Raw genomic sequence first — 56731 nt, forward strand, 5'->3', positions numbered from 1 at the left:
GCACGACCCTATGCGTTGAATGTGTATCCGACTGAGCGACAGGGATTTACGACGTATTGACATCCCACGCCTTCGGATGCCACGTCGTCTGTGACTAGCCGGCGGCGCTGAGGATCTTGATCGCGAAGATGAGCGAGTCGCCCGGCCGGATGCCAGCGCTGGGCTGACCTTCGGGGTAGCCGTCCGCGGGGACCATCGCGACCGCGACCGTGGACCCGACCTTTTGTCCCGCGATGGCCTTCTGGAAGCCTGTCACGACCCCGGTGAGCGGGAAGTCGACCGGGGCGCCCCGGTCGTAGCTGCTGTCGAACACGGACCCGTCACGGCCGTTGACGCCCATGTAGCAGACGGAAACCTTGGCGATTGGTGAGACCACCGGTCCATCGCCGGTGTGCAGCGTGTGCACCTGGGTCTGGGTCACGCTGAACGGTGCCGTCACGGTCACGCGTGGAGCTGTTGTATCGGTGGGTCCGATGACCGCGATGCTGCCGGTGGTTCCGGCCAGCGTCCAGTCAGGCGTTCCACCATTCGGCGGTGCTGCCGTTGGGCACGAGCCGGCTGCGGTTGCCGTGCCCGATACTGCGGGCACGAGAACGATTGCGGCGACAGCGGCCGCGAGCGCGACCGAGGAATACATCCGGGAGCGTTTCACGGGCGTCACGCTACAGCTACTTATTGCGTCCTCTATTGGCAGGCCTGTGCTGGGCGACCGGGCGAGTGGTTGATTCGCTGACAGCATTGGGGAGCAGGGCATTTCGATCACCGCTACCGGCGACCCCAAATTAGATCCCACCCTCGGGCTAACCGCAGACCGACGTGAGATCCGTTGAGGCAGTGGGAGGATGGGCGCAGTGACTGCTCAGCTCGCGACCGATCGCTCTAAAGTGGCCAGCGACGCGGCGAGGTAATCCTCAGGAAAAATGGGCATCTCGCCAACGCGGTCGCGGAACTCCTGCGACGCGCCGCTCCAGTCGTAAGTGAGGGTGACGTCCGTGCGCTCGCCGTTCGCGGCGAGATCGTAACGCCAGAACCAACCGCCGGGAGCGTGGTTGCCCGCGTCATCGAGCTGGCCCGGCATCCACCCGATCGCATGGTCCTTGTCGAAGACATTGACCAGATTGTGCGTGACGTAGTCGCCGCCCGCCTGGGTGAGGTACATGTTCATCGCGAACATCTGTCCCGCGCCAGTGATCGGCGCCGTGTCCACCGCGTCGCGCACCCAGTCGGTGGGCTCGGTGCTTTGGTGGCGGGATGGGTCGGCGAGGACGGCGAAAATCTCAGCCGGGGTCGCGGCGATGGTGCGGGTGACGATATACCGTTCGGCGGTGGCGCTCATGCGTGGTCCTCACTTATTCCTGGGTCCGTAGGCGGCTGCGATATCGGGGGAGTCGAGCCATCCCGAAGGTCTGACTGGCGGAGTGCCCGGAATTCATCGGAGACCGCCGCTACCGCAAGTGTGATTGCAACTTACGCGATGATCTTGACCTGGATGTCCGGACTCGGTTCGATGATGGATAGCACGAGGGGAGAGCCACAGTGAGGACTTTCGTTCGCCACCTTGTCATCATCGTCATGATGGCGTTCGCGTCGATGGCAGCCGTGACCATCGTGACACCCGCAGTGAGCTCGGCCGACTGTGCGCAAGGCGAGTGGTGGGACCCGACGGGGAAGGTCTGCCGACCGCTCGGGGTCGGACCACAACCATTGGCATGCGACCCGGGCCAGTGGTGGGACCCGACGGCTAATGTATGCCGGCCCCTCGGTGTCGGGCCGCAACCGCTCGCATGCGACAACGGCTGGTGGTGGGACCCGGGCGCCAACGAATGCCGTCCGCCAGTGGTGCCGCCGGCTGGCTAGCGTCCGGCCGGTAGCGCTACGCGGCATGAACGACTCCGTCACCCGGCTGCTGGCAGCCCATTTTCAATTGCACGTTTTCGCGTGAGCCGTTGAGCGTTGCCTGGAGCGGTGCAAATCTGCGCCAACCACTCGCCCGTGTCGTCACATATCGATGCCCTAGTCCGTCTAGCGATTGGAAAGAGAGTAAGGAAAGCATTGTCGGAAGGGCGGCATGATGAATCGTTTGAGTACGCCGGCGCAGATCTACCTGATCGCGGTGACAGCGGCCGTGGGGGCAGTCACCACTGGGATCGGGATCTGGTGCCTAGTCGATCCGAATTCCTTCGCCGATGCCGTCGGATTTGACGCGCATCGGCACTTCTTGCATGACGTGGGTGCGTTCCAGTTGGGTCTGGGCGTCACCCTGCTACTTGCACTGCTCTGGGCGGACGCGCTGGCCACGGCGCTCGCCGGATTCGTTGTGGCGAACACCGTGCACACGGTCAACCACTTTGTGGACCTCGACGTGGGTGGCTCTGTCGCGCAAGCGTGGATTCTCGGTGTGGTGTCACTTGCCCTGGTCCTGGCTTTCGTGCTGAGGTCACGTCAACTCGGCTACGTTCTGGGCTCCGTTGGGGCGGCAACCAGTGCGACGTTGGCACCATTCGTGCGCCAGAAGACCATCGCGCTCACCACCTTTCGCAAGGACGGCACTCCAGGATCCAGCCCGGTCAGCATTGTGGTGGAAGGGGATCGCGCCTACTTTCGAAGTTTCGAACGGGCGATCAAAGTCCGCCGAATTCGCCGTAACCCGAGCGTCGAATTCGGTCCGGCAACGGCCTCGGGCAAGCCGACGGGAACCGCGCTACCCGGCCGCGTGCGTCTGCTCGAGGGCACTGAATATCAGAAGGTGGCACGTCTGCTGCGGCAGAAATATCCATTCCTGCATGGCGTGCTGGTGCCGTCGGCACACCGGCTCATGCGGTCCAAGTTTGGCCGTACGGTACACGCGGAGTTGACTCCGTTTTCTGAATCTCGCGCTAGCCAATAACCCGCCTGTCAGCTCGACCCCAGACGAGCTTGCGGCGGCCGTGCACGAACAAAGCCCGCCGGCACGTCTCGCGGGTTTACGATGTCGCCGTGGCGGATGTGACGGTGGCAATATTTACCTTCACCAGGAACGAAGCGACCGCCGTAACCGAGTTGCTGGCACGCCTTTACATCGACCTACCGGTTTTCGGAACAACGGTATGGACGCCGACGAAGCAGGGGGAAGAGGCTCTGGAGGGACGGCTGTCTGACGGCCGGACAGCCAGGGTGGAGCACCATTCACTGAGTGCCCAAGGCAATGTCGTGGCAGCGGCCGCGCTCAGCAGGTCAACCCGGGAGAACCGGGCCGACTACTACGTCTTCTACGGCTGCTGCGGAACAGTCGACTCGACGCTGGTTGGTCAGGTGTTTCGGGCCGAAAGGGTGTCCTACCTGTCATTGGGAGTGGTGGTCGCCTCACCCGATGGCGAAGTCGTCAAGCTGAAGAACAAATGGATCGTCCGCACGCACCCTGACGAGCAAGCTCCGCTCGACGCGATTGAGTTTCGAGCCGGGTCCGCAGGTGCTCCGGGTTCTGTGTCGGGGCTGGAGCTTCCCGACGCCCACGTTCTGGCAACCGACAAGGTGATCAAGGTCTCGCCGGGTGTCGCACCAGTGCCGATAAATACGCTGTCCGGCGGTCCCATCTACGCCCAGGAGGACTGGACATACTCCCTGGCGCTTGCCGTCTACTCCGGAATGGCGACTAAGCCCGTACTTGTCGATATGGAATCCTTCGGTATCGCTTCGGCAATGCGTGCGATGGGCCTGTGTGAGCGAGTGCTTGTCCTGCGCGTCGTAACAGACGCCTTGACCGACAAAGCGGATCAAAGCGAGCAGGATCAACTCGACTTCCTGAGAGCGGGTTTGGCTGAACTGGCGGCCGCGATAGCGACCATCCTAGGAATCGAAACGACACCGCAGCCCAAACCGCGGACACTTGAGGACGAGGTGCGGAGATTGCGCGCCGGCAGTGTCGAGGCCGTGACTTCGACGCGTGACGCGCGGGAATCGGAACTGGTTCGTGTCGTGTCGGCGGCGTCCCTGGCCTGGGACGGTCAGCTAGACCGGGTCGATCGCTTCTCTCGTCCGCTGCTGCCATCGGGCACCCGGACCGGAGAGCGAGCCAACCCGGGGATGACATCACGGCTTTTCTTGGAACAGGTGGCTTCCGACTATCGACGCGTGGCGTCAGTCGAAATTGACCTCCGCGAGGTGGAGGCACAGCGGAATTCTGACACGGGCGCGGCCGCCCTACAGCGTGCCCGCGTGGTAAGCCGACCGGTGGCACCGCTAGCTGTCGGGCAATACCTTGCCTCTCGGCAACGTGCCGCGGATGGGGACTTGGCGAGTGTGTTGGAGCCATGGACGCTGTCTGCACAGGATGCAGGTGGTGAACCGCAATACGCTGCGGCATTCGGCGAGGTCCTCGGCCCCTTGCTTGAGGTCGCATTGGACAAGTCGCATGACCACACCTCGACGGTGCTACCTAGTTGGTCTAGCCGCGTCGGACATAGGTGGGCCGAAGAATTCCTTGTCGCAGGCGCTGAGATCCTCAAAGATCCGAGTCTGCCCAGCTCGCCACAAATCGAAAGGGAAGTGACCGTCTCTTCTCGAGAAGGCTCACTTGATGCTGCGGAAACCATAAACAAAGTTGTTGCGCTCGCAGGAGCTTTCCGCCGTGTGGAAGACGTCAGAGTCACTGCCGCTGGGAACAAACCGAAAATCGAACTTGTCCTATCGGGCGACAGGCTCGGACCAGACGAGCTCAATTCGTTCCTGCGCAGCGTGCAGGACATACCCGCAGATGTAGTGATCCTGCCGAACGTTCCCGATGCCTAAGCGCAGTTACGATGCGCCGGCTTCACGAAGTGCCGCTTAGGCATTCGGCGCTAGGCACCTTTACCCTGCTGCAACCCCGTCGGGTGGGACCACACTGACCGTGGGACCGCATCCAGTCGCTGTTACGGCGGTAAATGTGAGGATCGCCGCAACGACGACCTTCGTGGCTAGACGTGACATGACGACTCCGTTCATCCGGCCCCCTGTCAGGACCTTATCTGGAGCGGACGATTATTTCAATGACTATTGAAATAATCGTGGTTTGCAGGCATAGTTGCTGTGCGGACAGATCGATCGCGCAGCAGGAGCGCTCAGGTGAACGAGTTCCGTTGGGCGCCTTGGTGTGTGCGCTGGTGTGCCGACGTGGGTGCCTGCCAGGGCGCTGGCATCGGCGGCTCGGTCGTTCTTGTCCGACGCCTGAGAGAACTCACCGCCGAAAGCGTCCACCATCGCGAATACGAACGAGAAGGGTAGTCACTTGACGTCTAAGGTGCCGCCGGCGAAGGTCGCGCGAGCCGTTGAACAGGTCCGCCACCACCTGTCGCGGTTGCGCCAACGCTCCGCACCGCCTGCGGCGGTGATGCTGGAATTGATCCTGAACGCGTGGGTCGCTCAGACGATCACGGCTGCAGCGGATCTCGGCGTGGCGGACGCCCTGGCAGCTGGCCCTCTGTCCGGCGAGCATCTGGCAGACCGGGTCGGCGCCGACGCCGACGCTCTGGGGCGACTCATGCGCGCGTTGATCGGCATTGGGATTTTCCGCCAGCGCAGCGACGGGCGTTACGCACTCACCCCGCTCGCGGAGACACTGCGCACCGACGCGCCCGTCTCAATGGCCGCGATGGCGCGGTGGGTCGGGTCGCCTCAGCATCGCGAGCACTGGAGCCACTTGACTGACGCGATCCGGACCGGGCAACCGGTGGTCCCAGAGCTTCGCGGCAAACCGATTTTCGAATACCTGGCCGACGAAGCGGAGCTACGTGGGATTTTCAACTCTGCCATGACCAATCTGTCCGACTTCGCGACCGTGCCCTTGATCGCGGCCTACGACTTCGGTGCGTTCGGCACGATCGTCGATGTCGGTGGCGGACGCGGTCGGCTGTTGGCGGCGATCCTGGAGGCGGCTCCGAATTCGCGCGGCGTGCTGTTCGATCTTCCGGAGGTCGTGGCGTGCGCCCCGGAGTTGTTCCGCAAGTACGGTGTCGACGACCGCGTTCGTATCGAACAGGGCTCGTTCTTCGATTCCGCGCCGGAGGGCGGCGACGCGTATGTGCTCAAGAACGTCATCCACGACTGGCCCGAGGATGACGCGGTCCGCATTCTGAAGAACGTCCGCACCGCGGCCCGCAGCGGCGCGCGACTGTTGCTGTGCGAGTTCGTCATTCCCAACCACGACCGTGACTTCCACGGCAAGTGGGTGGACATTGAGATGCTGGTCGTCGCCGGCGCGCGCGAACGCACCGCGGACGAGTACGGCCGGCTGTTCAACCAAGCCGGTTTCCGGTTGAACCGTGTCGTCGACACCGTGTCGCCGCTCAGCATCGTCGAGGCGACCGCGGTTTAGCCGAGGCCACTTCCATGGCTGCGCGGCAGGCACGGACCCGATCAGGACATCAGTGGCGAATGCTCACGGGCGAGGGGATCGCGGATCAGCCCACGCGGGGGAGAGCGCAGCACGGGGTTATTGCGACGGCAGGTCCAGCCCCAGCTCGTCGGCGGGAGCAGTCAGAAACCGATGCACTGCGGGCCCAATCATTGCGACCACCTCAGCGACACTGAGCGTCGACAGGGGCGGCACGCGCATGATGTACCGCAGCATCGCGGTGCCGACGAGATTGGTCGCGGCCAGCATCGCGCGCAGTCGCGCTTCGTCGCCACCGCCCAAAGCGCTGGACACCGCAGTGAGCAGATAGTCGTGCAGGAAACTGCGAAACGCTTCGTTGGCGTCGCTGTTCGATGTCGCCGATTGCACCATCGAGGTCATGCTCGCGGCCGTGTCGGGCTGCTCCCAGATACCGAGGTAGGCCCGCACCACGCGGCAGCCTAAGTCGTCGTCTTTCTCGGCGATCACGGTCGTCAGCAAGTCAGAAGGCAGCACCAACTTCATCGACTCGCGAAACAATGCCGCCTTCGAGCCGAACAGATAGAGGATCATCGCCGGATCCACTCGCGCATCGTCGGCAATCGCTCGCAGCGTCGTCTTGTCATAGCCGCGCACAGCGAACTGCCGCTGTGCCGCACGAAGGACCGCGTCGCGCGATACCGGCTCACCTTGGCGTCTGCCCCGCCGCTTCGCAATATCCCCAGGTGACGACACGTCCGAACCATATCATTTCAACCTCGATTGAAAAGGCATCCGCTGGTCTTGTGGTCACGCAGCGTTTACCTCAATCGCTGGTGCCCGACCGCCCCACGAGTTATTCTATGGCCGTTGAAAAACTATTCCATGACTGTTGAAATAGCCACCGCCGTCCGGGGAAGGAGTGACGACATGGACTTTGCGTCGCTACCTCCGGAGGTCAACTCCGGGCTGATGTATGCGGGCCCCGGCGCAGGGCCGATGCTGGCGGCCGCGGCGGGTTGGGACGCGTTGGCCGCCCAGCTGGAGTCCACCGCCAGTGGCTACGCAGCCGAGCTGGCCGGATTGACCGGCCAGGTGTGGTCCGGCCCGTCGTCGCTACTGATGGCGGCCGCGACCACGCCCTATGTGGAGTGGCTGTCTACTGCCGCTGCTCAGGCCGCGCAGACGGGCGGCCAGGCATACGCGGCGGCGGCGGCCTATGAGTCGGCGTTTGCGATGACGGTGCCGCCGCCGGTGATCGCGGCCAACCGGGCGCAGTTGATGGCGCTGATCGCAACCAATTTCTTCGGGCAGAACGCGCCGGCGATCGCGGCTACTGAAGCTCAGTACATGCAGATGTGGCTTCAAGACGCCACGGCGATGTATGGCTATGCCGCTGCGTGTGAGTCCGCCGGCACCCTGACCCCGTTCGACGAGCCGCCGCAGACCACCAATACGGCCGGGCAGTCCGCCCAGACCCAGGCGGTGGTCCAGGCCGCGGGCAACGCCAGCGGCGCCCACACTCAAACCCTGGCGCAGCTCAGCGCACCCGGCGCCGCCCAGCAGCTGGCCACCGCTGAGCCCGTCGCGCCCGGCCAAACCGTCACTCTTGCGCCGGGCAGCACCATCAACCTGGGGACCGACACCGGCGTGTACGTCAACAGCGGCTCGATCACGATCACGGGCGCCGGCACCAACGTCGTGAGCTACGGTGGTGCCGTTATTGTCAACCCCGGCAGCACTATTCACACGATCATTGACTGTTCCGAGGGCGGTGTTCTGATCCCCGGCGGCGTCAACGTCACCGCCGGCTCCGGCCCCATCATCCTCACCCCCGGATCGTTCCAGGAGGTTCTTGTCAGCCTCGTCAACGGCTCCGCCACACTGCCCGTTGTCGGTGCGGAACAGGCCGCCGTCCAAACGTTGGCAAACACTGCCACCGCCATCGTCGGCCCCGCCGGTGCGTCCATCACCAACGTGTTCGGCACCGTCACCGTCGGCGCGGTCACTCCCATCGCCAGCTCGCCGGGCGCATTGGGGACCGCGTTAGGCGGGCTGGCTGCGCCAGGCCTGGCGGGTACGGCGGGCATACAGCCTCAGCTCAATGTGGATGGACTGTTGGAATGGGCTCAAAGCGTTTCTGGTGCCGGGTGAGGGTAGGCAAATCGTGATAGGCGGGAACATGCACGGGACCGAACCTCGGGTGGTGTGGCCGTTCCACCCCTCGTCCGATGTCGGCGCGCCGTCAGCAGGAGTGGGCGAGGCGGTCTCGCTCGGTCCGCTGTCGGTGCCGCGGGCCTGGGCGATGATCGCCTTGGTGTTCGAATCGCCTCCGCCGTTTTCACCGGCTTTCAGCATCAATGCCGGGGCCCCGCCGGTCGTCCCAGAAATGTTGCCGGGACGCACGTTCCAGCAGGCACTGATGGCAACGATGACCGGACGTGATGCTTCGCCGCGACTGTGACGACGCGTCGCGATCCTTGAGGGCGGACGCCGACCGTTTCGTTGACTTTTCCCGCCGCAGCAGGGCATGCCTGCCAGCATTGTTCTTGTGATCGGCTCTGAGTGGCAACGGGTTCCCTACAGAGCAGTCGCACCGACATTAGGGAGTTGATCGTGTCTGACCGACTGCGAGGGAAGGTCGCAATCGTGACTGGCGCCTCGAGCGCCGGGCTCGGTTGGGGGAACGGCAAGGCCACGGCCGTGCGATTCGCGCGTGAGGGAGCCAGAGTTCTGTGCGTCGCCCGCGGCGGCGGCGCACGGGAGACCGCCGAGTTGATCGCCGACGAGGGCGGTGAAGCCGCAGCTCTCCAGACGGATGTAACCGCGGCCGAACAGGTCCGTGACATGGTTGAGCACTGTGTGGCGGCCTATGGGCGGATCGATATCCTGCACAACAACGTAGGCATAGACCGTGTCGGCGGACCCGTAGAAACAAGCGAACAGAGCTGGGACGACGTCATCCGGACTAACCTCACGTCCCAGTTTCTGACCTGCAAATACACGCTGCCTGTGATGGAACACCAACGAGCCGGCGCCATCATCAACATGAGTTCGATCGCCGGTATCCGCTGGGTTGGTGCGCCGTCGATCTCATACGCGTCGAGCAAGGCGGCGGTAATCCAATTCACACAGACCGTTGCACTCCAATATGCTCCAAAAGGTATACGCGCCAACACAATTGTGTTGGGCGTGGTGCGAACTCCGGCACTGGAGGGATGGGTGAACTCCGTCTCCGACGACCCGCACCAGGTATGGCGACACCTGGACGAAAGCACACCGCGTGGTCGCATCGGGGATGCCTGGGACGCGGCGAATGCGGCCGTCTTCCTCGCCTCCGACGAAGCCGGTTTTATCACCGGCACAACGCTCGTCGTCGACGGGGGCATGAGCGCAACGGTCGGCATCTGATCATCGTCAGAAGAGAAACGAAGGCGATTGAATGTTGACTCGAGTTAGCGGCGCAACAGCTCCGAGAAATCGCTCGACGCCGAACGAGCTTTGCCGCAGAGATACTGTGTTGGTGCACACCTGATTTGCGAATAGTGGGTGTTTACCGGCAACCCTCGATATTCCATTCCGCCGTACTACTCGATGGCGCGAGCATGTTGGCCGGCTGCGGCAGGGGAGCGAAGGTCCCCACCGAGGAACGGTAGCGTTGCCCGGCATGAACGACTCCGTCGTCGTCAGGGTCAAGCCGGGCAGTCGCAAGGGACCGCTCGTCGAAGTCGGCCCTAACGGTGAGCTGACAATCTATGTCCGGGAGCGAGCCGTTGATGGCAAGGCCAACGACGCCGTCACCCGCTTACTGGCATCACACCTTGAATTGCCAAGCAGCCGAATCAAATTAGTATCTGGAACGACGTCGCGCCTCAAACGTTTCCGCGTGAGCGATTGAGCAGTCCTTGCGGGATGGGTCGACGACGAGAGCGAAAGTCTCGGCCGGGTTCGCGGCGATGGTGCGGGTGACGACGTACCGTTCGGCGGTGGCGCTCGTGCGTTGTCCTCACCTGTCCCTGGGTCCGTAGGCGGCCGCGATATCGGGGGAGTCGAGTCACCCCGAGTATGTGGGCTGCGATGACGAATACCAGTCCGAGGGTTTCCCAAACCGCGTCAGCGGTGGACTATGGGTGTTGCTGAATTGCAGCTGGCGGGAGGTTTCGGTGGAAGGGACCCCGTTCGGCCGGTACCGCCTAATCACCTTGCTCGGCAGAGGCGGCATGGGGGAGGTCTGGCGAGCCTATGACACCGTCACCGATCGGATAGTCGCGCTGAAAGTGCTCCCGGCGCATTTTGCTGCGGACAGGACGTTTCAACAGAGATTCCGTCGCGAGGCCCACGCAGCGGCACGGTTAAACAACCCTCACGTGGTGCCGATTCACACCTACGGCGAGATCGACGGGCGGCTATTCGTCGATATGCGGCTGATCGAAGGCCGCGACCTGGCAACCGTGCTGGCCTCCGGTTCGATGTCACCCTCACGCGCGGTGCACATCGTCGAGCAGGTGGCCCACGCCGTGTACGCCGCGCACAAGATTGGATTGGTGCATCGGGATATCAAGCCCTCCAACATCTTGCTCGATGAAAACGACTTTGCGTATCTGATCGATTTCGGGATCGCACGCGTTGTGGGCGAGACCGGTCTGACCGGGACGGACGCGGTGGTCGGCACCCTGCGCTACATGGCACCGGAGCGCTTCAGAGTCGGTCAGGCCGATACACGCTCGGACATCTACGCGCTGGCCTGCGTGCTCTATGAGTGCTTGACGGGTGGCGCCCCATTCCCGGGTGACAGCATCGAGCAACAAGTGGCAGGGCATCTGTCGACCCCGCCGCCGCGACCGTCCGACTCCGGCGCGCCGCCGGCGTTCGATGCGGTCATCGCCACGGGCATGGCCAAAGACCCTGAACAGCGCTACGCCACCCCTGTGGATATGGCACGCGCCGCGCGCGACGCGATCACGCTGCCGCTACAACTGCCGGACCCGAATGTACAGTCACACACCGTCACTGCTCCTGCCCGCACACAAGAGGCCTCATGGCCGGGTGAGCCAACCAAGCCCGCGCAGAAACCATTGCATCGCGATCCGTCGCAGCCCATGGTGGGGAACCGCAAACGCGCCAAACGGTCATGGGTAGTCGCAGCGGTGATTGCGGTGGTCGTGACATCAGGGGGCGCGAGCGTATACCTTCTGCGCGCACACACATCCACGACCGGATCGACGCAGACCACAGCGGCCGCCCCGCCGCCATCGGAGCCTAGCGGGGGAGGCACGCCTAGTGCGGGAAGCACGGCAGCGCCAAGCGGTCCACCTACGATCGCCGCCTCAATCCGGGTCGGCAATGGCGCCTTCGGCGTCGCGGTCGACTCCGCCGGACACACCGCCTACGTCGCGAACACCGGTTCCAACTCCGTCTCGGTGGTCGATACCGCCAGCCGCACGGTCACTGCCACCACCGCTGTGGGACGCCACCCGGTGGGGGTTGCCGTGGATCCGTCAACCCGGACCGTCTACGTCACCAACTACGATGACTCCTCCGTGTCGGTGATCGACATCGCCAGCAATACGGTCATCGCCTCCGTGCGTGTCGGTAGCCATCCGGGCGGAGTAGTGGTCGACCCGGATGCCCGTATCGCCTACGCCACCAACGGTGATAACTCAACGGTGTCGGTCATCGACGTGACGACGCATACCGTGACGGCGACGGTGCCCACCGGAAAGGGTCCAAGCCGCGTAGCCATCGATCGGACCGCTCACCGCTTGTTTGTCACCAATGCCGATCCAACGGTGACGGTTATCGATACCACGAACCGAACCGTCATCGGTTCCGTCGCACTTCGCGGCCGCCCGGCCGGTATCGCCATCGATACCGCATCGCACACCGCCTATATCGCAAGCGGTGACGATGCGTCGGTGTCCCTCGTCGACACAATCAGCCTGAGCGTCACCGCTAGTGTGCCCGTCGGGCAACGCCCCGCGGGTGTGGCGGTGGACCCGCCGACGAACACCGCGTACGTGGCCAACTACAGCGGTGCGTCCGTTTCGGTGATCGACACCACTAGGCGCATCGTCACCGGAATCCTTGCCGTCGGAAACAACCCGCTCGCCATCGCCGTCGACCCAAACACGCACTTCGCCTACGTCACCAGCGACCTTAACCATGGCTCGTTGACAGCGATCGAACGCTGACGCGTGCGCTCGTAGAACGCCGTTCAGGTAGTGAACTACTCGCGCTTCTCGCATTGAGTCAGTAACTACTCGACGAATGGAGGCCCGATCACCACCAGACGTCTGATCGCGCCGACGCCGTTTGGTGCGGGCGATCGAGCCGCAACTCTTCGATAGGCCGTGAACGTTGCGGCTGGCGCAATCTAGGTGAGGCTCTGAGATATCACACCCGACCCGGGGAAACGCCCGGCGAGACCCCGGATCACAGGTCGCCGAAGGCTCGCCAGTCCACAGGTTTTGACAATTCCTCCGTCAAGAGTCAGGCCCGATCTCAACCGGGGTATCGCTCAAAGGCTCGATGACGATGCCCACCCTTTTCAGCAGCTCAATTGAACGGTTGGTGTCCATCACCGTCTTGATGTCACCCTCAAGGATCATGTACGCGGCGCGGTTCATCCGCTCGTAGAACTCTTTCATCGATTCGACGCTGCGAAAAACCGGGACGTACCAAACACCGTTGCGCTCAAGCAAAAACGGCTTTTGTCTGCCGTCTTTCGTGTCGCCAAAAGGGGTGGAGTAGTAGACCTTGGCATCAGCGGGAGCGGTTTCGGGCTGCTTCTTCCTTTTGAATAGGCCCATGGCAACTCCCTTCAGGGTGGGTGCCGTTGGCTCTAAAGGCCTGCGCTATGTGGCCCGGAAACTCCATGGTGCCAGACCGACGATGTGGCGGACAGGGGCCTCGGCGCTGGTCGATGTCGCGCGGCGCTGCATGGATGGCTGTCCAACCCGATGTGCTTTGATGGTGTCTTCCCGCAGGTCACGAATTGGTCTGCAGCACAGAATATGTGGTCCAGTCCTTACGGTCTGCCGGTGCAGCTACCGTCGGCGGTCGCGCCGATATGACCGCGTTGTAAGTTCGACCGGAGCTACGAAGGGGTCAGCCGCAGCTTGACCTACACCACAGGAAGACGCGAGAGGGAAGCCCATGAGAACGATCGCAACCCGCCACGCGGCAGTCGTCGGCCTGGCCGCCGTCGCGCTGATCACTGCGGGCTGCACCAATAGCAAGAGCGTCGACGCGTCGGCATCACCTCGAGTCGGGGCGAGCGCCACCTCCACGTCTACGACCCCAGTGCAGCCCACCGAGGTGAAGCTCATCGGGGATCGCGGCGTCGAGGTGACTCTGACCGGCCCGATCGCTGCCAAATACTCGTCGGCAACCGAGCAACAGAAGGCGGCTCTCGGCAAGCCGCTAACGGGTGACCGCAACGCGGGGACCCGGGACAGCGGCGCGGTATTCCAGCAATTCCAGGGCGGCGCGATCACCGCCAAGAACAACCAGGCCGGCACGCCCGCATACATCGTCCTGGGCAAGATCCGGGAGGCCTGGAATGTCCCACGCGACCCGGACGGCACGCCTGCGGTCACCGGCACCAACGGTTCGGCAGGTCCGCTGGGCTTGCCCACCAGCGACGTGAACGCCGTCGGCGACCTGCAGGTGTCGACCTTCGAGCACGGCAAGATCGAGTTCAACCCGACGACCGGCCAGGTCGCGGTGACGGTAAACGACAAGGTCGTGCCATCCGGGGTCTAGCTCGAATTGCGGGCAGCGATCTTGCCACTACCGCACATCGCCACTTGGATGGCTCGCGTGGAGGTTCCACTGGCCGCAATCGGAAGCCAGGACGTCGTTGACGTCGACTTCGAGTCCGCCGACCTTCGGCCCGGGATTGGACGAGGTGCTCACGACCCGCTGGTAGAGAACCGCGGCGGGGTGGACCTGATTGCCGGACCAGGCTCGAGTTTGCCAGACCCAGCGGCGGCCAGGTGTGCTCGAAGACCCAACAACGCCATCGGCCGCGGCCCACTGACACACCCTGACGCCTCCGTAGACCCCCGTGCGTTGAACCCCAAGAACCGAGTTGATTCCGCGAAACCACTGCAGCGCGGTGCGATTCCAGGTGTCGCGATTGATGTCCTCGTCGATGGTGAAGAAAATCGGTGCACCCTGGCTGCCGCCCGCGGCGGTGTGCAGCTGCCAGGCGGTGCGCGCGTCCGCGATGCCGCCGGCGTAGCCCCGCGTGAAGTCCGACGGTGCCGACCCACCTGGTTTGCCGTATTCATAGTTACTGACGATCACCAGGCCTGCGGCTTTCAATGAGTCGGCGTAGGACCGAGTGATCGGCTTGGCGCCAAACGATGAGCCAGGACGCGACTCCGAAACGTAGTTGACCACCCCGCTATAGCCGGCGGCTCGGATCTGCTGCGCAGGAATCTGGCGCGCGGCGAAGTCGATCAGTTGGGGAGGAGCGGCGGCCGCCGCCGTAGGCATGCCGCAACCTAGTGATCCGACACCCAAACCGGCCAACGCTGTTGCGTAGCGCAGCGCGTCGCGCCGAGAAACCGTTCGCAGTCGCACATCGCTGGTCAGCGGGGGGAAACCGTGCATCGCGCGATGTTAACGATGTGACTGTTGTTACCGATAGAGCTGCGCTAGCCGAAACGCGGGTGCGGTCCCAAACGGATACCAAGCGGTGACCGTTCGGCTATGACCTCGGACGCCGCGTGCGAAACGACTCGACGTGCGAGTTGACCGACTTATCCCACAATCGCCCGCGCTGCGCGCTCTGCGATGAGCATGACCGGCGCGTTCGTGTTGCCGGAAATGATGGTGGGCATAGCCGACGCATCGACCACTCGAAGGCCAGCGACGCGATACACGCGGCAGTCGGTGTCGAGCACCGTGGCGGCCGAATGCGGTCGCCCGTGGGCGTCAAAGCCTCCCATCGCGCAGGTACCCACCGGATGGAAAATAGTCGTACCGAGTTCACCGGCCGCCTTCTGCAGCTCTTCATCGCTCACCAGTTGCGGGCCGGGTAACAACTCCTGCGGGCGGTAGCGGGCCAGAGCAGGTGCCGCCATGATCTGCCGGGTCATCCGGAGGCCCCGCACGGCGATTTGACGATCGGCGTCAGTCGACAGGTAATTGCAGAAGATCTTCGGGTAGGTCAGGGGATCTGCACTGGCCATGCGCACATGGCCTCGCGAGCTGGGTCGCAGATTGCAGACCGACGGAGTGATCGCCCCGAAGGGGTGCAGCGGTTCGCCGAACTTCGGCAACGACAACGGCTGCACATGCCATTCCAGATCGGCACTTTCCAGCGCAGGGTCGCTCTTGGCGAAAGCTCCTAGCGTGGAAGGCGGCATCGTCATGGGCCCTGATCGCAACAGCAGATACTGAAGTCCCATGCCCGCACGGCTGATCCAGTTCCGATACAGCGTATTGACGGTCGGGGCGCCCCGCACCCGGTAGACCGTTCGAAGCTGCAGGTGATCCTGAAGGTTTTCTCCCACGCCCGGCAGATCGACGGCCACCGGCACTTGATGCTGGGCAAGCAGCCCGGCTGGGCCCAGACCCGAGACCTGCATCAGATGCGGTGAGCCAATAGCACCGGCGCTCAAGATCACCTCGTGGCGCGCTCGGACGTCGACGATGTGGCCGCCTTGGAGCAACCGCACACCGATGACGCGGCGCTGGGCCGTCGTCCAGGCACCGCGCCGCTGATCCTCCGGGACGTGGTCGTCCATCAGGAGCCGCAAGGCCTGGGTTTGCGTGTAGACGGTGAGATTCGGCCGGTTGGCGATGGGATGCAGGAAGGCATCGGCCATCGACCAGCGACGGCCACGCCGTTGGTTGACATGAAAGTACGCAGAGCCGGCGTTCAAGCCCCGGTTGAATTCATCGATCGGGGAGATGCCCACCTCGGCAGCGGCGGCCTGCCAGGCGTCCAAGATCTTCCAACGCACACGTGGCCGCTCGACCGGGATCTCACCACCGGTGCCGTGCCAGTCGTCGGCTCCGCCGAAGTAGTCCTCCAACTTTTTGTAGATCGCCAGTGTCTCGCCTGGACTGTCCGGGCCACCCCAAAGCCATCGCTCGTCACCGGTGGCCCGCGCCCACAGGTCGTAGTCGCTCGCCTGTCCGCGCATGTGGATCATGGCATTGATCGACGAGCAGCCTCCGATGACACGGCCCCGCGCGTAGTGAATGCTGCGCCCGGCCAGGCCGGGGTCGGGCTCGGTCGTGAAGCACCAGTCGGTGCGCGCGTTGGCGATTGTGTACAGATAGCCCACCGGCACCTTGATCCAGAACCAGTCGTCTTTGCCGCCGGCCTCTATCAAGAGGACACGGCGATCAGGGTTGGCGCTGAGCCGATTGGCGAGCAGGCAGCCTGCGCTGCCTGCTCCCACGATGATGAAGTCGAATTCGGCGACCGGGCTCATTCCGGTATCGGTCCTCCATAGCGTCGGATGCGAGTCCTAGTGTGCGCGATGACCACCACATCTCGTCGAGGAATGATTGGCCTTGACCCCTGCATGTTGTCTTCGACGCCTGAACATTGTTGTGGCACATGCAAAAACGGAGCCTTTTACGAGCAAATTCCTCCCGCGCGCTGAAGCGAAAGAGATCTTCCGTCATGATGGCAGCTCGACGGCGGCTCACACGGCTCGCCGCGCAGTACGGGAGCACGATTGTGTGCCGTGACCGTTAAGCATCGTTACCGCAATCGTGATCTCGCACTCGTATCTTTGGATACACGAGAAGGCCGAAGCTTTCGACCTTCCGACAACGCCTATCGGCGTCCGTAAGCCTGGGGGCTGTATGACCACCGCAATCGCCACGCACAACCCCGTCGACCAATACGCGGCCGACGGGCATGACGATGTCCTTTTGGCGGTTGCAAAAATGAACGCATTTGCCCGTCGAGGGGACACCGTTGTCGTCGAATTGAAGCCGCGCTGGCGACTCACGGAAGAAGCGATCGTGCGCGCGGCGATCACGGTGATTTTGGTGGCCCTTGTGGCGGTGATTGGCGTCGCCGCGGGTGCGATTTTGACAATGGGTTAGCAGCGGATACGGCTCGCCCGTCGGGCTTAGTAGTGCCTTCGCCAAAAGGCGAAAAGCGCGGCCACGACCACCCCCTCTGGCGTGTGCATCAGCACGTCGACGAGCTCGCCGGCGGCATCTCGGCGCCCGCGGCGCGGGGGACGTGCCCTCGATAGACAGCGGCCGGTCTGTCGACCAAGTAGGGGGAAACACGAGGGGATGAGCGGTGGTCGGCACGATGTAGCACCAGGTCAGGTCATTTCGCCAACTTGACATAATGTCGCTTATCGGCATAACTCAATGCCGAGCTCGACTGGACGTCGCTCCACATCCCGCCGCGCCGGCCTCATGCAAGGCTCCTCTATGGCTGATCCGGTTCGCGGCAGACGCCGGCTGCGACGGCCGGCGTTTTCGGCGGATTGTCGCGAGTTCCACAGTCAGCGGTCTGCCTGCCCATTACCCCGTCCGGGGCGATAACACCCCCAATACGTCACGGTGACGAATTGTCCTGCGGCAGGGCTTCTTGAAGCTCCGCCCATCCGAATCGACCGACGGCCGCTGCGTCCCCCGTGGGCCGAGCACATGTCGGAAGTGCCGCCTCCATTACGCACCCGGCAACAATGCGCGGCCAACATCTGGCGCCCATGCCCCGACCGTCCCGACGGCCCGAGCCCCTCCCTCCCGGGTATCGACAATACGTCACTGTGACGTATTGTGCTGGGCAGCAAGGCTTTTGGAACTACCCTGCAGTCGGCGCGATACACCGGTTGAGGCATTCCGCTCAAATCTGCGGCCCGGTTCGTCGCACCTTATTGAAAATCATTAGCATTACGGATACCGCCCGATCAGGCTGGAAGGACACGTGTGCGAGCGATCCCTGTGATTGTCTTGACGGGCCATCTTGGCGCCGGCAAGACGAGTCTCCTCAACCATGTACTTCGTACTCCGGGAGCGCGAATCGGCGTAATTATCAACGACTTCGGCGAACTCAATGTCGATGCCATGCTGGTGACCGGGCAAGTCGACGAGCCTGCCTCCATCGCCGGAGGCTGCATCTGCTGCCTGCCTGATGACGGCGGGATCGACGACGCATTGACCAAGCTCGCCGATCCCCGGCTCGAGCTGGATGCCGTCATCGTCGAAGCCAGCGGTCTAGCCGAACCTGTGGCAGTCGCCCGGATCATCGGCTTCAGCGAGGTCCCTGGCGTGCGGTTCGGCGGACTTGTCGATGTCATCGATGCCGCGACGCACTTCGACACCGTCGATGTCGGCCAAACGTCACCGGCTCGCTATGGCGTGGCCTCTCTCGTCGTCGTCAACAAACTTGATCAACTCCCCCGCGACGATCGCACTGCCACGGTCGAGCGGGTGGAACGACGCGTGCGAGAACGCAATCCACGTGCGACCGTCGTCGGAGCGATCGGCGGTCGAATCGACCCTGCACTGCTTTACGACGTAGCGGAAACGCGCGAGGAGCCGGGCCAGCTCTCATTGCGCGCACTGCTCGTCGATGCCACGACCGACTCGATGGCCCACGACCACGACAACTCGCACGCCGACTCGGTCACGGCGACAAGTGATGGCGAAATCGACCCGGGCGCGCTCATCGACTTGCTCGAAGACCCGCCGGCGGCGGCATACCGGCTCAAGGGCGTCGTGGCGGTGCGATACGGCACAGCCACGCACACGTATGCAGTCAATCTGGTCGGCACGGCGATTCACATTGCGATCGCACCACCCGGGATGTCAGCCAACTGTCTCGTTGCGATCGGGATAGGCCTCGACACCGATGCCGTGCGCGCCCGACTTGATGCCGCGCTGCGTCCATTCGCTGGGTCGGCGACTCTCGCCAATATTCACCGCCTCCGACGATATCGCCGACGCGACCTCTGACTGCTTCCGAGGTTCGATGGCACCTGGGGCCACGAAAAGGCAGGCACCCCAACACATTCCGTCACAGTGACGTATTGCCCTCTAGTGCGTGTGTGGCCGGCTAGCCGGTCGCAACGACCGACCCGGAGTTCCAGGGCGCCAAGCGCTCGGATGCGCCGTTCGACTCGGGAAGGTCGTCGCTGACATCCCAAGTCGCCGAGAGCCGCCCAACCCCAAGAGCGATTGCGCAGTGCAAGCCGAGTTCCACCAGCTGGTCCTCGCTGAAGTGCTCACGCAACTCGCCGTAGACCGCATCGTCGATGGCCAAGTGGTTGGTCGCGAACAACTCGGCGAAACGAAGAGCCGATCGCTCGGCGTCCGAAAGATTGTCCGCGTCGGCTGGCCGTTCCAGTGAGCAGACCGCATCCTCGTCGAGGCCGTCGTCGATGGCGCTTTGGTAGCGGACCGCGATGCAGCTGCGGCATTGGTTGAAAAATGCGATACGCAGCCGCACCAGTTCGAGAAGCCGAGGCGACAGACTCCCGCTGGCGCGCAGCGCCGCGGTCAATGCGCCCAGTGCCTCGGCCGCCGCAGGAAGGCGGCTCACGATGGAGGCAACGCCGAGATTGATCCGATCTCCTTGACCGAGATCTTCAGTCGGCACCGCGGCGAAGGCTGTGGAAGGTGCGATTCGTGTCAATTCACGGTCTCCTATACAAGGCACGACGAGTCTCGGCCCCCTGCAGTATCACCCCGGCTAATTAGCCTGGGAAGGGCCTCCCGTCGAATCGCTCCGAGGTGACGAAATCAGCGACCGGGCGCCGTCGCAACTTCGTCACTTGGCGCACGGGTTTGCCCAACGGCACCAGCGCGGCGATCGCGTATGAGTCGGGTATGCCGAGAAGGTCTTTCGCCCGCTGCTCCTCGGCGACAACCATGGTGGTCAGTACTCCGCCGTAGCCTTCGTTGCGCGCGGCCAGCAAGACGTTCCACACAAATGGATACACCGAAGCGCCGGGCACCACCGCGATGCGATCGAGGTCCTGATCGGTAGCGGCGACGACGGCGAGGTTCAGACAGATCGCCAACACCGCCGGCGCCTCACGAAACGGAGCCGACATCTGCGCAGGAACCTGCGCAGCCTCGATCGCGGACGCGTCTAAACTCGTCGGCTGCAACGGATTCCACGGTGACTCGCCATGGGCAAGCTGTGCCGCATAGCGGCGGGCAGCCGGAAGCCCAAGATCCGCCAACGCCGACCGGGTCTCCTGATCGCGCAACACGATAACGCGCACACCCTGCCGGTTACCGCCGGTGGGCGCGAAGCGGGCGTTATCGAGGATGCGCCCGAGAACGTCGTCGGGAAGCGGGTCGTCGGTGAATTCGCGCACGGCCGGGGTAGAACGCATCACGTCGTACAACTCCATGACCACCATGGTGCCGCAGCGGCGACATCGGTGTTCAGGCCGCGTCGTGAAAAATCAAACCCAGCGTGTAGCGCTGGCCGGAGCGAACCGCGGAAACGCCGTGGCGAACTGGGGCCGCCGACCAACCTCGCGTCGATCGAACCGGCCGGTCCCTGGTGGTGAAGACGTAGCCGTGTCCTTGCGGCAACGTCGTGACCGTGCCCCGTGACTGAGCCCGGGCTCGCTGCTCGACGAGCAGGAACTCGCCTCCGGTGTGCGCCACGCCGGGCTCATTGAGATTGATGACGACCTGCAGCGGAAAGATGCAGTCTCCGTACAGGTCTCGGTGCAGGGCGTTCCAGTCGCCCGGCCCGTACTTGAGCATCAGGGCGGTGGGTTTCGTTTGCGCGGCGCGATGGCACATTTCGAGCCATTCGTCGAGGGCCTCGGGCCATGGGGCTTCGCGGCCGAGCTTCGTCCACCAGTCGCGGGCGATCGGCAGCAGCCGAGGATAGAGCGCTTGCTTCAGGTCTTCGATCGGGCGCGGATAGGGCCGTTTGAAGTAGCGATACTCGCCTTGCCCGTAGCGGTGCCGGCCCATGTCGACGATGGCGCGAAACAACCTGTCGTCGGGATACAAATCGATCATCGACGCACACTCGGCGGGGGTGATCAGCTCCGGGAGCAGTGCACCGCCGACGTCGTTCATGTCGGCGGTGACCGCTTCCCAGTCCGCGGCATCGACGCGCTCACGCCATGTCGATGGCATCAGAACAGTCTGCCAGCCACCGTGGGCGCCGGCTCTTCCAGCTCCAGCAGGAATCGTTTGCGCTTCAGCCCGCCCGCGTAACCGGTTAGCGCGCGGTCCTTTCCGACCACCCGGTGGCAGGCAACGACGATGCTGAGCGGATTGCGTCCCACGGCTTGGCCTACTTCGTAGGCGGTGGTGCCGTCAGCCAGTTCGGCGGCCAGCTCACCGTACGTCTTCGTTCGGCCGTAGCCGATGTCGGCGAGCAGATCCCAGATTCGCTGCCGGCGCGGGTCGCCCACCAACGCGATTGGCAGATCGAAATGTGTGCGCTCTCCAGCGAGGTACTCGCGCAACTGCTCGCCGGTGCGGCGGAAGAGTTCATCGGCGGCCGGCTCGACGTGCGCGCCGAGGGCGGCTGCGGTGGGCGGATGCCAGTGATGCCGGAAATACACACCCGTCAAAGTGTCACCGTCGGCGACCAGGGTCAGCTCGCCCAGCTGGCTACCGATCACCGTGTGTCGTGCGGTCATCGTTCAACCTCCTTTATTGGTAGACGGCGACCGGTCGGAAAGCGTGAGATGGGGATTCGAATTGTTTTCTCACATTCCGCAATGTGCCGACGTCTTCAGAGCAGGAGCAGGAGGACATCGCCAAGGTGAATGCCGACCAGGACGTCAAGCCGCCGTTCGAGGCTGTCGTGGCACAGCACGGTGCCACGGTGCTGCGGGTTGTGCGCGCCGTGGTCGGCCACAGCGACGGCGACGACGCCTGGTCAGACACGTTCCTGGCGGCCTTGAAGGCCTATCCACAATTGCCGGCCGACGCCAACGTCGAGGCGTGGCTGGTGACGATCGCGCACCGTAAAGCCATCGACATCACCCGCGCGGCGTCACGGCGGCCCGTCCCGGTCGCCGATACCCCCGACTCCCCCGCCAGGGAACGGGCCGACGGCCACGATCTCGACCTGGACGCGGCCGTGTTCGCGCTGCCGCCCAAGCAGCGCCAGGCGGTGGCCTACCGCTATCTGGCGGGCCTGCCCTACTCCGAGATCGCGACGATCCTCGACAACAGCGTTGCCGCTGCCCGACGGGCCGCAGCCGATGGCATCGCCACCCTGCGGCGCACATATCCCCGTATCGACATCGCAAAGGAACGATCATGACCTCGACCGACCTCGCCCGCCACTACCCCGTCGACCCGGATCATCTGAAGCGCCTGCACGCCCGTCTGGAATCCGACGCCCAGGCCGGAGACCTACTCGACATCGCCTATCGCACAGTGGACTCCGCCGTCGGGCCGCTGCTGCTGGCTGCCACCCCGCGCGGACTGGTTCGGGTGGCTTTCGCAAACGAGGACCGCGACGGTGTGCTCTCGGCACTGTCCCAGCGGATCAGTCCGCGGATGCTTGAGGCGCCCACGCGGCTGGATCCGATCGCACGACAGCTCGACGAATACTTCAGCGGCGCCCGGCACCGCTTCGACGTTGCGCTGGACTGGTCGCTGTCCCGCGGGTTTCGGCGGACCGTGCTCGAACACCTCAATACCGACATCGGTTATGGCGCTACGGCCAGCTATGCAGCGCTGGCGCAACTGGCCGGCTCCCCCAAGGCGGTACGCGCCGTCGGCACCGCATGTGCGACCAACCCGATCCCCATCGTCGTGCCGTGCCATCGGGTGATCCGATCCGATGGAGCCGTCGGCGCCTACCGCGGCGGGCCTGTGGCCAAGCGGGTGCTGCTCGACCTCGAGCGGGCAAGATGACGATGGAAGGGCCCGCGCGCAACCGGGTCTCACCGCTGGGCGAGATCATTGCCGTGTCCGGTCGCGGTGCCTGGATGGGCAACCGCGGGCGTCTGCACCACGGCCTCGGCACCCGCGACATCGTTCGCAGCTATCAGCACAAGACCTGGATCACGTGTGTGCTGTCGTTCCGGGGCCGCCGGGTGGCCCAGTGGGACCCCAACCGCTACACGCCGCTGTTCTTCCTCGACGAGGCCGTGGCGCTGGCTGCGGGACATCGCCCGTGTGGTGAATGCCGACACCACGCCTATCAGAACTATCGGTCGTTGTGGTCTGAAACACACGACGGGACAACAGTTTACGCGAAGCATATGGACGCTCAGCTGCACCGTGAGCGGATCGACAGGGCCGGCCATCGGGCCCCATGGGGCGGTCTACCCGACGGAGTATTTGTCGCTACCGACTTTGGTCCGGCCGTCACCGTCGGCGACCATCTCACGGTCTGGGGCCGAGACAACGTCTATCGGGACAAGCTGTCACGCCCTGGGGCCGGCGTGGCCACGGTGCTCACCCCGCCGTCCACGGTGCGGATTTTGCGCGCCGGATACCCCGTTCAAATCGGTGACGCTGCCCGGTAATCCGCGGTATTGACATCGCGCCCGCTGTGTATGGTCAAACTGGCCTGTCGGCGCAAGGGAACAGAGAACACCCATGGCACGCACACTGCCCGAGAACGCCTTCACCGCGCGACAGGCTGTGGATCCCGATCTGCGTTCCGCGGCTCGCATTCTGCCCCGGGGATATGCCCTGCATCGCGGCTACAAGGTTCAGCGGGCCATCATGCAGCTCCTCGGCAACGCCGGCCGGCTCCGCGACGTACCGGTGATCGCGGTCGACGAACACGTCAAGGTTCGCATGCATCGACCGGCCGGCCTCCCCGACCGGGCTCCCGCGCTGCTCTGGATCCATGGCGGCGGCACCATCATGGGGACCGCCGTCCAGGACGACAAGTTCTGCCGCAAGCTATCTCGTCTGACCGGCGTCGCGATTGCAGCCGTCGAACACCGCCTGGCTCCCGAGCATCCGTACCCGATACCGCTCGAAGACTGTTATGCGGCGCTGCTCTGGCTGGCCCGCCAGCCATGGGTCGACTCCGAGCGAATCGCCGTCGGCGGGGCAAGTGCCGGTGGACATTTCGCGGCGGCGGTGGCACAACGGGCGCACGATCGCGGCGAAGTCAGGCTTGCCTATCAGATGCTGGTGTACCCCATGCTTGACGATCGCACCGGTGCAGACCGTGATGGCCCGAAGCGCCTCATGTGGACCGAAACCGACAATCAGCTGGCCTGGCAGTGGTACCTCAACGGAGCAGACCCCGCCGAGGCCGCACCGGGGCGTCGCCACGATCTGTCTGGGCTACCACCGGCATGGATCGGGGTCGGGACGTTGGACCTGTACTACCAGGAGTGCCTCGACTACAGCCGGCGTCTGCGCGAGGCGGGCGTGCCCGTCCACGAGGAGATCGCCCCTGGCGCGTTCCACGCGTTCGACCACATCGTGGACAAGGCGCCGATCTCGGTGAAGTTCTTCGCCAGCCAGCGCGACCACTTATGGGCCGCCCTGGCCGCGCCGGCGGACGATCCCCTGAGCTAAGCGCGTCGCTTTACGTGCTATTTGACTGCAAAGTGTGCAGTTCGTGCAACTATGGGGGGTATGGCCAACCCAGTGGGGCTGCGCGAGCGGCGTCGCCGCGAGACCAGCGCAGACATCCGCGACGCCGCGGTGCGCCTGACGCTCGAACGCGGCTTCGACAAGGTGACCATTGACGAAATCTGTGTAGAAGCCGGAATTTCGACCCGTACGTTCTTCAACTACTTCCCCAACAAAGAGTCCGCGATTGCCTACGGCCCCTCGGACATCCCCCCCGAATTGGTGGCGGATTTCGTCGCGGCCGGGCCCGCCCCTTACTCGGTCGTGCTGGCAGAGCTGATCACCCTGGCCGCGCATCATCTCCGCGACGTGCCCCCACCACGCGAACACGCTGCCCACATGCTCGAACTCGCAAAAACCTCCCCCGCGGTGTTGGCGGCGTTCCTTGCCGATCTCGAGCGGTTTCAACATCAGTTGACCGACATCATCGTCCGCCGTCAGGACATGAAGCCGGACGATGAAATGGCCGCGCTGATCTCCGCACTGGCATTGACTGCGGTGCGCTCCGGATTGGAGAAGTGGGCAAGTGGCGAGGCGGAGGATCCCGACGGCACGCCGATGCCCTACGTCGAGCGGGCCGCCGCGCTGGTCAACAGCATCTTTACGAAGTGATCTGAAACACCGCGAGCAAACGTTGCATACTGTGCAAGATATGCACATCATGTACTATGCGCTGGTGGCGGTGTTCGGGGACGCTTCCGCAATGCGAGGCACGGGTCAGTATCGGGAACGACCGCCGGCGCGCGCAGTCGGCTACGTCTATACGTGACGATCGGGCTCGCGAGTCACATCAATGGCCGAAATTCGCTGCGCGCGACGCGGGCGATGGCCACACCACGGTGGCGAGAAAAGGAATCAGGTAGTTGCTGCGATCAAAGATTCTGCGCAACGCATGGCTGCCGCTGTTGATCGTGGCGGTCGTGGTGGTCGGCGGCTTCGCCGTGGCCCGGGTCAAGTCGTTCTTCGGCGCCCAGGACACCGGCGTCATGACAAGCCCACGGCTCGATGATTCCAAGCCGTTCAAGCCCAAGGTCGTCAAATACGAAGTCTTCGGCTCCGCAAGTCACGCCAACGTGAACTACTTGGATCTGTCCGCCGACCCGAAGCGGATCGACGGAGCGCCGCTGCCGTGGACGTTGGTCCTCACCACGACCGCCCCCTCAGTCTTCCCCAACCTCTCGGCACAAAGCGACGGTGACTACCTCGGTTGCCGCATCACCATCGATGACGAAGTCAAGGACGAGAAAATAACCAACGGCGTGCATGCCCTGACATTCTGCTTGGTGAAATCAGCATGAGCACCACGTTCAACGACACCAAAACCGACGCCATCTCGATCGCCAAAGACAAAGAGCGGCAATCGATCCCGCGTTTCATCCGGAAATTCGCGATACCCATCATTGTGGGCTGGATCGCGCTCATCGCGGTGCTCAGTATCCTCGTCCCCGACCTCGACGAGGTCGGCAAGATGCGTTCGGTGTCGATGGCCCCCGACGATGCGCAATCGGTGGTCGCGACGAAGCGTATGGGCGCGGTGTTCAACGAGTACAAGTCCAACAGCTCGGTGATGATCGTTCTGGAGGGTCAAAATCCACTGGGCGCCGATACCCACGCCTATTACGACCAGCTCGTCAAGAAGCTCGACACCGACACCAAACACGTTGAGCATGTTCAGGATATGTGGAGCGACCCACTGACCGGGGCCGGCGCACAGAGCAACGATGGCAAGGCCGCGTACGTCCAGGTCTACCTCGCAGGTAACCAGGGCGAAGCCTTGGCCAACGAATCGGTCGAGTCCGTCCAAAACATCGTCAAGAGCGTGCCCACGCCCAACGGGGTCAAGGCCTACGTCACCGGACCTGCTGCGCTGTCAGCCGATCAGCACATGGCCGGTGACCGCAGTGTGCAAGTCATCACCATGTGCACCTTCACCGTGATCATCGCGATGCTGCTGTTGGTCTACCGATCGATCATCACGTTATTGCTGACGCTGGTGATGGTGGTGTTCGAGCTGTCGGCCGCGCGCGGCATGGTCGCATTCCTGGGCTACTACAAGATCATCGGGCTCTCGACGTTCGCCACGAACTTGTTGGTCACATTGGCGATCGCGGCCGCCACGGACTATGCGATCTTCTTGATTGGCCGATATCAGGAGGCCCGGTCTATCGGCCACTCCCGAGAAGACGCCTATTACGACATGTTCGGGGGCACCGCACATGTGGTGCTCGGCTCTGGATTGACCATTGCCGGCGCGACCTTCTGCTTGCACTTCACCAACCTGCCGTATTTCCAGACACTGGGTATTCCGTTGGCCATCGGCATGGTGGTCGTGGTGGCGGCAGCATTGACGCTCGGTCCCGCGGTCATCTCAATAGCGACGCGCTTCGGTAAGACACTCGAACCCAGGAGAACACAACGTATTCGCGGGTGGCGCAAGGTCGGCGCCGCCGTGGTCAGATGGCCCGGCCCGATCCTGGTCATGACGATCGGGGTGGCACTTGTCGGCTTGCTGACCCTGCCCGGATACCGGACCAACTACAACGACCGCAATTATCTGCCCACCGATTTACCCGCGAACGAGGGTTACGCTGCCGCGGATCGGCACTTCTCGCAGGCGCGGATGAATCCCGAAGTGCTGATGATCGAAAGCGATCACGATCTGCGCAACTCCGCGGACTTCCTGGTCATCGACAAAATCGCCAAGACGGTTTTCCGGGTGCCGGGAATCGGTCGCGTGCAAGCCATCACCCGGCCCGAGGGCACGCCGATTGAGCACACCTCGATCCCATTTCAGATCAGCATGCAGGGCGTCAGCCAGCAGATGAACCAGAAGTACCAAGAAGATCAGATGGCCGACATGCTCAAACAGGCCGACATGATGCAGACGACCATCGACAGCATGGAAAAGATGTCTAGCATCACCGTCCAGATGGCCAACGATATGCATCAGATGGTCAAGAAGATGCATGACATGACCATCGACATCAACGAATTACGAGACCACATGGCCGATTTCGAGGACTTCTTCCGGCCGTTCCGCAGCTACCTCTACTGGGAAAAGCACTGCTTTGACATCCCGGCATGCTGGTCCATTCGTTCCGTGTTCGACGGCCTCGACGGTATCGACACGATGACCGATGACATCGAGAGTCTGCTGCCCATCATGGATCATCTCGACACCCTGATGCCTCAGATGGTGGCGCTAATGCCCAGCATGATCGAGAACATGAAGGCCATGAAAACGACGATGCTGACCATGTATTCGACCCAGAAGGGTCTGCAGGATCAGCAGAACGAGGCGCAGAAGAACTCGAACGCCATGGGCAAGGCATTCGACGCATCCAAGAACGACGACTCGTTCTACCTGCCCCCGGAAACCTTCAACAACGCCGAGTTCAAGAAGGGGATGAAGAATTTCATCTCCCCCGACGGCCATGCCGTGCGCTTCATCATCAGCCATGACGGCGATCCGATGTCACAAGAGGGCATTTCGCACATCGCCGCCATCAAAAAGGCCGCTTACGAGGCGCTCAAGGGCACGCCGATGGAGGGCTCGAAAATCTACCTCGCGGGTACCGCGGCAATTTACAAAGACCTCAGTGACGGCAACACCTACGACCTTCTGATCGCCGGAATCGCGTCGCTGTGTCTGATTTTCATCATCATGCTGATCATCACCCGAGGCGTGGTGGCGTCGGCGGTCATCGTGGGAACCGTTTTGCTCTCGCTGGGCGCGTCCTTCGGACTTTCGGTGCTGATCTGGCAGCACATCATCGGCATTGAGCTGCACTGGATGGTGCTCGCGATGTCGGTCATCATCCTGCTCGCCGTCGGTGCCGACTACAACTTGCTACTGGTGGCGCGGTTCAAAGAGGAGATCCACGCCGGCTTGAACACCGGAATCATCCGGTCGATGGGCGGCACCGGTTCGGTGGTCACATCGGCGGGATTGGTCTTCGCCTTCACGATGATGACCATGGCTGTCAGCGAGCTGACCGTCATCGGTCAGGTGGGTACCACGATCGGCCTCGGCCTGCTGTTCGACACCCTGATCGTCCGGTCGCTGATGACGCCATCCATCGCCGCGCTGTTGGGTAAGTGGTTCTGGTGGCCGCAGCGAGTGCGGCAACGCCCGGTTCCTTCGCCATGGCCTAATCCAAATGAGAAGCAGGCCAGGGAATCCGAATCGGTGACTGCCGCTACGTGACCCACTCCGGCTGCTCATTGGTTTCGACCGCAGAAAAGTCCTTGTGCCCCAGGCCCGCGGTGGTGCCGCCGTCGACCACGAACTCCGACCCGGTGGAATAGCTGGACTCGTCGCTGGCGAGATAGACCACGAGGCTGGAGACCTCCCTGGGTTCGGCGGCCCGGCCCAGTGCGCTCTGGAAGATGTCGTCGGGAACCCAATCGGTCATTGGGGTCTTGATCAGCCCGGGATGGATTGAGTTCACCCGTATTCCGCTGGGACCCAGTTCCAGCGCGGCCGATTTCGTCAGCCCCCGGACGGCGAATTTGGTTGCGGTATAGCCGTGACAGGCGATGGTGCCGGCCATGCCTTCGATCGAAGAGATATTGATAATCGAGCCGCGCCCCGCTTCCTTCATCGGTTTCACCACGGCGCGGATGCCGAGGAACACGCCCGTCAAATTGATGTCGAGGATCCGATGCCACTCGGAAAGCGCGTAGTCCTCTAAAGTGCCGATGTTGATGATGCCTGCGTTGTTCACCAGCACGTCGATGCCGCCGAACTCGCTGACGGCGGTGGCCACAGCCGCATCCCAATCCTCGGGTTTGGTCACGTCGAGGTGCAGATAGCGAGCCGCATCGCCGACTTCGGCCGCTACCGCCTTGCCTTCGTCGTCAAGGATGTCGCCGAACACCACCTTGGCGCCCTCGGCCACGAGCATTCGCACGTGCGAGGCACCCATCCCCCGCGCACCCCCACTGATCAGTGCGACCTTTCCCGCCAATCGTTCTGCCATCGCATTTCTCCTGTCGTGTCGGTGCGTTCGCCGGATCTGAATCGACGATCGTCCAGTTACCCTGGCTCAACGTCACCATACATATGCGCGCGGATGTATGACGCGATACTCGTCGGTAGTAGGCGCCCCTCCGGGGAGGTACGGCACATCGTCGCCTTCGGAGCCACTCGCGCGAGTCGTCATCGGCTCCCGGGAAGTCCGATATCCTTCCGAGCAACACCACGCCGATGATCCGCGGATGAGGGATGACGGCGCATCGCTTCGCTACGTTCGCGTGCATACTGTTGAGCCGCAATCCAAGTCGGATGTGACTGAAGGACAATTACTTTAGCCTCGACAACCTGCGCCACAATTCGCTGCTCCTCTCACGGCAAAATGGCTAAAGTGCCGTGCTCACAGCTTCATTCCAGCAGTTCGCGGAACACGCTGATAGGGACTGAAGTCGCTAACGGTAAGGACCTTCGTCGGCTCTGCCATGGTTCGCGTCAGGCACGTGCTTTGCGTCGACGCGGGCGGCTGGCCGCAACGAGCTGCGCAACCCCATCCTCGATTCCCGCGGCTAATGCCTCGATGTCGGGCGCGGTGTCGTAGTCGGCGGTAATGCCGAACACGAATTTGTCGGCGTAGCTGAGCATCGCGACGGCGGTGCGTAGATGAAGAGCGATCGGCGGTATCGGCAGGACTTCCAGCACCTGCCGACCCATCAGTTTCTGCCCATCCCGCGGGCCGGGAACGTTGGTCGCCACGGCGACCACCGCCTTTTGGGGCAACCGGGTCAGCAAACGAATGGCCCACGCCGAGAACGCGAACGGGATGCTTTTGGCCGCCGAAACCGCTGCACTACCACTTTCGCGTTGACCGCTGGCCTTGGCCTGGGTGAGCCGGTCGTGCACCAGGTGCAGCTGCTGCACCGGGTCCGCCTCGTCGACCGGCAGTAACGGCAGCATCGCCGAGACACGGTTGTCGGCGCTGTTGAAGTGGTTCGTGGCGCGGACCGAAACCGGAACGAGGGTCCGCAGCGAGTTGCGGCCGGGATGCTCACCGCGGTCCAGCAAGATCTTGCGGTAACTGTCGGTAATCGCGGCGAGGGCCACGTCGTTGAGCGTCACGTCGAACGCCCGAGCAACCTCCTGTAGGTCGGCCAACAGAACCCGGGCCGCGCTATAGCGTCGCATCGTCGTAACGGGTCCGGTCAGCGACGATTCCGGCGCCGCGCTGAGCAGACTGGCCGTCAGTTCGGCCGCCCCCACAGCCATGTGTTCGGCTGCGGCCGCCGCGGCAAACGCACTGCGCCCAATTCCGCTCACCCAGCTCAACGGGTTCAAGCTCACCTTCGGCAGACCCAGCCCGTGCCGGACCGGCTCCTTGGCTGCACGAATGTCGGTGGCGAAGCTCTCACCGCCGCCGCCGTCGCTGAACTTCGCCAGCATCTGCGTTGTCGCGATGCCGTCGGCCATGCAGTGGTGAACCTTGGTCAGCACCGCCCACCGGTCGTCGCTCAGCCCCTCCATGATCCAGCAGTCCCATAACGGGCGCTCGCGATCGAGCCGCCGCTCCATCACAGTCGCGACCATCTCAAACAATGCGTCGTCGTCGCCCGGATGCGGCAGGGCGATACGGTGCAGGTGCCGCGAGATGTCGAAGTGTGGGTCATCCACCCATTCGGGTGAGCCGAGATCGAGCGGATGCGTCCGCAGGATCTGGCTACAGCGCGGAATCGTCGGTGCCCGTTCGGCGAAGGTCGAGACGAACTCCTCGTAGCTTGGAGCGGGCCCTTCCATAATCGAAACGCTGCCGATCGCCAAACTCACATGCGGATCGGAGTCTTCGACCTCGAGGAAAGTAGCATCGAGGGCACTTAAATGCTCCATTACGACACTGTCCTCCCGGTTGTCACTCCACCGTGAGAGTCGAAAGTCCTAATGGTGGGTGGCGGCTGGCGGTACAAGGCGGCACCGGCGGTGATGCCCGCACCGGCGGCGACGAACAGAACCTGCGCGCCCACCGGCAGGCGATCGGCCTCCCGCTCGAAGGCCGCCGCCAGCGCGGCTGTGTGCATCCGCTGATCGTCAGCGACGCTGATCTTGTCGATCGGCACCCCAAGCCGGCTGCTCAACGCGGTGCGGTATTCGTGCCGCGCAGGTGCGGCGACGATCATGTCGACGTCGGAAAGCGGGACCGATTGTGCATCCAGGCATGCGTGCGCCGCCTCTGCGGCCGCCGCGGCGAATCGCTCATCCATCACGGCTGACTGATTGAACCGAAGGACGTTACGTGCATCGGCGTATCCGACTGTCGCAGAAAATATCTCGTCACCATCTGCCGCATCGTTGGCGTTCACCCAGGACACGCCGCTAAGACCGTAGCTGTCATCAGTCCATCCGCACAGCAACGCTGCGCCGGTGGCCGAAAACGGAAAGTGCTCGCTCATGCCATGGCCAGGATCGGCATCACTGGCCACGACAAGCGCGCGGCGGATGCTGTGCGTTCGCAGGAATCCGTCGACGATCTGCAGCGCAGTAAGTACTCCGCAGGCGCCATTGGCGATGTCGAAAGAGAAAGTGCCGTGAGCGTCGGCATGCGGATCCTCGGGGTTGGCTCCGATGTCATCCTGGATAAGCGCGGCCAGCGCAGGCTCTCCCAAATTGCGGTCGCGGTAAATCCCGGCATTGACTACAAGATCCAATTCGTTCGGATCGCATCCGGCGCGCTGCAGACAGTCCTTGGCGGCACTGACCGCAAGGCGCAGCGCGCTGTGCCGGTCACGCCACCGCGGGTGCGCGATGTCGGCTCGTTCAATGACTGTTCCCATAACGGCTCACCAAATCCTCATCCACGGTCAGTAAGACCACGCCGATCTCAAGTCCCGAAGCCAACGCAAGCAGCGCGATCCTTTCGCCGGCCTCGATTCGTCCCGCCTCGAGCTCCTCGACGAGGGCCACCGTGTGGGTCGTCGATGCCGTATTGCCGTACCGGTCGACGGTGATCACGGCGTCGTGCCGGGGACTGTCGCCGAACGACTCCGACATTCGGGCCATTCCTTTGCGGATAGCGCGTGCTGAAGTCTGGTGGGTGATCACATGGTCGATGTCATGAATCGAAATACCAACGGTGTCAAGTACTTCGTGCAGTAGCAGCGGAGTGTTGGCGATCGCGGCCTTCTGGATGGCACGGGAATTGGTGAACATCCGCGCACCCGGATCGTGGCCTTTTGGATAGGCCAAGCAGAGCCGGCTGTAATCGGCGACCGTGGTGAACCCGGCGAGGGTGATTCCCGCTGAGCCGGCGGGCGCGCGCTCCAGCAGAAGTGCCGCGCCGGCGTCACCGAGGGTCAGGCACGCCAGCTCTTTGCTCATGATGTTGCGGATGTGGCGGGCCGCGTTGTGGCCAAGTTGGGAAATGTACTCTCCGCTCACCACCAGTCCGCGCTCGACAATGCCCTGCCGGATCCAATTGTTCAAAATCGTTACCCCGGTGAGCATCCCGGCGCACGCATTCGACACATCGAAAGTCATTGCCTGGGGCGCCCCAATCCCGCGGGCCACAGCGCTGCTCATCGAGGGCTCGAGCCATTGGGTAAGGCCGCCGCGGAGTTTCGTGATGCTGCAGCTGATAACCACGTCAAGCGACGCCGGATCCTGTTGCGCAGTGGTGAGACAGTTCAGCGCCGCCGAGGTGGCAAGGGTGTAAGAATCCTCGTCGCCCACCGAAACCCGGCGCTCTCGGATCCCGGTCAGTCGTTCCAGATCGATGTGAGTGCGATGGCGGGTGGTCGCCATCAATTCCTCTGTCGTGAGATGCGTTTCGGGCAGGTGGCGGCCGGCACCTGCCAACCGGGCGATAAATGGCGCCGGATCCCCTTCTCCAGCGGTCTCCATCACAAGCCAATGTCGCGTCATCGGCGATACCTCCCTTCGGCGTCAGCTGGCCAATCGCGAATCTCGAGGACTTCGGTCAACGAATGACTGGCAGTACCAGCGATGTGCGGGTCGGTTGCCGGTGTTTGCCGATTCGGATCAGCAGTTACGGCTGGACGGAATTTCCAGTCGCCTGCCTGACGATGCCGCGACCGGGCGCGGAGGTGATCAAGCGCCTTCCCTGCCATGTCACCACCTCGCCATTGAGTCCGTGACGTCGACACTAGGGATTTCGCATCGCTTGCTGACAGTGCCGTTGGTCCTTAAACCATCGAGGCGTTGGACTCCATCAGCAAGCCGAATCAGAATCGAGCGCTGGTGTGCACGCCGGGCGCGTAGATCGTTCGACGCCACACGGCATGCGCCCGCTGGAAGTTGTGCTCGAGCGGCCGGGAAGTCTCCAATGGGTACGCGGTTTCCCAGGCGCTCTGTTGGCGCGCCAGCGATGCCGCGATTTCCGGGGTCACGTCGGAATTGCCCGGCCGACGGGTCAGTATTCTGTCGGCAGCCGTATCGATGCTTGTGACGCACACGAGTTCCGCCACCGCCGAGAACGTTTCCGTCGCGAGCAGATGGGCGTGAGCACGGACCTGCGGATCCCGCCAGGTGCCGTCGAGGATGACTGATTGGCCATAGCCGAGTAGCACACGCGCCCGGTCCAGGGCTACCTCGTAGACCCGCCTGACGTTCGTGGGGTGGTACAGACCCCCATTCAAAACTCCCGGGTCTCCGGCGATGAGACCCAATTCTCGTAGCTCCTGGCGTACGTCATCGGTTGAGATCACTTGCGCTCCCACGCCTTCAGCGAGCGCGTGCGCAACGGTCGATTTTCCGGAGCCGGGATTCCCACCGATGAGCGCGATACGCACGCTACCGTGTTCCAGATGCTCGGTCGCAATGGCCAAGTGACGGCTCGCATCTTTGGCGGCATCCAATTTGCCTTGTGACAGCCGGACACAGTCGACCTTCGCCCTTACGACGGCGCGATAGGCGATATAGAAATCCCACAACGACGACGGTGCCCTGTCACCCGAGTGGACGATGTAGCGTTGGACGAAATAGTCGGCAAAGTCTTTGCGGCCCAAGAACTCCAGATCCATCGCCAAGAACGCCGCGTCATCAATGCGGTCGATATGGCGCAGTTTGTCGTCGAACTCCAGGCAGTCGAGCAATGCCGGCTGGCCGTCAGCCCAAAAAATGTCGTCGGCGAGCAGATCGCCATGGCCGTCGACGATGCATCCGTCTTCGATCCGGCGGGCGAACAACGGCGCTCGACCCGAAACGAATTCGGCGGCAAGGCGCTGTATGCACGCGAGGGACTGAAAGGATACCTCTGAAAATGGCTTGCCCACATAGCTGTTCAGATCCGAAAGGTTCTCGCGCCAGCGTCCGTCGACCGCACGGACCTTGCCCTCGGCACTGATCTGAGGGCTTCGCTCGGCACGTTCGTGAAAACGCGCCAGCACACCGGCAATGGTGTCCAGAACTTCGTGAACGGATTCGTCAGGGCCGCAGGCTATCAAGGATGCTAAGCGGTCGCCGTCCCGGTAGCGCCGCATGACGACAATCGGTTCGGCCGGCCCTCCGGACGGGTCGCTGAGATGGGCGACCCCAAGATAGCTGTCAGAAGCTAGACGGCTGTTCAGCTCGACTTCTCGCAGGCACGCGCGTTCGCGCTGCGCTCGCGTACGGAAATCCAGGAAGTTGGTCAACACCGGCTTCTTTGCTTTGTAAGCCCGGTCGCCAACCAGTACCACCACACCCGTGTGGGTCTCACGAACATCGATGTAGGGCAACGCAACTGCCGCCGGCGCTCCATTGGGCCGGTCAGCGGCAATCGTGACGTTCATGGCTCTACATTCCTGTCGATGCGAAGATCAGGAGTGGTCTTAGGACGGGCGCGCCACAATCACCGGCTGGTGAATGGAGTGGACAACCGCGTTGCTGACCGAACCCAGCACCGCGCCGGCCAAACCGCCTCGGCCGTGGCTGCCTACAACAACCAGCTGGGCCGACTCCGACTGCTCGATCAGCTGCCGGGCTGGTCGGTCGCGAACGACAAGCCGCTGCACCGCGACATCGGGGAAGCGTTCTTGCCAGCCCGCAAGGCATTCAGCCAGATTTCGCTCCGCCTCCGCCTTGACTGCCACCCAGTCATATCCGGGAAATTCGAAGAATTCGATATCGCTCCACGCGTGCAGGGCTATCAGTTCGACACCACGCCGTGACGCCTCGTCGAAAGCAATGGCGGTGGCCAGCTCCGATGCCGGCGACCCGTCAATTCCCACCAGCACGGGAGAATGCGAAGGGATCGAAGTATCGGCGCGAATGACCGCGACCGGGCACTTCGCACCATGCATCACGCCTGAACTCACCGAACCGAGCAAAACCCGTTCCATCGCGCCGCGCCCGTTGGAGCCAACGACGACCATCTCCGCGTCTTCCGACATTTCGATCAGCGTTGGCACCGCGGCCGAAGGCTTCACTTCGCTGGTGATTGTGAGCTTCCGATCTGCTTGCACGGTGTCCTGGGCGATCTTGACCGCCTGCTCGAGAGCCTGGCGCCCGTCGTCCAGCTGCCATAGCCCAGCTCCACTCGGCATCGGTATCTGCGGGACGGTCGGAACGAATGTGTTGAACATGTGCACCAGGGTCAATGGGATGTTTCGCAGCGCCGCATCACGCGCCGCCCAGACCACGGCGGCATTCGAGGCAGCCGATCCATCAATACCGACGACGATCCCGTAACGCTTCTCAAATCCCGTCACTTCGTCCTCCTCCAGTCACCGAAAACGCTATTGCCTGCGTGCTCGTCGATCATGAGGCTTTAGTCCCCATCTACGTGCCGGCAGACGGCCGCGCGACGATCACCGGCATACGGACCCCGTGAATGACTGCATTGCTGACCGAGCCCAGCACCGCGCCGGCTAAACCGCCTCGGCCGTGGCTGCCCACGACAACCAGCTGAGCCGACTCCGACTGCTCGATCAGCTGCCGGGCCGGCTGGTCGCATACGACGAGTCGGTGCACCGTGACGTCGGGATAGCGTTCTTGCCAGCCCGCCAGACGCTCAGCCAAATTCCGCTCGGCTTCGGCCCGCACCACGGGCCACTCCGGCTTAGGGAGCTCCAACAACCCGATGTCGCTCCAGGCGTGCACTGCGGTCAGTTCGACACCGCGCCGGGACGCTTCGTCGAACGCGATGGCTATCGCAAGCTCCGAAGCGGGCGAGCCATCGATTCCGACCACCACAGGAGCGTGAAGAGGGTTGGGCATCAACGGATCTTCGTCACGGATGACCGCGACCGGGCACCGCGCACCGCGCACAACGCCGGAACTGACCGAACCCAGGAATGCCCGGGCGACAGCTCCGCGCCCATTACTGCCCACGACGACCATCTCCGCCGCTTCGGACAATTCGACCAGCGTCGGCACCGGGGGTGCAAACCTCAGCTCACATGCGATATCGATGTCGCGGTAGATCTTTGCGGCATCTTGAGCGATCTTGACCGCTTCCTCGAGACTGCGACGGCCATAGTCTTCCTGCCACAGCGCAGTATCTGCGGTAAGCGGCATCGGTGGCCACGCCGGCGCAGCCGGGTTCACCATGTGGAACAAGCTCAGCGGAATACGGCGCAGCGCCGCGTCACGCGCTGCCCAGCAAACGGCGAAATTCGACGCGGGCGATCCGTCGACCCCGACGACGATGCCATAACGCTTCTCGGACGCTGACATTTTTTCTCCTTCTCCTCACCAAGAACGCTAGGGCCCAAACCCTGATCAGTCATGAGACTTTCGTCCCCAACCCCATAGACGACAGACCTTCATCCTGTGGGTGGGCTTGACCCGCTGAAACACCCACGACCAGGTGACCATTGCCGACCAAAGGTGGGCCGAACGGCCCTGCTGGAAATCCAGCGACGCTCATAACGTTTCGGGTTGAACAAGATTCCCGCTAGCGCAGCTTTCGATCGGAGAATGCAATGAATCGTCCGCAATCATCGCAGCGGGTCGTTGTCGGTATCGATGGCTCAGACGCAGCGATCAATGCGGCCAAATGGGCGGTGAGCGAAGCCATCAGCCGGGACGTTCCGCTGCGGCTGGTTCACGCGATCCCCGAACGGCGGCCGGACGGAGCCGCGAGCGATGACAGCCTAGATATCGAATACGGTGAAACAGCGCTGCTCGCCGCCTGCACCGCGGTCAACGCAATGGGCAAGCAAGTCAAAGTCGAAACCGACCTGGTGCACGGATCGCCCGCGAGCGCGTTGATCGACGAATCCGCCTACGCGGCAACGGTTTGCATAGGGTCCGTCGGGATCGGACAGCTCTCGCGCAGAGTAATCGGCTCGACGGCCACTACCGTCGCTGAGAAGGCGCGTTGTCCGGTGGCGATTATTCGCCACAACCGCGACGGCGGAGATCCTCGCTCCGGTTGGGTTGCCGTCGTCATCGATGATTCACCCGGTAACGACGCTGTGCTTGAGCACGGTTTCCGGGAAGCGCGACTACGCGACGCGCCGATGTTGGCGATGGGAGTCTGGCGCTGGGGCTTGGGCGAAATCCCATACCGCCAACTGGATCACCGGCTCGGCCGGTGGGTATCCGAGTACCGGGAGGTACATGTCCTTCCGGCTGCCGCACGAAGCGGAGCGGCTGAATTCCTCTCCAGCACAGAGGAAACCGTCCAACTCGCGGTGGTGGACAGCTCGGCTGCCAACGACGTCGCCCGCATGATCGGCCCCATCAATTCCCACTTTGGACGCGGCGGATGCTCGGTGCTCGTCGTGCGCACATGACGAGTCGATCGTCAGTGTGGATCTAACGGACCTTCGCGTTCGGGCATCGCAGCTACCAGAGGTGTGTCGACGCCGAGCCGACCTACGTCGGCAGCGCCGCCCGGGCAGCCCAGTGGCGTGCTACGGCCCGGGAGTGGGCGGCTGAAAAAGGCGGCATTGTCGTCCAAGTGCTGTAACTGGTCGGCGGGCAGATCTCCCTCCCAGTAAATCGCTTCCATGCGGCAAGCCGGCTTGCATGCACCGCAGTCCACACATTCATCGGGATTGATGTACATCGCCCGGGCACCCTCATAGATGCAGTCGACGGGGCACTCCTGAACACAGGACTTATCCAGCACATCGACACAGTCGGCGCCGATCACATACGTCATGATTCCAAGGTAGCGAGTCACTATCGGGTTGACGCTCGGCATAAGGCCCCGACTTTAGGGACCAAAGACCCTCCCGCACAATGCCATATCGCTAGTCACCGCGGACAACGATCACCGGAATTTTTGCCGATTGCGCAACATGAGAGCCAACCGAGCCCAGAAGCATGCCGGCAAAACCCCCGCGACCGTGGCTGCCGACCACCACCAGTTGGGCGTGCTCCGATTCCTTCAGCAGCCACCGAGACGGCTGGTCACAGCAGAGCACTCGTTTCACGTGCACATCCGGATACTGTTCGCGCCAACCGGCGAGGCGTTCGGCGAGGATCTCCTGCCCTTTGGCCTCGCTGTCCCGCCAGTCCATTCCGAGCATCGGAAACACCCCAACGTCACTCCACGCGTGCAGTGCCACCAACTCAACACCTCTTCGCGAGGCTTCATCAAAGGCCAAAGCGGTCGCTACTTCCGAGGCGGGCGAACCGTCGATGCCCAGTAGCACAGGCGCATGGGAATCAGGCGCCGCGTCAGCATCGGAATGAATGACCGCGACCGGGCAGTGGGCGTGGTGGAGCAGCGCCGTGGTGACCGAGCCCAGCAGCCGACCCAACGCGCCAAAGCCCTCCCCGCCCACTACTACCATCCGGGCGTCTTTGGATGCCTCGATCAGCGCCGGCACAACGTTGGAATAGACCATCTCGGTGCATATTTCGGGTGAATCAGAATCGCCCAGGCTGGCGCTGAGCGTTTTTTGGGCCTGGTCGATAACCTGCTGCCCGGCCTCTTTCTGCCAGTCCGGCATTTCGTCGTACAGTCGCCCCACCGGCCAGCCGACAACTATCGGAGCGATCGCATGCATCAACGTGATAGGTGTGTGGCGCATGCCGGCCTCCCGGGCCGCCCAAGCCACCGCAGCGTCAGATGCCGCCGATCCGTCGACGCAGACCAATATTCCGCGTTTCTTTGTGGTTTCTGACATTTCGTGCTCCTTGCTATGAAATCGCGTTCGCGGCCGACGGCAATTCGTCGAGGACGTCGGGTAGCTCGACCTCGACGTGGCGAACTGATCCGTAATACGTTGGCTTACAACACCAGCCGAGATCGAACAACATCGTGAGCATGAGATGGTTCTCGCTCAGGACATCGGCTACGAACCGTCCGATTCCGTCAGCCCGTGCGACGTTCGCGAGGTGTTTGAGCAAGGCTGTTCCCACGCCGAGCGAATGATCTTCATGCGCGACGGTGACTGCGATTTCAGCAACTTTCGGGTCGTCGCCGACGACGATGTAGTGTGCCACGCCGATCAATCGATCCGCGTCGAATGCGCCGAGAGAGTAGCGATCCCGCGCATGCTCGATGAGTTTCTTAACGAGTTCGTCGAGATCGATGTGGTTCAGCGTGAAGAAGCGGAAGTACCGATCGTAGTCGGTGAGGTGTTGATGAAGCGCGAATGTCGCCTCGGTGTCCTCGACGCTGAGGCGACGCAACGAGACAATCCGCCCGTCCAGCAGTTGAGCCGTGGCGGAGTATTCCGCCAATTGATGGCCCATAAGCGCTCCTCAAGCTCGGTCAGGAACCCGCTGCAGTCATGGGTACTTGGCTTGAACACGACGTTATGCCCGCTCCGCTCAATTCGGCAGGGCCGTTCGACTCCCATCGCGGCGCCGTTGGTCACGCACGCCCGCCGGCGCTATGGATCGCCGAGGATCAGCGATCGGTCAGCGGAGCGGTCCAGTGCACCCGGGTACCACCCTCGGGCGGAGTAGTGATTTCGCAGCTGCCGCCAACCTGTTCAGCGCGATAGACCATGTTCGCCAGGCCGCTGCGGCGTGGATTATCGAGGGAAATGCCACATCCGTTGTCAATGATGTCGACAGTCACCATGTCGGCGACGCTGACCTCAATAGTCAGTCGTGAGGCGCCGGAGTGGCGCACGGCGTTACTCACGGCTTCCGCGGTAACCGCTTCGGCGTGTTCGGCGAGTTCGCCGCCGACAGCAGTCAGCGGCCCGTGCAGTCGAACGGTGGTGATGATGTCGCGATCTTCGGTGAGGTCGGCAACCACTCGTTGTATGCGATTCCGGAAGCCGCCATCGTTCTCGGACGGGGATTTCAGCTGGAAAATGGTGGTGCGGATCTCCTCGATGATCGTCTGGAGATCGTCGAGCGTGCGATTGAGTCGGTCGCCAACCTCCGGTGAACGGACGCGGGCCACCGTGCCCTGTAGATCCATGCCCGCGGCGAACAGCCTCTGGATGACGTGGTCATGCAAGTCGTGGGCGATGCGTTCTCGCTCGGCCACCAGTGCGAGTTGGCGTGCGTGCTCGCGGCCGGCCGCGAGCATCAGTGCTATCGCCGCGTGCGTCGCAAAATCGCTGACCAGGTCGAGGTAACTGTCATCGAATGGTGGACGCTCCGCGCCACGGGCGACAGCGATCACGCCGGCCACTTCATCGTGGGCACGCAGCGGCATCAAGATCGCGCTGCGCTCCCCCACATCGGTGAAAGCCGGAATCGGGTAGCTCAAGGCTTCGGTGATCAATGGTTCGCCGGAGCGGAACACTGCGCCGCTGGTGGAAGAGTCAACCGGAATCCGTTGGCCGATAACCTCCGAGGCATTCAGCCCCACCGCCGCGGATATGACCAGCATGTCGATTTCGTCCATCGGTAGTTCGTCGTCGACTGGAACAAGCACGATTGCCTGCTCGGCTTCGGTTAGCGCGCAGGCGCGTTCGGCGATCAACTGCAACGGCATCCGGTTCGGTTCCGCACTGGACAACAGAGCGGTGGTGATTTCGCGACTTGCCTCCATCCACTTCACCGCCATGCGTTCGCGCTCGAATAGTTGCGCATTGTCGATGGCTACTGCCGCCGCGAATGCCAATGCACGAGCTGCCATTTCGTCGGATTCGGAGAACAACCGTCCTGGCTCGTCATGGGTGAGATAGAGGTTCCCGAATACCTTGCCCCGGATGGTGATCGGCACGCCAAGGAAGGCTTGCATCGCAGGATGGTGCTCAGGGAACCCGACCGCAGCCGGGTGCTGTGTCAGATCATCCAAACGCAAAGCCGGCGTGTCGAACAGTGACAGGCTGAGAACTCCCTTGCCAACCGGCAGATGCCCGATTCGACGCGCGTGGTCAACTTCGATTCCCTCGTGAACAAACGAGACCAACATTCCGTCGCGGTCGCGCAGCGCCAGGGCGCCGTACGGTGCTGAGGTCAACTTTCGAGCGGCAGCGACGATGCGATGCAGGGTTGCGTCCACATCGAGATCGGCGCCGATCTCGACGATCACCTGAAGCAAATGCTCCATCTGATCGCGCGATGCCAGCAACTCGTCGAGTTGATCGTGGATCCTGCCGACCAGTCCACGCTGGCCGAGTCCCGCAAAAGCCGAGCTGCTGTCGTCGCTGGCCAACCGCGTGATACCTCCGGCCCTTCCTGTCCCCCGCGGCAGCTGCGTGTTCTGCAAGGCAACAGACACCGAACAGGCAACGCGAAGATGCCGTCGCCAAGCATAGTCCCATCGAGATGACAACCCAACAAACTATGGATTGCCCAATCCTCACGACCGATGGCAGCTGGGAGCTGGTGCACCACGCCTGATCATGCTCAGGTACCAGCAGACGGCGGCGTGGTTCGTTGGTCCAGCTTCGAGGCGAACACCGCTGCCTGGGTCCGCCGCTCCATGCCGAGTTTGGCCAGCAGCCGGGATACGTAGTTTTTCACCGTTTTCTCGGCCAGGAACATTCGCGCGGCGATCTGCCGGTTGGTCAATCCTTCACTGAGCAGCCCGAGAAGCGTTCGCTCGCGATCGGTCAATCCCGACAGCGGATCCTTCTGCTCGGCGTTGCCACGCAGTTTCGCCATCAACGCGGCGGCTGCCCGGTTGTCGAGCAGTGACTTCCCGGCACCGACGTCCTTGATTGCCTGCGCCAATTCCATACCCCTGATGTCTTTGACGACATAGCCGCTGGCGCCGGCCAAGATCGCCTCGAGCATCGCCTCGTCAGAGGTGAACGACGTCAACATCAGGCAGCGCAACTCGGGAAGGTCAGACAACAGGTCGCGGCACAATTCGATGCCGTTGCCGTCCGGAAGGCGTACGTCAAGCACCGCGACGTCGGGTTGCAACGCGGGTATTCTGACCAGCGCTTCGGACACGGAGCCCGCATCGCCGATGACCTCGAGCTCAGGGTCGGATGCGAGCAGGTCCGCAAGTCCGCGACGAACTACTTCGTGGTCGTCGACCAGGAAAACCTTAACCATTTGCGAGTCCTTCCTGCCCCTGCCTCAATATCGCACATCATTCATATTCGCCCAGGTTCACAAATGCTGTAGGTGATTGACGATCAGCAGCGAGCACTCGGCGTCCTGCAGTATCGCACTGCCGATTGGTCCGATAAGTGCGTTCAGATGCTCACGGTCGTCAGAGCGGATCATCACTAACTGCGCCGATCGGTGCAAATGAGCCAGGTGGTCTAGCAGGCTGCCGTGCACCGCCGTCGACTTCACTTCGAGATTGGGATGGCGTCGCCGCCATCGCGCCAGTCGACCATCGAGGTCAGCCCGTGCCGGTCGATCACTGTGCTGCACCGTCGGATCGTCGGCCCGTTCGCAAACGACCACCTGAAGTGGGGCATTGCGCAGCCGGGCTTCCTCCATCGCGGCGCCCAGCAGCACGTCGTTGTCGGGGGCCGCGGGAATTTCGACGACAATCCCACGCGGTGGCTGAATGGGTCCATTGCGGTGGGTGCGGACGACAGCGACGGGGCAGCGCGCCGACATTGCCAGGGCCGCCGCGGTAGAACCCACTCGACCCGCCTGGAAATGGTGGATGCCGATCGCACCCACACACACCATGGACGCGGCAGCCGACGCCCGGATCAATGATTCAGTCGGCGGACCCTGGACAATTTCCGTCTCAATTTTCACCGGCTGGCCCGTGCCTTCGACTGCCGTGAGTGCCCGGCGCACCGCCGATTCCGCGACGGCAAACTCGCGCGCAACGGCATCCGGCCCCTCCGCCTGAACCCTGTCCTCGTCGATCAGGTACAGGAGGCGCAGCGGGACGTCACGGCTGACCGCCTCATCAACCGCCCAGAGCGCGGTCGCTATCGCCGCCTTGGAGCCGTCTACACCGACGACGACTGGCCGAGATGTTCGTAGCTCGTTCATTGCAAGGCTTTCGGGGTCAGTCCCGGATCAGCAGTACTGAGCAGTCGGGATAGCCAACGATCGGATGACAGTTCGGTGTGGCGAGGTCGGCAATCTGATTGGCTTCGGCCCTGCCTACAACGGCCAGTTCGATTGCACTGCTGTGTTTTTCGACAGATCTCGCGCCTGTGCCGGCGGCAACGACCTGGACGGGAACATCGGGATAACGTCGAACCCAGCTGTTCAGCCGCCGATCGATCTGGCGCACAGTAGCGCGGCGGCGCCGCCCTTCTTCCATGGCCTGGTGGACAACTTCGTCGTTGTCGGGTTCATCGTCGAGTACGACTGCGATCACGCCGGGCGCTGCCGGAGTGCCATCAGGATTGGTCCGGATTATTGCCAGTGAGCAGTTAGCGCGGGTCGCCAAGGTGGCCTCGGTTGTGCCGAGCAGCTTGCCGGCTTCCCATCCGCGCCGGTCGGTGCCCACACAAACCAGGGCGGCATCCCGCGATTCATCGACGAGTACCTGTTCCGGGTCACCGGAGAGCAGTACCGTTTCGACCTCGACGGCCTTTCCGATCTCGCGCACGGCTCCCGCTGCTTGGTCGAGCGCCGCTTCGCCGCGTTCGAGCTCCCAGTCGGAGAGTCCGGTCGACGCCGATTGCGATTCGCCCCGCGCGACGACATGGATAAGGCGAAGAGGAACCTGTCGGCGGATCGCCTCATCGACCGCCCACTGGGCAGCGTTGACGGCCGCTTTCGAACCGTCGATGCCCACGACCACCGACTTCGCATGCGGCTGGTTCATCTGCGCTCCTGACTGAACATTCGACCGGTTCAGCTCCAGGCTATTGAGCACATGGCCGTTTGCGGAGGGGCCATTAGGCCTCTCATCGGCAGCCGTTCGTCCCGCGGATACGAGGCTCTTACAGCGGTTATAGCCCCGACGGGTACGTTTCGGGAGTTTCGCCGGCGATCCAGAGACTCGTAGGTTCCAGGGGTTCCAGAGCTCGAGTCCTATCGATATGAATCATCGCGTCGAACTGGTCCGCGGGCCGGACATGGAAGTAATGGCTTTGCCGCTCGGTTTCCGGCCGATAGATCACACCGATGGCGCGCCCCAATCGAACGACGCCGAGCGGGTCGGCGGCATCCGGGCTGAGGTCTGCCGACACCAGGAACGAGCTTCTGCCGGTCTCGTGTAGCAATTCTTCGATGCTGCCGTTGAGCGCTGGCACAACAGCCTTTCGTTCCGCGACACCGCCCCAATCGCTGGCGGCGGTAACTGTGCCGGCGTATGTGCTGAATCCGATCAGGCGTGACTCATCGCCGTAGCGCTGGCGGACGAGTTGCCCCAGTGTGAGTTGCCCGTCGGCCCACACCTCGGTTGCCCGTGCATCCCCAACGTGAGAGTTGTGTGCCCACACCACTATTCGTGCTGACGGCGAATCATGGTGGCGGTCCAGATGCGCTAATAGCGCCTCGAGAGTCTCCGCCATGTGCTCATCACGCAGATTCCACGAGGTGACACGTCCGCTGAACATCGCACGGTAGTACTCCTCGGCGTTGCGTACCGTTTGCGCATTTTGCTGGGCGTAGAACAGCTCGTCTTCGGCGAGCAGTCCGTCCCTGCGTGCATAGGCCAAGGCGTTGCGCTGGATGTCAACCAGCTGTTCGATCGCGTCACTTTCGCAAGATGGACCGGCACCGAACGCCGCCGCGAAGCCGTACGCCTGACCATCATCAGCCGAAGCATGGTCGAAGCATGCGTAGCGGTTTCGCGCCCGCATCGCCGCCTTCGGGTCGACCTTTTCTAGGTAGGTGATCACTTCCTGCATCGACCGATGCAGGCTGTAGAGATCAAGTCCGTAAAAGCCGGCTTGCCGCACAGCGTCTGACTCGTGTCGCCGGTTGCGCATGCGCAGCCAATCGACAAAGTCGCGAACGACGGTGTTGCGCCACATCCAGGCCGGGAAGCGCTCGAATCCGCTCAATGCCTCATCGGCGGTCTCGTCCTCACCGAGGCCGCGAACGTATCGATTCACCCGGTAGGCGTCGGGCCAGTCCGCTTCCGCGGCGACCGCGCAGAACCCCTTCTCCTCGATCAGCCATTTCGTGATAGTTGCCCGAGCCTCGTAAAACTCTTGCGTCCCATGGGAACTCTCGCCGATCAGCACGACCCGAGCGTCACCGATAAGCTTCTCGAGCGTCTCGCGCGGCGGAACACCCGCTGGGGCATCGATTGCCACGCTGCCGAGCACCTCGGCGGGGGTCAGCTCCTTCGCCGTCGTTGTCTCGGTCGTCGGAGTAGCGAGCAGTTGCTGAACTTCCTCGTCAGTGACCTGGCGAAAATCCCAGAACGACTCCCCGACTGCGAGGAATGGGGTGGGCATACTCGCGCAGACCATGTCGTCCACCAGGCCGGCGAATTCCCGGCAGGTGGATTCCGGGGCGGCCGGCACCGCAATCACGATGTGAGCGGGCTCAGATTCGCGGAGCGCTTGGACCGCCGCGAACATGCTTGCGCCGGTGGCCAACCCGTCATCGACGAGGATGACAGTCTTGCCGGTCACATCGAGCGGCGGGCGTCCGCCCCGATAGGTGGCCTCACGCCGGACCAGTTCCCGGCCTTCACGCTCGGCAATGGTACGCAATTGTTCCGGCGAGATCCGCAGGCCACGTACCACATCGTCGTTGACCACCACGCGGCCGCCGCTAGCCAGCGCCCCGACCGCGAACTCCTCGTGCCCGGGAGCGCCGAGCTTTCGCACGATGAAGGCGTCCAGCGGCGCGTGCAGCGCGGCCGCCACCTCCCATGCCACAGGCAGGCCGCCCCTCGCCAAGCCCAGGACGATCACATTGGGTCGGTCGCGGTAGGCGCTAAGGAGGTTTGCCAGCATCCGGCCGGCCTCGCGACGGTCGCGGAATACGTGGCGTGGCGAGCGCCGGCTGGTATCAGCTGCTCTGGTCATCATCAGTTCCCTTCGATGTATCAGCGGCCGGGCCGTTTGAAGCCGACGACAAGCAAGCAGAAATCGCTGTCACGCAGAGCCGCAGCGCCAGGAGCGCCGAGAAGTTGCTCGACTGCCGCGGTCTGGGCCGCCCCGACCACCAACAACTGGGTAGCGTCGGCATGGTCACGGAGGTAGTCGACAACGGAGCCTTCCAAAACAACGGTGTCGATTTCGGCATCGGGGTAGTCGTCCATGCAACGCTTCATGTGGGAATCGCCGCCGACTGAATCCCGAAGCACCCGTAGTGGTGCGGCTCTATGCCGGGCCTCGTGGATCGCCAGCTCCAGAACGTCCATGCCATCTGGGGATTCATCCACGAGGGCCATGATCCAGCGGGCGTCCATTTCGTCGGTTTCGCGACGGTCTCCCCGGACGATAGCGACCGAGCAATGGCCGGATTTTGCCAATTCTTTTGCAGTCGAACCCAACCAGGCGTTCGGGTGCATCGCGGCTCCGGTGTCCCCGACACACAGCAACGTCGTGGAACGCGAAGCAGCGATGAGCCCCGCCACCGGTCCTCCGTCGACGATTTCCGTTTCGACCTTGACCGGCTTGCCCATTTGGTCGACGGCGTTGTACGCGTCGTGGACAACTTGCTCCGCCGCCGCCAGCGCGAATCGCGCTTCACCCGGTTTGGCGTTCGGGTCGCGTCGGGTGACATAGAGCAGACGCAGCGGAGTGTCGGTGCCCGCGACTTCGTCGACCGCCCACCGGGCGGCGCGAATCGCCGCTGCCGATCCATCCACGCCAACGATCACTGACTTCGGTGGATACCTGTCGAACATGAGAACTCCCGGCGACCAAGGACATTAAACAAGCTGTCCAAGACGCTACGGAGTCTGTCCGGTGCCGATCAGAGGCATTAGTCCTCATCTCTGGATCCGTTAGGCGGACGAGTGCCGCGCAAGGTCTGGTGACTTCGGGCCCTATCCGCGGACCGAACGAGCTGATCGGATTGCGTCATACAAGCGCCCGCTTACTAAAAGCACGGGCCGCTCGCCAACGAATAGCGACGGCTGACGTGAGAGTTGCTGTGCTGCAGTATCTTTTGCTCCCTCGCGGTAGAAAAGACTAGGAGATGTTGTGGCGATTCTCGACAACGTTCGGGTGTTCAACAAGCGCCTGCTCAATCCATTGATGCTGCATATGGCCGGACGAAAGTACTGGTATGCCTCGGTGGTTGAGCACACCGGCCGACGTTCCGGCGAGCACTATGCGACTCCGGTGGCCACAGAACGGGTGCCGGACGGGTTCATCGTTCCGCTGCCCTACGGCGTTGAGGTCGATTGGCTGCGAAATGTCCTTGCCGCGGGGCAAGCGACCATCCGGGCTCACGGCCAAAGCTATCGAGTGGTCGAACCCGAAATCATCTCCGCACAGTCCGCTGCCCCCCAGCTTCGGCCCGAGCGGCGCCGCACCTATGACCTGTTCAGGACAAAGAACTACCTCAAAGTGAAGTCTGAACCGAACTAGGCCCTTGATGCACCAGGGCGACTTCCAATGGGGCCATCCCTTAGTGGCGAATCTCCAACACCTCATGCAAGGGTTTGCGCGGCGTCGGTTCGGGAGCCAACTCGCCTTCCGGTTCGATGCCGACTCTGATCAAGACCTGCGGTACCGCAGCGGACCCCGTCGCAAGGTCGCGGATCATGTCCCGACTGGCTTCCAGCTCCGTGACGTGCGTGACGGGGCACGTCGCCAATCCGGCCATCGTGCACTCCAGCAGGATCGCCGAAAGCGCCTCGCCGCAGTTAAGGGCGTCGACATGTGAGTCGCCGCTGGTGGACAACATGAGAATCTTCGCTTGGTCGTACGTGCCCGCAGAGCTCAGCTCATTCGACGGGTCGATCGGAAACCGACGGTTCACGTCGACCCTCCGGTCATCTGACTCCGACACCAGTGCGCTTTGCGGTATCCCTTCCGATCCATCGACCAGTCCTGTCCACCAACGCAATTCATAGTGATACAGGTCGTCGTAGCGACGTAAAGCCTCGGTGAGTCGCGCCGCTTCGGCCAGTCGCGGTCGCACATCTTCGGACAATACCTCCAGACTGACCAAGTCGTTGTCGAACGAGCTGCGCAGCACGGGTTCGAACGACGCCCAGTGCTTCGGCGCACGGAAGGGTAGTCGGTTGGTCCGGCGACGCAATATCGCGGCTGCGCGATCACGCCGAGCCTGTGTCACGTAGTCGACCGGCGCAAAATCGACGGTTGCCAGGTGCTCGAGATTGTTCGGGTTGGGAAACTGATCGACGTTCGTTGCCCAACCGGCGGCGGCCATCGCACTCCGGAAGTGATCGAGCGCGGCGCCGCAGCTGATGATCGCTTCACGACCCGATTTGTCGGCCGACCGCACGATTTGCTGCGGATCGAGGAACAGGTCGACGATCGCGCCATCGGCAATCCACCGCCAAGGTTGGGCGTTGTGCAGCGACGGAGCATGACACGCCAGCTCGACTGCCGTCGTGATCACCTTCGTATCTGCCAGGGTCTCCGCCATCGTCTTCAGCCTTCCTCCGTATGGCTGAAACCCTCGTGCACGCGGACATCTGACGCCAGAGTCCTTGGTCCCCGGCGCCAGGTCATCGGACCTTCGTGAGACCGCCGCAACGCGCCGGCTCGTCGAAACCTGCCCTTCATCTCGACGACAAAGCGCGTCTTGACTGATGACTTGATGTATGCATCGCTGCGAACGTTGGCCGACGTGGTCAGCTACGTCGAAAATAACCAGCAAGGTAGCCCAATGGCCCCGCCCCGCAGGGACATACGACCCTAGGCGTTCACCCCGACGACACCCTAGCGTCGATAGCAAGTCACAACATTGACGAGGGGTTGACGTCATGCATCCGACGATGGATACCCAGGTACTGAAAACAGCGGTGCGATTGGCGTGCCGGGCTCCGTCCGTGCATAACAGCCAGCCATGGCGGTGGGTGGCGGAAGGCGCAGTGCTGCAACTATTCATCGATCGGCACCGCACCGTCCCCGGCACAGACTCCTCTAACCGCGACGCGATCATCAGTTGCGGCGCAGTCCTCGATCACCTTCGTATCGCCATGCTGGCGGCAGGTTGGCAAGCCGATATCAAGCGATTTCCCAACGAAAACGACCCCGATGAGCTCGCATCCATGGAATTCAGCCCCGTCGCACAGGTCACCCGCGCTCAGCGTGAGTGCGCCCTGGCGATTCTGCAGCGCAGAGCCGATCGGCTTCCGCTCCAACAACCCGCATATTGGGATTTCTTCGAACCCGCTCTCTTCAACGCCATCGATGACAGCCGGGTGAAACTGCACGTGCTCCCCGACGATGTTCGTCCGCGGCTGGTTGAAGCGGCGGAGCTTGCTGAAGCCGCCCGTAGCGACGACTGGCTCTATCTCGCCGAATTGGATTGGTGGACATCACCTTTTGCAATCAGCGAAGGTATACCTCCAAGCGCGCTGCCATCCGACGAAGAGCACTGCCGCGTAGATCTGGGACGCGCGTTCCCGGTCAGAATCCATGCAGACCGGCGCCCAGCAGTCGAGGCGGACTGGTCAAAAATTCTTGTCCTGTCCACCGAGGAGGACGACAGGGCCGACTGGCTGAGGTCGGGCGAAGTGCTGTCGACGGTGTTGCTGGAATGCACCGCCGCCGGGATGGCGACCTGCCCGTTGACCCATCTCACCGAAGTGGACGAAAGTCGCGATATCGTGCGCGGTCTGATCGACCAGTCCGGCGTGCCCCAGGTGCTGATCAGAGTCGGGGTAGCACCGCCGATCGATGATTCGCCCGCACCCACGCCGCGGCGTCCGCTGCACGATGTCTTCAAGGTTCGCTAGACGGACCGACAGAGGCGTTGACCCCTTTGGTCCCGACGGGGCAGGACCTTTGGCAGGCGCAACTGCCCGGCGTCGTCACTATTGTCATTCTCATGACGAATCCAAGCCAAAGCGACGACGGCGCCATCATCTTGCCGGTGCACGAGTGTTGGGACCTGCTCGCAGGTGTCACGCTGGGGCGGCTGGTCACGAGCGTGGATGGCCACCCGGGGATCTTCCCGGTCAACTATGTCGTCCAGCGGCGAACGATCCTGTTCCGTACCGCGGAGGGCACGAAGTTGGTCAGTGCCGCGATAAACAATGAAGTCGTGTTCGAGGTCGATGACCATAACGTCGCCGAAGGCTGGAGTGTGATCGTGAAGGGCACCGCGCGCTCACTTCGTACCGACGAGGAGATCGAGGACGCCGAGCGGGCCCAGGTCTTGCCGTGGACGACTTCTGAGAAGTCGCACTATGTACGGGTGATTCCGCAGATGGTGACCGGACGCCGGTTCCAATTCGGCTCGCCGCCAATGGAACAGTCCATTCACCTCTGACCGAGCACCGCCGGCTGCGGCTAGGCGCGGAAAGCACCGGTCCGAGTCGGCCGCTGGTGGTGATGCGGACGTGGGGTGAACTCCAGCGACAGCAACACCACTAACGCAGCTGGGATGTGTTGGACACGGAGCACGACGTATCGCCGCTCCCCCAGCGAGTGAAATTTGCGGAGATACCGGTATAGGGACTCAAGTCGGATCAATGGGTCCAGCAGATGGATCAACCGATACGCGACCCGCTGCATCGGGCCCGGATGGGCTGCTTGGAAGATTTCCGGAAACGCCGCGAAGGCCAGCGAAAGGCTGGTTGCGTTCTGGCTTTTCGCCGCGGCGATCATGTCAACGCTGAGCCGCTCGTCAACACCGTTGGGAGCGTCTGGGCGACGGTACGGCACGTCGAGAGTCACCTCTGATCCTTGTCCCGCAGTCGCGTATCGGTGAAAGGCCGCTACCCGCCCGCGCCGGTCACGAGCGATGGCCAGCGTGATCCCGGGCAATCGGCCTTGCAAGGCCCCGTCCAGACTCATACAAAACCCGCGCTCGGTGCCCGCTGCGTGGTGAGCGGCATACAAGACCTCAGTCAATTCGTCGAGCAGCGGGCCGGGGACTTGCTGCTCGTCAACGATCTCGGTGGTGATCCCGCCGTTGCGGGTGCGCTGCACCGCTTGGCGCAAGTTGCGAAAGCGTCTCCCCTTCAGGGTGAAGTGGCGAACATCGACGACGACATCGCGCCCGATCGGGACCTCCAACATCGACCGTCTGCCCTTCGGGCTTCGCCATAGTCCCAAATATTCTTCACCGCAAGCCAATACGACGATCCGCCAGCCCCGGCTGCGGCACATGTGGACGAAATCGTCAACCAGAAACTGGAATTGGAGATCATCACCGATCGGATCGCCGCTGACTACCGCGAATCCAAGCCTGGTGCGGTAAGCGATCGCCGCGGTCTTGTCGCTGTTGAAGTGATAGCTCTTGCTCGAGTGCATGGCGAACGGCGCCAATGGGTCCCCACGGGTGATGTTGACCAGAGCCCACACCTGCTGCAGTAACTCCGGTTGGGGTTGCGCCGTCGTCGGCCACATCAGCGCGAGCCCACTGCCACCCAGCAGAACGTTTCCGATTGTGCCGAATGACAAAAAGTGCGCACAAAGCCCACCGCACACGATCGCACCTGCGGCTATCGCATGCCTGCTGGTCACCGGACGACCAAGAAAGATACCTCGCGCAATCAGAGCAACCGCGGCAAGCAGCGCGACCGACCAACCGAAGCGGCCTGGTGCCACCCGGTCGTAGCCGAAGTGGTCACCCGCGACCAGTGCGGCAGTCCAGGCCAGGACGCACAACAACATCGCCGCGCTGATGAAGCGGCCCAGCGGGACATCACTTCTGACCAGCACCCGCTCGCGAGCACCTACCATTTCAGCCCCACCGCTTCTGTACGTGGTCTTCACCGTGGGCCCACCTACTCACGAACGACGAGGACTGAACATTCGGGATGGTGGAAGAGCTGATGCCCGGATGGACCTATCAGTCGCGCCACCTGATCGGCCTCCGCCGCGCTGATGACAGCGAGTTGCACTCGCTCCTCGTTGACACGTAGGAAGCTGGCGATCGCGAACTTGGTGGCGACGGGGTATGCCCGCACCTCGGGATGACGCTCCCGCCAATCCTGCACCCGACGCTCGAACGTGCCGTCGGCATACGCGGTAAGTTCTTCCGGCTGACCTCCGAGGATGAGCATGGGCGCCCTGCGCAGCTTGGCTTCCCACGCAGCGTATTTGACGACGGCGTCGTTGCCGGGTGCGTCGGTCATCCGGACGACGATCCAATTGATCTCCGGTGGTGGCTGATCAAGATTATTCGTCCGGATAACCGCGACCGGGCAATGCGCCTTGCCGGCGAGCTCGGTTGCCGTCGATCCCAAGATCGCCCGGGCGTAGCGCCCGATCCCCACCGTGCCGACACAGGTCATTTCTGCATCGCGGGATGCCTCCACCATGACCGCTCCGGCCGGCCCGCGCGGGATCTCAGTTTCGACCTCGACAGACTTTTGGCTCGCCTCGACGGCGAATTGCGCTTCACGAAGCGACTTCTCGGCGTGAGCAAGGTCGCGGTCGTAGTCATCCGAGGATGGATGCGTCTGCTTGATCACGGAGACAAGCCGCAGCGGTAACGAGCGGCTGATGGCCTCATCGACAGCCCACAAGGCGGCGGCGATTGCTGCCTGTGAACCATCGACACCCACAACGATCGCTTTCATATCTGTACTCCTCTCCGGACCACTTCCGAAGGCCGGATCACCCAGCGCTGGAAAGGTTGTCGGTACCGTGACGATCAGCCATCGCTGCGGGGGCCGGCCGGGCCAGCCGGTAGACATCGATCAACCGGGCCACATCGGTCGGCGTAACGATTCCGACGACCTTGCCCCCGTCGATGACCAGAGCGCGGCTACGAGCATCGATGGGCGCCATCCGATGCAACAAAGCATTAAGCGACTCCTGCGGTCCTGCGGTCGGCACGCTGTGCAACGGCACAGCGATATCGCCCACACGGGTAGTGGTGCGTCGTTCGGGCGCAAGTTCGCGCAGCTGCCGTAACGTGACCAGCCCTGTGATCGATCCGTCCTGATCGGAAACCGGGTAGGCCGAATGCCGGTCGCCGAGCACATAACGTTGGATGAAATCCTCCACAGTGATCCATCCAGGAGCAGTGTGGGGTTGGGGCGTCATCGCGTCACCGACGCGCACACCCTCGAAGATTTGCTGGTTCGTCACCTGTGTTTCCTCTTCGCGAGCGGCGACAAAGATGAACCAGCCGATGAATGCCAACCAGACGCCGCCGATAAGGCCGCCGGCCAGAAACTCCGCCAGTCCCAACACAATCAAGATGATTGCGACCACTCGTCCGGCGCGCGCCGCACCGATCGCCGCGCGCACGCTGTCGCCGTCGCGATGCCATAAATAGGCACGTACCAGCCGCCCACCGTCCAACGGGGCGCCTGGTAACAGGTTGAACAAGCCGAGCAGCAAGTTGATGGTGGCCAGCCACCAAGCAACGCTGCCGATGATCGCCGGGGCATGCAACGTCGAAATCGCCATAGCCAGTGCGGCGAACATCACGGACAGGGCAAGACTGGTGGCTGGGCCCGCGACCGCGATACGGAAGGCGGCCTTGGGGCTCTTCGCCTCTCCTTGCAGGGTCGTCACCCCGCCGAATAGCCATAGCGTCACGTCGCCTACGTTCACCCCTACTCGGCGGGCGACGACCGCGTGCGCGAGTTCGTGTGCCAACAGCGATGCCAGCAGCACCACTGCGCCGCACGCTCCGGCCAGCCAATAGGCCGGCCGCGAATAACCCCCGACGCTACCGGGCAACGAGGTTGCCAGGCTCCACGTGAACAGCCACAGGATCACAATCACACTCCAATGGACCTTCAGCGGAAAGCCCGCAAATCGTCCTAGCGGAATAGCGTCAGGCACCTTAGAACCTCCGAAACCTGTGGGCTGCATGACTCGGAGCGCAGCCGGAGAACCTCCGGCCTTCATCCGATCGTCTCTCAGGGCTCTTGACTAGGGACTGAAGTCCCAGATGGCTGAACTAGGGACTTAATGCCCGAGTAGCTGATGACTTTCAGCGAGACAGGATCGGCCTTCCGACGCTGGAGCGACGCCGGTGCAGAATGTGACGGTCTTGGGACTTTTGCCCCTACCGCCGCCAGGGTCTAAAACGATCGGATTACCGATATGAGCACCGCGCTATCGACCCACTTGGCAACGGACTTTGACCGCGCGGTCAAATGTACCCGAGAAGCCCTTGCAGAACAGGGGTTTGGCGTGCTAACCGAGATCGACATCAAAGCCACGCTGAAGGCGAAGCTCGGTGTGGAGATGGAGGACTATTTGATACTTGGCGCGTGCAACCCGGCGTTGGCGCACCAAGCGATAAATATCGATCGAGAGATCGGGTTACTGCTCCCCTGCAACATCTTGGTCCGCGCCGACCAGAGCACGCCGGGGACGATAATCGTCGAGGCGATGGATCCGAGCCTTTTGGTTGAGGTAACCGGCGAGCCGGCGCTCGTAGCGATCGCCGATGAGGTCACCGCTAAGCTGGCCGCCGCGATCACGTCGCTGAATTCTAGTTGCGGTTGATTTCATCCACTGCCATATCGACCACTTGCGGAACAGCGCGTGCGACCTCTGGAGTCAAGCCGATGCCATTGTCGGTATCCGCCACTTCGATGGTGAACACCACTAGCACGTCGGGTACTGGTCTTCCAAGCGCCTTACCGAGCTCGTAAGTGCGACCGAGATCCAGGCTGTGCGAACTCAATCCCTCGGAAGGGGTATGCACATCATCGACCGTGCAGCGGCGGATGCGGCCTGGCATCGGCGGCGTCGAAATCGCGCCATCGATCACCACGGCCAGCTTTGCGTCCGACCACGCTTCAAGCAGGCTCAGAGGTTCCGCAACGCCAGCCACTACGCAAACGCCGGGCAACGTCAGGTCTTTGAGCGCCGCGGCGGCGACGATGCCCACGCCATCGTCCTTTCGGAAGATGTTGCCGAGGCCGACGACGACCACTTCGCCGGTCACCGACGCTGCACCGTCAGCGTCAAGAAGTGTGTCGAACATGAGATACACGGGTCATAGCTGCGGATTATCTTCTCGCACAGCGCCGTCAGCGCGGCATCATCGAGTGACAGGTTGCCGGCAACGGCGCGACCCAGGTCGGCTTCGATTGCCGCTTGGTTCTGCGAAGTTGGCGGAATCATGGTTGCGGCGGAGACTAGTCCATCGGCGTCGATCCGATACCGGTGATACAGCAGGCCGCGGGGCGCCTCGCTGACGCCGTGTCCGACGCCGGCGCGGGCCGGAACATCGACGAATGGACGCGACGGGCGCTGGTAGTCGGCGATGATCCGCAGCGCCTCCTCGAGGGCATAAACGACTTCGACGGCACGGACGACGATGCTGCGAAAGGGGTTTCGGCATTCGGCCGATAGCCCAGCGCTTGCCGCCGCCTGCGCAGCGATGGGCGATAGCTCCGACGAGTTGAGCGAGAATCTTGCCAACGGCCCGGTCAGGTAGCAACTGCCGTCGAGGGTCGCGTGCAGGGCCGTGGAGTGCGGCACCTGAGATTCGACGATGTGCGTGGTGAAATCGGCGACGGGAAAAGGCGACCCCTCGCTGCGTCCGATGGCGCCGTTTTCGATGGGATACCGGCCGGGTGTTGTAAGCGCCAAGAACTCGTGCTCAAGCTCGAAGTCGGGGAA

56 protein-coding genes (1 of these 56 cut by a window edge) are annotated in these 56731 nt (G+C 62.9%); 24 read left to right on the plus strand and 32 right to left on the minus strand.

Annotated features, from left to right (window positions below):
• Positions 1–94 precede the first annotated feature (94 nt).
• Together ACZY0B_RS08105 and ACZY0B_RS08110 are read right to left on the minus strand one after the other, a co-directional pair.
• Positions 95–637, minus strand: a complete 543-nt coding sequence (locus tag ACZY0B_RS08105) for an FKBP-type peptidyl-prolyl cis-trans isomerase (protein ID WP_463763729.1) — start codon at positions 635–637, stop codon at positions 95–97.
• A gap of 222 nt (positions 638–859) precedes the next feature.
• Positions 860–1336, minus strand: coding sequence for an SRPBCC family protein (locus ACZY0B_RS08110; protein ID WP_463763562.1), 477 nt, complete (start codon positions 1334–1336; stop codon positions 860–862).
• Between the two features lie 200 nt (positions 1337–1536).
• On the opposite strand from ACZY0B_RS08110, the gene ACZY0B_RS08115 reads away from it, so the two are divergent.
• The 4 genes from ACZY0B_RS08115 (at position 1537) to ACZY0B_RS08130 (ending at position 6331) form a co-directional block, all read left to right on the plus strand.
• A complete protein-coding gene (locus ACZY0B_RS08115) occupies positions 1537–1857 on the plus strand; it encodes a hypothetical protein (protein WP_463763563.1) in 321 nt (106 codons plus the stop codon).
• 211 nt (positions 1858–2068) lie between these two features.
• A complete protein-coding gene (locus ACZY0B_RS08120; RefSeq protein WP_463763564.1) occupies positions 2069–2887 on the plus strand; it encodes a PPOX class F420-dependent oxidoreductase in 819 nt (272 codons plus the stop codon).
• Between the two features lie 89 nt (positions 2888–2976).
• Positions 2977–4767 carry a hypothetical protein gene (locus tag ACZY0B_RS08125; protein ID WP_463763565.1) on the plus strand — a complete coding sequence of 597 codons (1791 nt, stop codon included), beginning with the start codon at positions 2977–2979 and terminating at the stop codon, positions 4765–4767.
• 478 nt (positions 4768–5245) lie between these two features.
• Positions 5246–6331 carry a methyltransferase gene (locus tag ACZY0B_RS08130; RefSeq protein ID WP_463763566.1) on the plus strand — a complete coding sequence of 362 codons (1086 nt, stop codon included), beginning with the start codon at positions 5246–5248 and terminating at the stop codon, positions 6329–6331.
• A gap of 117 nt (positions 6332–6448) precedes the next feature.
• Here ACZY0B_RS08130 and ACZY0B_RS08135 read toward each other — a convergent pair whose 3' ends face one another.
• Entirely contained in the window at positions 6449–7084 is a 636-nt protein-coding gene (locus ACZY0B_RS08135; RefSeq protein ID WP_463763567.1) for a TetR/AcrR family transcriptional regulator, read from the minus strand.
• A 174-nt stretch (positions 7085–7258) separates the two neighbouring features.
• Here ACZY0B_RS08135 and ACZY0B_RS08140 point away from each other — a divergent pair, with 174 nt between their 5' ends.
• The 5 genes from ACZY0B_RS08140 (at position 7259) to ACZY0B_RS08160 (ending at position 12519) form a co-directional block, all read left to right on the plus strand.
• Positions 7259–8482 carry a PPE family protein gene (locus tag ACZY0B_RS08140; protein ID WP_463763568.1) on the plus strand — a complete coding sequence of 408 codons (1224 nt, stop codon included), beginning with the start codon at positions 7259–7261 and terminating at the stop codon, positions 8480–8482.
• Between the two features lie 28 nt (positions 8483–8510).
• Positions 8511–8792, plus strand: coding sequence for a PPE family protein, SVP subgroup (locus tag ACZY0B_RS08145; protein ID WP_463763569.1), 282 nt, complete (start codon positions 8511–8513; stop codon positions 8790–8792).
• A gap of 185 nt (positions 8793–8977) precedes the next feature.
• The gene (locus ACZY0B_RS08150) at positions 8978–9739 is read left to right on the plus strand and encodes an SDR family NAD(P)-dependent oxidoreductase (protein WP_463763570.1); all 762 of its coding nucleotides are present in this window, start codon (positions 8978–8980) and stop codon (positions 9737–9739) included.
• A 256-nt stretch (positions 9740–9995) separates the two neighbouring features.
• Positions 9996–10226, plus strand: a complete 231-nt coding sequence (locus ACZY0B_RS08155) for a DUF167 domain-containing protein (protein WP_463763571.1) — start codon at positions 9996–9998, stop codon at positions 10224–10226.
• A 265-nt stretch (positions 10227–10491) separates the two neighbouring features.
• Positions 10492–12519, plus strand: coding sequence for a protein kinase domain-containing protein (locus ACZY0B_RS08160; protein ID WP_463763572.1), 2028 nt, complete (start codon positions 10492–10494; stop codon positions 12517–12519).
• Positions 12520–12810: 291 nt separating this feature from the next.
• Here ACZY0B_RS08160 and ACZY0B_RS08165 read toward each other — a convergent pair whose 3' ends face one another.
• Positions 12811–13137 carry a hypothetical protein gene (locus ACZY0B_RS08165; protein WP_463763573.1) on the minus strand — a complete coding sequence of 109 codons (327 nt, stop codon included), beginning with the start codon at positions 13135–13137 and terminating at the stop codon, positions 12811–12813.
• Between the two features lie 346 nt (positions 13138–13483).
• Here ACZY0B_RS08165 and ACZY0B_RS08170 point away from each other — a divergent pair, with 346 nt between their 5' ends.
• Entirely contained in the window at positions 13484–14092 is a 609-nt protein-coding gene (locus ACZY0B_RS08170) for an LGFP repeat-containing protein (RefSeq protein WP_463763574.1), read from the plus strand.
• A gap of 27 nt (positions 14093–14119) precedes the next feature.
• Here ACZY0B_RS08170 and ACZY0B_RS08175 read toward each other — a convergent pair whose 3' ends face one another.
• Positions 14120–14947 carry a DUF1906 domain-containing protein gene (locus tag ACZY0B_RS08175; RefSeq protein ID WP_463763575.1) on the minus strand — a complete coding sequence of 276 codons (828 nt, stop codon included), beginning with the start codon at positions 14945–14947 and terminating at the stop codon, positions 14120–14122.
• A gap of 149 nt (positions 14948–15096) precedes the next feature.
• Positions 15097–16782, minus strand: coding sequence for a GMC family oxidoreductase (locus ACZY0B_RS08180; protein WP_463763576.1), 1686 nt, complete (start codon positions 16780–16782; stop codon positions 15097–15099).
• Between the two features lie 379 nt (positions 16783–17161).
• Here ACZY0B_RS08180 and ACZY0B_RS08185 point away from each other — a divergent pair, with 379 nt between their 5' ends.
• Positions 17162–17407, plus strand: coding sequence for a hypothetical protein (locus tag ACZY0B_RS08185; RefSeq protein WP_463763577.1), 246 nt, complete (start codon positions 17162–17164; stop codon positions 17405–17407).
• 843 nt (positions 17408–18250) lie between these two features.
• Positions 18251–19279, plus strand: coding sequence for a CobW family GTP-binding protein (locus ACZY0B_RS08190; protein ID WP_463763578.1), 1029 nt, complete (start codon positions 18251–18253; stop codon positions 19277–19279).
• Between the two features lie 100 nt (positions 19280–19379).
• On the opposite strand, the gene ACZY0B_RS08195 is transcribed toward ACZY0B_RS08190, so the two are convergent.
• The 4 genes from ACZY0B_RS08195 to ACZY0B_RS08210 all read right to left on the minus strand — a co-directional run bounded on the left by ACZY0B_RS08195 (position 19380) and on the right by ACZY0B_RS08210 (position 21945).
• Entirely contained in the window at positions 19380–19922 is a 543-nt protein-coding gene (locus ACZY0B_RS08195) for a carboxymuconolactone decarboxylase family protein (protein WP_463763579.1), read from the minus strand.
• A 97-nt stretch (positions 19923–20019) separates the two neighbouring features.
• On the minus strand, positions 20020–20685 hold the full coding sequence (locus ACZY0B_RS08200; protein ID WP_463763580.1) for a nitroreductase family protein: 666 nt from the start codon (positions 20683–20685) through the stop codon (positions 20020–20022).
• A gap of 34 nt (positions 20686–20719) precedes the next feature.
• On the minus strand, positions 20720–21433 hold the full coding sequence (locus ACZY0B_RS08205) for a 2OG-Fe(II) oxygenase (RefSeq protein WP_463763581.1): 714 nt from the start codon (positions 21431–21433) through the stop codon (positions 20720–20722).
• The gene (locus tag ACZY0B_RS08210) at positions 21433–21945 is read right to left on the minus strand and encodes a methylated-DNA--[protein]-cysteine S-methyltransferase (protein ID WP_463763582.1); all 513 of its coding nucleotides are present in this window, start codon (positions 21943–21945) and stop codon (positions 21433–21435) included. The genes ACZY0B_RS08205 and ACZY0B_RS08210 overlap by 1 nt, the downstream gene beginning before the upstream one ends.
• Positions 21946–22070: 125 nt before the next feature.
• Between ACZY0B_RS08210 and ACZY0B_RS08215 the strand changes: the two genes are divergently transcribed.
• The 7 genes from ACZY0B_RS08215 (at position 22071) to ACZY0B_RS08245 (ending at position 29072) form a co-directional block, all read left to right on the plus strand.
• Entirely contained in the window at positions 22071–22577 is a 507-nt protein-coding gene (locus tag ACZY0B_RS08215) for an RNA polymerase sigma factor (RefSeq protein ID WP_463763730.1), read from the plus strand.
• Positions 22574–23176, plus strand: coding sequence for a methylated-DNA--[protein]-cysteine S-methyltransferase (locus ACZY0B_RS08220; RefSeq protein WP_463763583.1), 603 nt, complete (start codon positions 22574–22576; stop codon positions 23174–23176). Before ACZY0B_RS08215 ends, ACZY0B_RS08220 begins: the two co-directional genes overlap by 4 nt.
• Positions 23173–23793 (plus strand): hypothetical protein, encoded by a 621-nt coding sequence (locus tag ACZY0B_RS08225; protein ID WP_463763584.1) that lies wholly within the window; start codon positions 23173–23175, stop codon positions 23791–23793. Before ACZY0B_RS08220 ends, ACZY0B_RS08225 begins: the two co-directional genes overlap by 4 nt.
• A 73-nt stretch (positions 23794–23866) precedes the next feature.
• Positions 23867–24808: an alpha/beta hydrolase gene (locus tag ACZY0B_RS08230; RefSeq protein WP_463763585.1), complete on the plus strand. Its 942-nt coding sequence runs from the start codon at positions 23867–23869 to the stop codon at positions 24806–24808.
• A gap of 60 nt (positions 24809–24868) precedes the next feature.
• A complete protein-coding gene (locus ACZY0B_RS08235; RefSeq protein WP_463763586.1) occupies positions 24869–25477 on the plus strand; it encodes a TetR family transcriptional regulator in 609 nt (202 codons plus the stop codon).
• A 269-nt stretch (positions 25478–25746) separates the two neighbouring features.
• Positions 25747–26163: an MmpS family transport accessory protein gene (locus ACZY0B_RS08240; RefSeq protein ID WP_463763731.1), complete on the plus strand. Its 417-nt coding sequence runs from the start codon at positions 25747–25749 to the stop codon at positions 26161–26163.
• Positions 26160–29072, plus strand: coding sequence for an MMPL/RND family transporter (locus ACZY0B_RS08245; RefSeq protein WP_463763587.1), 2913 nt, complete (start codon positions 26160–26162; stop codon positions 29070–29072). Before ACZY0B_RS08240 ends, ACZY0B_RS08245 begins: the two co-directional genes overlap by 4 nt.
• Here the strand turns inward: ACZY0B_RS08245 and ACZY0B_RS08250 are convergent.
• The 7 genes from ACZY0B_RS08250 to ACZY0B_RS08280 form a co-directional block, all read right to left on the minus strand.
• Positions 29065–29847 (minus strand): SDR family oxidoreductase, encoded by a 783-nt coding sequence (locus tag ACZY0B_RS08250; protein WP_463763588.1) that lies wholly within the window; start codon positions 29845–29847, stop codon positions 29065–29067. The genes ACZY0B_RS08245 and ACZY0B_RS08250 overlap by 8 nt on opposite strands.
• A 485-nt stretch (positions 29848–30332) precedes the next feature.
• A complete protein-coding gene (locus ACZY0B_RS08255) occupies positions 30333–31718 on the minus strand; it encodes a WS/DGAT/MGAT family O-acyltransferase (protein WP_463763589.1) in 1386 nt (461 codons plus the stop codon).
• Complete coding sequence (locus ACZY0B_RS08260) at positions 31718–32659, minus strand: 3-oxoacyl-[acyl-carrier-protein] synthase III C-terminal domain-containing protein (RefSeq protein ID WP_463763590.1); 942 nt, start codon at positions 32657–32659, stop codon at positions 31718–31720. The genes ACZY0B_RS08255 and ACZY0B_RS08260 overlap by 1 nt, the downstream gene beginning before the upstream one ends.
• Complete coding sequence (locus ACZY0B_RS08265) at positions 32643–33746, minus strand: 3-oxoacyl-ACP synthase III family protein (protein ID WP_463763591.1); 1104 nt, start codon at positions 33744–33746, stop codon at positions 32643–32645. The genes ACZY0B_RS08260 and ACZY0B_RS08265 overlap by 17 nt, the downstream gene beginning before the upstream one ends.
• A gap of 320 nt (positions 33747–34066) precedes the next feature.
• Entirely contained in the window at positions 34067–35614 is a 1548-nt protein-coding gene (locus ACZY0B_RS08270; RefSeq protein ID WP_463763592.1) for a bifunctional aminoglycoside phosphotransferase/ATP-binding protein, read from the minus strand.
• Between the two features lie 39 nt (positions 35615–35653).
• Positions 35654–36532: a universal stress protein gene (locus ACZY0B_RS08275; protein WP_463763593.1), complete on the minus strand. Its 879-nt coding sequence runs from the start codon at positions 36530–36532 to the stop codon at positions 35654–35656.
• Positions 36533–36602: 70 nt separating this feature from the next.
• The gene (locus tag ACZY0B_RS08280) at positions 36603–37499 is read right to left on the minus strand and encodes a universal stress protein (protein WP_463763594.1); all 897 of its coding nucleotides are present in this window, start codon (positions 37497–37499) and stop codon (positions 36603–36605) included.
• Positions 37500–37747: 248 nt separating this feature from the next.
• Between ACZY0B_RS08280 and ACZY0B_RS08285 the strand changes: the two genes are divergently transcribed.
• Positions 37748–38563 (plus strand): universal stress protein, encoded by an 816-nt coding sequence (locus ACZY0B_RS08285; protein ID WP_463763595.1) that lies wholly within the window; start codon positions 37748–37750, stop codon positions 38561–38563.
• Positions 38564–38574: 11 nt separating this feature from the next.
• On the opposite strand, the gene fdxA is transcribed toward ACZY0B_RS08285, so the two are convergent.
• From fdxA to ACZY0B_RS08330, 9 genes are all read right to left on the minus strand, one after another.
• Positions 38575–38934 (minus strand): ferredoxin, encoded by a 360-nt coding sequence (gene fdxA, locus ACZY0B_RS08290; RefSeq protein WP_463763596.1) that lies wholly within the window; start codon positions 38932–38934, stop codon positions 38575–38577.
• Positions 38935–39025: 91 nt separating this feature from the next.
• Complete coding sequence (locus ACZY0B_RS08295) at positions 39026–39907, minus strand: universal stress protein (protein ID WP_463763597.1); 882 nt, start codon at positions 39905–39907, stop codon at positions 39026–39028.
• Positions 39908–39920: 13 nt separating this feature from the next.
• Complete coding sequence (locus ACZY0B_RS08300; RefSeq protein ID WP_463763598.1) at positions 39921–40478, minus strand: GNAT family N-acetyltransferase; 558 nt, start codon at positions 40476–40478, stop codon at positions 39921–39923.
• Between the two features lie 157 nt (positions 40479–40635).
• Positions 40636–42243 carry a GAF domain-containing sensor histidine kinase gene (locus tag ACZY0B_RS08305; protein ID WP_463763732.1) on the minus strand — a complete coding sequence of 536 codons (1608 nt, stop codon included), beginning with the start codon at positions 42241–42243 and terminating at the stop codon, positions 40636–40638.
• Between the two features lie 299 nt (positions 42244–42542).
• On the minus strand, positions 42543–43199 hold the full coding sequence (dosR, locus tag ACZY0B_RS08310) for a hypoxia response regulator transcription factor DosR/DevR (protein WP_463763599.1): 657 nt from the start codon (positions 43197–43199) through the stop codon (positions 42543–42545).
• 57 nt (positions 43200–43256) lie between these two features.
• Complete coding sequence (locus ACZY0B_RS08315; RefSeq protein ID WP_463763600.1) at positions 43257–44108, minus strand: universal stress protein; 852 nt, start codon at positions 44106–44108, stop codon at positions 43257–43259.
• 16 nt (positions 44109–44124) lie between these two features.
• A complete protein-coding gene (locus ACZY0B_RS08320) occupies positions 44125–44865 on the minus strand; it encodes a universal stress protein (protein WP_463763601.1) in 741 nt (246 codons plus the stop codon).
• A 157-nt stretch (positions 44866–45022) separates the two neighbouring features.
• Positions 45023–47065: an erythromycin esterase family protein gene (locus tag ACZY0B_RS08325; RefSeq protein WP_463763733.1), complete on the minus strand. Its 2043-nt coding sequence runs from the start codon at positions 47063–47065 to the stop codon at positions 45023–45025.
• Between the two features lie 14 nt (positions 47066–47079).
• Positions 47080–47886 (minus strand): universal stress protein, encoded by an 807-nt coding sequence (locus ACZY0B_RS08330; protein ID WP_463763602.1) that lies wholly within the window; start codon positions 47884–47886, stop codon positions 47080–47082.
• 298 nt (positions 47887–48184) lie between these two features.
• On the opposite strand from ACZY0B_RS08330, the gene ACZY0B_RS08335 reads away from it, so the two are divergent.
• Positions 48185–48574, plus strand: a complete 390-nt coding sequence (locus tag ACZY0B_RS08335; protein WP_463763603.1) for a nitroreductase family deazaflavin-dependent oxidoreductase — start codon at positions 48185–48187, stop codon at positions 48572–48574.
• A gap of 40 nt (positions 48575–48614) precedes the next feature.
• Here ACZY0B_RS08335 and ACZY0B_RS08340 read toward each other — a convergent pair whose 3' ends face one another.
• Positions 48615–49601 carry an Acg family FMN-binding oxidoreductase gene (locus ACZY0B_RS08340; protein WP_463763604.1) on the minus strand — a complete coding sequence of 329 codons (987 nt, stop codon included), beginning with the start codon at positions 49599–49601 and terminating at the stop codon, positions 48615–48617.
• 352 nt (positions 49602–49953) lie between these two features.
• Here ACZY0B_RS08340 and ACZY0B_RS08345 point away from each other — a divergent pair, with 352 nt between their 5' ends.
• Together ACZY0B_RS08345 and ACZY0B_RS08350 are read left to right on the plus strand one after the other, a co-directional pair.
• A complete protein-coding gene (locus ACZY0B_RS08345) occupies positions 49954–50919 on the plus strand; it encodes an Acg family FMN-binding oxidoreductase (RefSeq protein WP_463763734.1) in 966 nt (321 codons plus the stop codon).
• Positions 50920–51011: 92 nt separating this feature from the next.
• A complete protein-coding gene (locus ACZY0B_RS08350) occupies positions 51012–51455 on the plus strand; it encodes a pyridoxamine 5'-phosphate oxidase family protein (protein WP_463763605.1) in 444 nt (147 codons plus the stop codon).
• A gap of 20 nt (positions 51456–51475) precedes the next feature.
• Here the strand turns inward: ACZY0B_RS08350 and ACZY0B_RS08355 are convergent, their stop codons facing one another.
• Genes ACZY0B_RS08355 through ACZY0B_RS08365 form a run of 3 tightly spaced genes read right to left on the minus strand, consistent with a single transcriptional unit; the run spans position 51476 to position 54934 of the window.
• Entirely contained in the window at positions 51476–52873 is a 1398-nt protein-coding gene (locus ACZY0B_RS08355) for a bifunctional lysylphosphatidylglycerol flippase/synthetase MprF (RefSeq protein ID WP_463763606.1), read from the minus strand.
• Between the two features lie 44 nt (positions 52874–52917).
• Entirely contained in the window at positions 52918–53715 is a 798-nt protein-coding gene (locus ACZY0B_RS08360; RefSeq protein ID WP_463763607.1) for a universal stress protein, read from the minus strand.
• Between the two features lie 37 nt (positions 53716–53752).
• Positions 53753–54934: a site-2 protease family protein gene (locus tag ACZY0B_RS08365; RefSeq protein ID WP_463763608.1), complete on the minus strand. Its 1182-nt coding sequence runs from the start codon at positions 54932–54934 to the stop codon at positions 53753–53755.
• Between the two features lie 264 nt (positions 54935–55198).
• Here ACZY0B_RS08365 and ACZY0B_RS08370 point away from each other — a divergent pair, with 264 nt between their 5' ends.
• Entirely contained in the window at positions 55199–55606 is a 408-nt protein-coding gene (locus tag ACZY0B_RS08370) for a DUF302 domain-containing protein (RefSeq protein ID WP_463763609.1), read from the plus strand.
• Here the strand turns inward: ACZY0B_RS08370 and ACZY0B_RS08375 are convergent.
• Positions 55593–56051 carry a hydrogenase maturation protease gene (locus ACZY0B_RS08375; RefSeq protein WP_463763610.1) on the minus strand — a complete coding sequence of 153 codons (459 nt, stop codon included), beginning with the start codon at positions 56049–56051 and terminating at the stop codon, positions 55593–55595. The genes ACZY0B_RS08370 and ACZY0B_RS08375 overlap by 14 nt on opposite strands.
• A protein-coding gene (locus tag ACZY0B_RS08380; RefSeq protein WP_463763611.1) for a Ni/Fe hydrogenase subunit alpha crosses the window boundary here: on the minus strand, positions 56048–56731 show its 3' portion. 609 nt of this gene lie beyond the right edge of the window; only the last 684 of its 1293 coding nucleotides appear in the window; the start codon falls outside the window, past its right edge; its stop codon occupies positions 56048–56050. Before ACZY0B_RS08380 ends, ACZY0B_RS08375 begins: the two co-directional genes overlap by 4 nt.

Source organism: Mycobacterium sp. IDUB_19, assembly GCF_055419445.1.

Bases quoted from the DNA above. Each gene is read 5' to 3' on its own strand.
- ACZY0B_RS08280 (WP_463763594.1), bottom strand. From the start codon at position 37,499: ATGTCAGCGTCCGAGAAGCGTTATGGCATCGTCGTCGGGGTCGACGGA.
- ACZY0B_RS08350 (WP_463763605.1), top strand. From the start codon at position 51,012: ATGACGAATCCAAGCCAAAGCGACGACGGCGCCATCATCTTGCCGGTG.
- ACZY0B_RS08175 (WP_463763575.1), bottom strand. From the start codon at position 14,947: ATGCACGGTTTCCCCCCGCTGACCAGCGATGTGCGACTGCGAACGGTT.
- ACZY0B_RS08155 (WP_463763571.1), top strand. From the start codon at position 9,996: ATGAACGACTCCGTCGTCGTCAGGGTCAAGCCGGGCAGTCGCAAGGGA.
- ACZY0B_RS08255 (WP_463763589.1), bottom strand. From the start codon at position 31,718: ATGGAGCATTTAAGTGCCCTCGATGCTACTTTCCTCGAGGTCGAAGAC.
- ACZY0B_RS08295 (WP_463763597.1), bottom strand. From the start codon at position 39,907: ATGTCAGAAACCACAAAGAAACGCGGAATATTGGTCTGCGTCGACGGA.
- ACZY0B_RS08120 (WP_463763564.1), top strand. From the start codon at position 2,069: ATGATGAATCGTTTGAGTACGCCGGCGCAGATCTACCTGATCGCGGTG.
- ACZY0B_RS08230 (WP_463763585.1), top strand. From the start codon at position 23,867: ATGGCACGCACACTGCCCGAGAACGCCTTCACCGCGCGACAGGCTGTG.
- ACZY0B_RS08180 (WP_463763576.1), bottom strand. From the start codon at position 16,782: ATGAGCCCGGTCGCCGAATTCGACTTCATCATCGTGGGAGCAGGCAGC.
- ACZY0B_RS08260 (WP_463763590.1), bottom strand. From the start codon at position 32,659: ATGGGAACAGTCATTGAACGAGCCGACATCGCGCACCCGCGGTGGCGT.
- ACZY0B_RS08165 (WP_463763573.1), bottom strand. From the start codon at position 13,137: ATGGGCCTATTCAAAAGGAAGAAGCAGCCCGAAACCGCTCCCGCTGAT.
- ACZY0B_RS08220 (WP_463763583.1), top strand. From the start codon at position 22,574: ATGACCTCGACCGACCTCGCCCGCCACTACCCCGTCGACCCGGATCAT.
- ACZY0B_RS08285 (WP_463763595.1), top strand. From the start codon at position 37,748: ATGAATCGTCCGCAATCATCGCAGCGGGTCGTTGTCGGTATCGATGGC.
- ACZY0B_RS08140 (WP_463763568.1), top strand. From the start codon at position 7,259: ATGGACTTTGCGTCGCTACCTCCGGAGGTCAACTCCGGGCTGATGTAT.
- ACZY0B_RS08110 (WP_463763562.1), bottom strand. From the start codon at position 1,336: ATGAGCGCCACCGCCGAACGGTATATCGTCACCCGCACCATCGCCGCG.
- ACZY0B_RS08245 (WP_463763587.1), top strand. From the start codon at position 26,160: ATGAGCACCACGTTCAACGACACCAAAACCGACGCCATCTCGATCGCC.
- ACZY0B_RS08225 (WP_463763584.1), top strand. From the start codon at position 23,173: ATGACGATGGAAGGGCCCGCGCGCAACCGGGTCTCACCGCTGGGCGAG.
- ACZY0B_RS08105 (WP_463763729.1), bottom strand. From the start codon at position 637: ATGTATTCCTCGGTCGCGCTCGCGGCCGCTGTCGCCGCAATCGTTCTC.
- ACZY0B_RS08370 (WP_463763609.1), top strand. From the start codon at position 55,199: ATGAGCACCGCGCTATCGACCCACTTGGCAACGGACTTTGACCGCGCG.
- ACZY0B_RS08315 (WP_463763600.1), bottom strand. From the start codon at position 44,108: ATGAACGAGCTACGAACATCTCGGCCAGTCGTCGTCGGTGTAGACGGC.
- ACZY0B_RS08330 (WP_463763602.1), bottom strand. From the start codon at position 47,886: ATGTTCGACAGGTATCCACCGAAGTCAGTGATCGTTGGCGTGGATGGA.
- ACZY0B_RS08265 (WP_463763591.1), bottom strand. From the start codon at position 33,746: ATGACGCGACATTGGCTTGTGATGGAGACCGCTGGAGAAGGGGATCCG.
- ACZY0B_RS08170 (WP_463763574.1), top strand. From the start codon at position 13,484: ATGAGAACGATCGCAACCCGCCACGCGGCAGTCGTCGGCCTGGCCGCC.
- ACZY0B_RS08270 (WP_463763592.1), bottom strand. From the start codon at position 35,614: ATGAACGTCACGATTGCCGCTGACCGGCCCAATGGAGCGCCGGCGGCA.
- ACZY0B_RS08205 (WP_463763581.1), bottom strand. From the start codon at position 21,433: ATGCCATCGACATGGCGTGAGCGCGTCGATGCCGCGGACTGGGAAGCG.
- fdxA (WP_463763596.1), bottom strand. From the start codon at position 38,934: ATGACGTATGTGATCGGCGCCGACTGTGTCGATGTGCTGGATAAGTCC.
- ACZY0B_RS08250 (WP_463763588.1), bottom strand. From the start codon at position 29,847: ATGGCAGAACGATTGGCGGGAAAGGTCGCACTGATCAGTGGGGGTGCG.
- ACZY0B_RS08340 (WP_463763604.1), bottom strand. From the start codon at position 49,601: ATGGCGGAGACCCTGGCAGATACGAAGGTGATCACGACGGCAGTCGAG.
- ACZY0B_RS08345 (WP_463763734.1), top strand. From the start codon at position 49,954: ATGGATACCCAGGTACTGAAAACAGCGGTGCGATTGGCGTGCCGGGCT.
- ACZY0B_RS08305 (WP_463763732.1), bottom strand. From the start codon at position 42,243: ATGGAGCATTTGCTTCAGGTGATCGTCGAGATCGGCGCCGATCTCGAT.
- ACZY0B_RS08200 (WP_463763580.1), bottom strand. From the start codon at position 20,685: ATGGAGTTGTACGACGTGATGCGTTCTACCCCGGCCGTGCGCGAATTC.
- ACZY0B_RS08145 (WP_463763569.1), top strand. From the start codon at position 8,511: ATGCACGGGACCGAACCTCGGGTGGTGTGGCCGTTCCACCCCTCGTCC.
- ACZY0B_RS08210 (WP_463763582.1), bottom strand. From the start codon at position 21,945: ATGACCGCACGACACACGGTGATCGGTAGCCAGCTGGGCGAGCTGACC.
- ACZY0B_RS08185 (WP_463763577.1), top strand. From the start codon at position 17,162: ATGACCACCGCAATCGCCACGCACAACCCCGTCGACCAATACGCGGCC.
- ACZY0B_RS08355 (WP_463763606.1), bottom strand. From the start codon at position 52,873: ATGGTAGGTGCTCGCGAGCGGGTGCTGGTCAGAAGTGATGTCCCGCTG.
- dosR (WP_463763599.1), bottom strand. From the start codon at position 43,199: ATGGTTAAGGTTTTCCTGGTCGACGACCACGAAGTAGTTCGTCGCGGA.
- ACZY0B_RS08360 (WP_463763607.1), bottom strand. From the start codon at position 53,715: ATGAAAGCGATCGTTGTGGGTGTCGATGGTTCACAGGCAGCAATCGCC.
- ACZY0B_RS08235 (WP_463763586.1), top strand. From the start codon at position 24,869: ATGGCCAACCCAGTGGGGCTGCGCGAGCGGCGTCGCCGCGAGACCAGC.
- ACZY0B_RS08300 (WP_463763598.1), bottom strand. From the start codon at position 40,478: ATGGGCCATCAATTGGCGGAATACTCCGCCACGGCTCAACTGCTGGAC.